The sequence below is a fragment of the Paraprevotella xylaniphila YIT 11841 genome, assembly GCF_000205165.1.
GTDB classification, from domain to species: domain Bacteria; phylum Bacteroidota; class Bacteroidia; order Bacteroidales; family Bacteroidaceae; genus Paraprevotella; species Paraprevotella xylaniphila.
Genome location: NZ_GL883865.1, coordinates 115,344 through 173,014, shown reverse-complemented (window position 1 = coordinate 173,014; position 57,671 = coordinate 115,344). Strand labels below are relative to the sequence as shown.

At 48.4% G+C, this 57,671-nt stretch carries 42 protein-coding genes (1 of these 42 only partly in view); 27 read left to right on the top strand and 15 right to left on the bottom strand.

Features of this window, described 5'->3' with window-relative positions; all coding sequences use genetic code 11:
- The first annotated feature begins 232 nt into the window (after nucleotides 1-232).
- On the top strand, nucleotides 233-493 hold the full coding sequence (locus tag HMPREF9442_RS15845) for a hypothetical protein (RefSeq protein WP_253271081.1): 261 nt from the start codon (nucleotides 233-235) through the stop codon (nucleotides 491-493).
- A gap of 102 nt (nucleotides 494-595) precedes the next feature.
- Nucleotides 596-1,678 (top strand): DUF4934 domain-containing protein, encoded by a 1,083-nt coding sequence (locus tag HMPREF9442_RS09635; RefSeq protein WP_008628029.1) that lies wholly within the window; start codon nucleotides 596-598, stop codon nucleotides 1,676-1,678.
- A gap of 281 nt (nucleotides 1,679-1,959) precedes the next feature.
- On the opposite strand, the gene HMPREF9442_RS09630 is transcribed toward HMPREF9442_RS09635, so the two are convergent.
- The 11 genes from HMPREF9442_RS09630 to HMPREF9442_RS09580 all read right to left on the bottom strand — a co-directional run bounded on the left by HMPREF9442_RS09630 (nucleotide 1,960) and on the right by HMPREF9442_RS09580 (nucleotide 17,214).
- On the bottom strand, nucleotides 1,960-3,312 hold the full coding sequence (locus tag HMPREF9442_RS09630; RefSeq protein WP_040602898.1) for an MATE family efflux transporter: 1,353 nt from the start codon (nucleotides 3,310-3,312) through the stop codon (nucleotides 1,960-1,962).
- A gap of 178 nt (nucleotides 3,313-3,490) precedes the next feature.
- Complete coding sequence (gene nadB / locus HMPREF9442_RS09625; RefSeq protein ID WP_008628025.1) at nucleotides 3,491-5,080, bottom strand: L-aspartate oxidase; 1,590 nt, start codon at nucleotides 5,078-5,080, stop codon at nucleotides 3,491-3,493.
- An 83-nt stretch (nucleotides 5,081-5,163) separates the two neighbouring features.
- Nucleotides 5,164-6,207, bottom strand: a complete 1,044-nt coding sequence (locus tag HMPREF9442_RS09620) for a hypothetical protein (protein ID WP_008628024.1) — start codon at nucleotides 6,205-6,207, stop codon at nucleotides 5,164-5,166.
- Nucleotides 6,208-6,215: 8 nt separating this feature from the next.
- Complete coding sequence (locus HMPREF9442_RS15380) at nucleotides 6,216-7,004, bottom strand: hypothetical protein (RefSeq protein ID WP_008628023.1); 789 nt, start codon at nucleotides 7,002-7,004, stop codon at nucleotides 6,216-6,218.
- Between the two features lie 27 nt (nucleotides 7,005-7,031).
- Entirely contained in the window at nucleotides 7,032-7,595 is a 564-nt protein-coding gene (locus tag HMPREF9442_RS09610) for a hypothetical protein (protein ID WP_008628022.1), read from the bottom strand.
- A gap of 19 nt (nucleotides 7,596-7,614) precedes the next feature.
- Complete coding sequence (locus HMPREF9442_RS09605) at nucleotides 7,615-8,166, bottom strand: hypothetical protein (RefSeq protein WP_008628021.1); 552 nt, start codon at nucleotides 8,164-8,166, stop codon at nucleotides 7,615-7,617.
- Between the two features lie 34 nt (nucleotides 8,167-8,200).
- Nucleotides 8,201-8,959, bottom strand: a complete 759-nt coding sequence (locus HMPREF9442_RS09600) for a barstar family protein (RefSeq protein WP_008628020.1) — start codon at nucleotides 8,957-8,959, stop codon at nucleotides 8,201-8,203.
- Between the two features lie 245 nt (nucleotides 8,960-9,204).
- On the bottom strand, nucleotides 9,205-9,954 hold the full coding sequence (locus tag HMPREF9442_RS09595) for a hypothetical protein (protein WP_008628018.1): 750 nt from the start codon (nucleotides 9,952-9,954) through the stop codon (nucleotides 9,205-9,207).
- Between the two features lie 114 nt (nucleotides 9,955-10,068).
- Nucleotides 10,069-10,764, bottom strand: coding sequence for a hypothetical protein (locus HMPREF9442_RS09590; RefSeq protein ID WP_008628017.1), 696 nt, complete (start codon nucleotides 10,762-10,764; stop codon nucleotides 10,069-10,071).
- A 4-nt stretch (nucleotides 10,765-10,768) separates the two neighbouring features.
- Nucleotides 10,769-16,771, bottom strand: a complete 6,003-nt coding sequence (locus HMPREF9442_RS09585) for an RHS repeat-associated core domain-containing protein (protein WP_008628016.1) — start codon at nucleotides 16,769-16,771, stop codon at nucleotides 10,769-10,771.
- Between the two features lie 5 nt (nucleotides 16,772-16,776).
- Entirely contained in the window at nucleotides 16,777-17,214 is a 438-nt protein-coding gene (locus tag HMPREF9442_RS09580) for a T9SS type A sorting domain-containing protein (protein WP_008628015.1), read from the bottom strand.
- 142 nt (nucleotides 17,215-17,356) lie between these two features.
- Between HMPREF9442_RS09580 and HMPREF9442_RS09575 the strand changes: the two genes are divergently transcribed.
- The 15 genes from HMPREF9442_RS09575 to HMPREF9442_RS09505 all read left to right on the top strand — a co-directional run bounded on the left by HMPREF9442_RS09575 (nucleotide 17,357) and on the right by HMPREF9442_RS09505 (nucleotide 37,546).
- Complete coding sequence (locus HMPREF9442_RS09575) at nucleotides 17,357-17,779, top strand: YdbT family protein (protein WP_008628013.1); 423 nt, start codon at nucleotides 17,357-17,359, stop codon at nucleotides 17,777-17,779.
- A complete protein-coding gene (locus tag HMPREF9442_RS09570; protein ID WP_008628012.1) occupies nucleotides 17,776-18,990 on the top strand; it encodes a D-alanyl-D-alanine carboxypeptidase/D-alanyl-D-alanine-endopeptidase in 1,215 nt (404 codons plus the stop codon). Before HMPREF9442_RS09575 ends, HMPREF9442_RS09570 begins: the two co-directional genes overlap by 4 nt.
- Nucleotides 18,991-19,097: 107 nt before the next feature.
- Entirely contained in the window at nucleotides 19,098-19,484 is a 387-nt protein-coding gene (locus HMPREF9442_RS09565; protein ID WP_008628011.1) for a hypothetical protein, read from the top strand.
- A gap of 142 nt (nucleotides 19,485-19,626) precedes the next feature.
- A complete protein-coding gene (locus HMPREF9442_RS09560; RefSeq protein WP_008628010.1) occupies nucleotides 19,627-19,980 on the top strand; it encodes an NADH-quinone oxidoreductase subunit A in 354 nt (117 codons plus the stop codon).
- Entirely contained in the window at nucleotides 19,971-20,585 is a 615-nt protein-coding gene (locus tag HMPREF9442_RS09555; protein WP_008628009.1) for an NADH-quinone oxidoreductase subunit B, read from the top strand. The genes HMPREF9442_RS09560 and HMPREF9442_RS09555 overlap by 10 nt, the downstream gene beginning before the upstream one ends.
- Nucleotides 20,582-22,198, top strand: a complete 1,617-nt coding sequence (locus HMPREF9442_RS09550; protein ID WP_008628008.1) for an NADH-quinone oxidoreductase subunit D-related protein — start codon at nucleotides 20,582-20,584, stop codon at nucleotides 22,196-22,198. The genes HMPREF9442_RS09555 and HMPREF9442_RS09550 overlap by 4 nt, the downstream gene beginning before the upstream one ends.
- 21 nt (nucleotides 22,199-22,219) lie before the next feature.
- Nucleotides 22,220-23,320 (top strand): NADH-quinone oxidoreductase subunit NuoH, encoded by a 1,101-nt coding sequence (nuoH, locus tag HMPREF9442_RS09545; protein WP_008628006.1) that lies wholly within the window; start codon nucleotides 22,220-22,222, stop codon nucleotides 23,318-23,320.
- Between the two features lie 15 nt (nucleotides 23,321-23,335).
- A complete protein-coding gene (locus HMPREF9442_RS09540; RefSeq protein WP_008627999.1) occupies nucleotides 23,336-23,833 on the top strand; it encodes a 4Fe-4S binding protein in 498 nt (165 codons plus the stop codon).
- A 6-nt stretch (nucleotides 23,834-23,839) separates the two neighbouring features.
- On the top strand, nucleotides 23,840-24,355 hold the full coding sequence (locus HMPREF9442_RS09535; protein WP_008627997.1) for an NADH-quinone oxidoreductase subunit J family protein: 516 nt from the start codon (nucleotides 23,840-23,842) through the stop codon (nucleotides 24,353-24,355).
- Nucleotides 24,356-24,371: 16 nt separating this feature from the next.
- Complete coding sequence (nuoK, locus tag HMPREF9442_RS09530; protein ID WP_008627995.1) at nucleotides 24,372-24,683, top strand: NADH-quinone oxidoreductase subunit NuoK; 312 nt, start codon at nucleotides 24,372-24,374, stop codon at nucleotides 24,681-24,683.
- A 29-nt stretch (nucleotides 24,684-24,712) separates the two neighbouring features.
- Complete coding sequence (gene nuoL / locus HMPREF9442_RS09525) at nucleotides 24,713-26,602, top strand: NADH-quinone oxidoreductase subunit L (RefSeq protein ID WP_040602897.1); 1,890 nt, start codon at nucleotides 24,713-24,715, stop codon at nucleotides 26,600-26,602.
- A gap of 26 nt (nucleotides 26,603-26,628) precedes the next feature.
- Nucleotides 26,629-28,131, top strand: a complete 1,503-nt coding sequence (locus HMPREF9442_RS09520) for a complex I subunit 4 family protein (RefSeq protein WP_008627992.1) — start codon at nucleotides 26,629-26,631, stop codon at nucleotides 28,129-28,131.
- Between the two features lie 8 nt (nucleotides 28,132-28,139).
- Nucleotides 28,140-29,582, top strand: coding sequence for an NADH-quinone oxidoreductase subunit N (locus tag HMPREF9442_RS09515; protein WP_008627991.1), 1,443 nt, complete (start codon nucleotides 28,140-28,142; stop codon nucleotides 29,580-29,582).
- A gap of 380 nt (nucleotides 29,583-29,962) precedes the next feature.
- Entirely contained in the window at nucleotides 29,963-33,634 is a 3,672-nt protein-coding gene (locus HMPREF9442_RS09510) for a hypothetical protein (protein ID WP_008627990.1), read from the top strand.
- Between the two features lie 216 nt (nucleotides 33,635-33,850).
- The gene (locus HMPREF9442_RS09505) at nucleotides 33,851-37,546 is read left to right on the top strand and encodes a hypothetical protein (RefSeq protein ID WP_008627988.1); all 3,696 of its coding nucleotides are present in this window, start codon (nucleotides 33,851-33,853) and stop codon (nucleotides 37,544-37,546) included.
- Between the two features lie 179 nt (nucleotides 37,547-37,725).
- Here the strand turns inward: HMPREF9442_RS09505 and HMPREF9442_RS09500 are convergent, their stop codons facing one another.
- Complete coding sequence (locus tag HMPREF9442_RS09500) at nucleotides 37,726-40,968, bottom strand: hypothetical protein (RefSeq protein WP_040602917.1); 3,243 nt, start codon at nucleotides 40,966-40,968, stop codon at nucleotides 37,726-37,728.
- Between the two features lie 112 nt (nucleotides 40,969-41,080).
- Nucleotides 41,081-43,921, bottom strand: coding sequence for an alginate lyase family protein (locus tag HMPREF9442_RS09495; RefSeq protein WP_040602895.1), 2,841 nt, complete (start codon nucleotides 43,919-43,921; stop codon nucleotides 41,081-41,083).
- Between the two features lie 772 nt (nucleotides 43,922-44,693).
- Here HMPREF9442_RS09495 and HMPREF9442_RS09485 point away from each other — a divergent pair.
- From HMPREF9442_RS09485 to HMPREF9442_RS16455, 6 genes are all read left to right on the top strand, one after another.
- On the top strand, nucleotides 44,694-45,926 hold the full coding sequence (locus HMPREF9442_RS09485; RefSeq protein WP_008627978.1) for a Cof-type HAD-IIB family hydrolase: 1,233 nt from the start codon (nucleotides 44,694-44,696) through the stop codon (nucleotides 45,924-45,926).
- Entirely contained in the window at nucleotides 45,923-47,050 is a 1,128-nt protein-coding gene (locus tag HMPREF9442_RS09480) for an isochorismate synthase (RefSeq protein ID WP_008627976.1), read from the top strand. The genes HMPREF9442_RS09485 and HMPREF9442_RS09480 overlap by 4 nt, the downstream gene beginning before the upstream one ends.
- Nucleotides 47,037-48,710, top strand: coding sequence for a 2-succinyl-5-enolpyruvyl-6-hydroxy-3-cyclohexene-1-carboxylic-acid synthase (gene menD / locus HMPREF9442_RS09475; RefSeq protein WP_008627974.1), 1,674 nt, complete (start codon nucleotides 47,037-47,039; stop codon nucleotides 48,708-48,710). The genes HMPREF9442_RS09480 and menD overlap by 14 nt, the downstream gene beginning before the upstream one ends.
- Nucleotide 48,711: 1 nt before the next feature.
- Nucleotides 48,712-49,524 carry a 1,4-dihydroxy-2-naphthoyl-CoA synthase gene (gene menB / locus HMPREF9442_RS09470; protein WP_008627972.1) on the top strand — a complete coding sequence of 271 codons (813 nt, stop codon included), beginning with the start codon at nucleotides 48,712-48,714 and terminating at the stop codon, nucleotides 49,522-49,524.
- A 375-nt stretch (nucleotides 49,525-49,899) separates the two neighbouring features.
- Complete coding sequence (locus HMPREF9442_RS09465; RefSeq protein ID WP_008627962.1) at nucleotides 49,900-52,719, top strand: hypothetical protein; 2,820 nt, start codon at nucleotides 49,900-49,902, stop codon at nucleotides 52,717-52,719.
- Nucleotides 52,720-52,727: 8 nt separating this feature from the next.
- Nucleotides 52,728-52,883, top strand: a complete 156-nt coding sequence (locus HMPREF9442_RS16455; RefSeq protein WP_008627960.1) for a hypothetical protein — start codon at nucleotides 52,728-52,730, stop codon at nucleotides 52,881-52,883.
- Between the two features lie 291 nt (nucleotides 52,884-53,174).
- Here the strand turns inward: HMPREF9442_RS16455 and HMPREF9442_RS09460 are convergent, their stop codons facing one another.
- Entirely contained in the window at nucleotides 53,175-54,884 is a 1,710-nt protein-coding gene (locus tag HMPREF9442_RS09460; RefSeq protein ID WP_008627959.1) for a PspC domain-containing protein, read from the bottom strand.
- Between the two features lie 28 nt (nucleotides 54,885-54,912).
- Entirely contained in the window at nucleotides 54,913-55,272 is a 360-nt protein-coding gene (locus HMPREF9442_RS09455; protein ID WP_008627957.1) for a PadR family transcriptional regulator, read from the bottom strand.
- A 569-nt stretch (nucleotides 55,273-55,841) separates the two neighbouring features.
- Here HMPREF9442_RS09455 and HMPREF9442_RS16535 point away from each other — a divergent pair.
- From HMPREF9442_RS16535 to HMPREF9442_RS09435, 4 genes are all read left to right on the top strand, one after another.
- A complete protein-coding gene (locus HMPREF9442_RS16535; protein ID WP_216593092.1) occupies nucleotides 55,842-55,985 on the top strand; it encodes a hypothetical protein in 144 nt (47 codons plus the stop codon).
- Entirely contained in the window at nucleotides 55,945-56,136 is a 192-nt protein-coding gene (locus HMPREF9442_RS16770; RefSeq protein WP_253271086.1) for an XRE family transcriptional regulator, read from the top strand. Before HMPREF9442_RS16535 ends, HMPREF9442_RS16770 begins: the two co-directional genes overlap by 41 nt.
- 124 nt (nucleotides 56,137-56,260) lie before the next feature.
- Nucleotides 56,261-57,289 (top strand): hypothetical protein, encoded by a 1,029-nt coding sequence (locus HMPREF9442_RS09440; RefSeq protein WP_253271080.1) that lies wholly within the window; start codon nucleotides 56,261-56,263, stop codon nucleotides 57,287-57,289.
- Nucleotides 57,290-57,316: 27 nt separating this feature from the next.
- Nucleotides 57,317-57,671: the 5' portion of a hypothetical protein gene (locus HMPREF9442_RS09435; protein WP_253271079.1), read on the top strand. 110 nt of this gene lie beyond the right edge of the window; the window shows 355 of its 465 coding nt (coding positions 1-355); it begins with the start codon at nucleotides 57,317-57,319; its stop codon lies off the right edge, out of view.

The following is a 57,671-nucleotide window of genomic DNA, read 5'->3' as shown; positions in this document are numbered from 1 at the left end:
TGGGTGATACTTTTTTATAAAAAGTGAGTTTTATCGGGCAGCAATAGTTTTTTTACTATATATCGCAAATGATCTTTCTTGGGTGAATTAAATCTGTTGTTGAATAACTTGCGTGAGAAAGTGCGAGTCAAGAACGTTCAAAGTTCCGAATCGTTTTTGTTTCTTTGTTAGTATTATATTTATTTTTTCACTATATTCACGACCTAAATATTCAAAGTTAATTTTTTGTTTTATGAAAAAGATTTTGTTTTTTGTTGCCTTGTTTGCAGGAATTTGTATGATTGCAATCGGTGCCTATGGTTGGAATGTTTATTCTAATAGCGCAAAAGGCTCACTTCTTTTCATGGAAAATGTAAAGGTGTTGTTTCGTGGTGAATCGGTAGATGGATACACTAAATCTTTTGGCGAATGCAGTCGCCCATGTGAATATAAAGCATGGGGTTCTTGTAAGTCAGGAGACCCGGATGAGTGCTATCCTTCTGACTGCTGTTGACATTTGGGGTTCGCTTGTTGGACTTAATGAAGTCTTACAAGCGGACTTTTTGATGTAATTCGTACAAGAAAGAAATAAAGTTCATTGCTAACTTAGAAAAACATGAAAATGAGCAAGTATGCGTATATTGCGATTTTTATTGCTATGGTAATTTTCTCTTGCGGTAAGGATACGGCAGACGACAATGCCAAGGTGTTTACTATAGAAGATTCTGATTTCAAAGATTGGAACAGTTTTTTGCAAATAAAAGAAGAGGTAAGACTTCAAGGTAATGACAGCTCTTGCATTATCACATATTGTGATAAGTGCATAGTAGATAGTGGCTATATGTACTTTTGGGATCACAAGGCGAAAGTCATATACCGCTTTTCTGCTGATGGTAAGTTCGTCTGTAAGATAGGAGAGAGAGGGCGTGCTTTATCCGAGTATATTGAAATTAAAGATATGCAGGTGGACAAACAAGCTTCTGTGCTGAAAGTGCTTGACGACAGAGGAATATTGAACTACCGCTTACAGGACGGAAAATTCATTGGACGCACTAACTTTTTTTCGTCAATACCAGCCGAATATGATAGGTTTGCTATAATAGGAAAGGACAGTTTTCTTTGTTTCACTGACATCCGAAACAAATTCAGCATAGTTTTGGACACGCCTGCCGGGCAAGAAGGATTGAGGGAAAGCAAGAGGTTTCATTTTGTCACAAATTGTTTTTATACGTATGATGGCCGGTGTAGGGTGGTGTCTGATTATGGTGAGTTTTATATTGATGAATATGCAGATGGCAAACTTATGACATTGTACAAATTTGATTTGGGAAACAAGCAACTTCCTGGCAATGTGCTGCCCCAAACATTAGAAGAATTTAATGTGGTGGACAATGACCCTACATACTTTAAGTGCATTACAGACGTTTACGAAACGTCGTCATGGCTTTATGCTTTGTTTGTTGGGCCAGAACAAACTTATTATCATGCATTCATAAACAAAAACTCAGGTAAGTATGTGTTCGGCAAAAACTTGGATGTTGTCATTATTGGGGCTGACGAAACGTATTTTTATGCGTTGGTTTATCCTGGATATATCTCACCAGAGTCTGACATATGGAACATTGTCAAATCAAAGCCGAATGAAGATAATGAAGATCCAATATTCATAAGATTCTCGATAAATGAAAACAAAGTATAGCATATTTGGGAACTTGACTTTATGCTTTATTTAGGAAATATCTATAGACTCCATGACTCTGCAGTATGGTTTGCGAAGAATTCACCGGACGCATAGACAACACGGAAATACCTAAAAAGATAGCGGAAATAGCGAAATATAAGGAATAAGGAAAACAAAATACACAATCTACAATCAGAAGGAGGTGAGCATTTTGACACTTCTCCTTGAAAAATCGTTTGGCTGAGAACGGAATTCCGTTCTCAGCCAAACGATTTTTGTATGTAACTTTCCTTTAAATTTCAGGAGGCTTGCACGTAACATCTCTTCCGGGACAGGCGTTTATGCACGTAAAGGTAAGCCGGGATGAGGAAGAGGTCTGCAGCAAACCAAGCCGAAGGGTCGCCGTAACAAACTCCCGTATATCCTAAAATAGGGACCAGGAACAGGCTGACGGCCGTGCGGTCTACCATTTCGAACACACCGGACATCATGGCCAGTTTACTGTATCCTAATCCTTGGATGCTGTACCTGAGCAGGCACAGCAGTCCTAACGGGATGAAATAGGTGCAGGAGGTGACGATGAACTGGTTGGCCTTTTCTATGATTTCATATTCATGGACATCCACAAACAGGTAGATGATGTGGCGGGCGAAAAGATGCAACACGATGAAACAGAAGATGCAGTAGAGGCAGACCATGAAAAAGCTGGCGCGCAGCCCCATGTTGATACGTTCCGTTTTTCCCGCCCCATAGTTCTGTCCGCAATACGTGGCCATGGCGATGCCCATGCTCTCCAACGGGCACATGAAGAACATCTTGATGCGCATGCCGGCAGTAAAGGCTGCCACGCACGAAGTACCCAGGGCGTTGTTCGCGCTTTGGAGCATGATGCTCCCTATGGCCGTGATGGAAAACTGTAGTCCCATCGGTACGCCCATATCCAACAGCCCTTTTATGTAGTGTCTGTCCAAGGCGGTTTCTCCCTTTTCCATTTTCAGTATGCCGAATTTCCTGAACATGTAATACAGGCAAAGCAGGGCAGAGACGGCTTGTGAGAAGACCGTGGCGATGGCGGCTCCAGCCACGCCCCAATGCAACACGAGGATGCAGAACAGGTCGAGGACGATGTTCAGGACGGAGGACAGCAGCAGGAAGTAGAACGGGGTCTTGCTGTCGCCCAATGCTCGGATGAGACTGGAGAGCAGGTTATAAAGGAAAGTGAAAGGAATGCCGATGAAGATGACCAGAAGATAGAGGTAGGCACTATGCAGGATGTCGTGCGGTGTCTGCATCATGAACAGGATTCTCTCGCAAAGCAGGGAAGTGACGACGGCCAACACAATGGAAATGATGAGGGAAACCCAAAGACTGTTGGCTACGTAACGCCGCAAGTCGCTGTATGAACGTGCGCCGAACGCTTGGGCCACGGGAATGCCGAAACCGCAACAGCAGCCGGTGCAGAATCCGATGATGAGGAACACGACGGATGTACTGGCTCCCACGGCTGCCAAATCGTTGATGCCTAAATATTTTCCTACGATGGCTGCATCTATCAGACTATAAGTCTGTTGGAGCAAGCTTCCCAAAATGAGCGGGAGCGAAAAGTTGAATATCAACCGCAGGGGTGAACCCTCCGTCATCTCTTTCGTCATGGCGAATCTCTTTTTCCTGAAAAACACATTCTTTTGTGGGTGCAAAATTACGGAATTTACCGGAATTGTTTTATTAAATCCGTCAAATTAAGCGGATTTTTAGAAATAATAAAACTCCTTTCTCAATATGTTTTTATTAGAGAAAGGAATTTTTACGAGGCCATTGTAAATGGTTACCTTATTTTTGGTCGTAAGCGTGTTTGGGATAGTCTATCGTATAGTGCAATCCTCGGCTTTCCTTGCGTTCGATGGCCTGCCGCGTGATAAGGTAACCCACGTTAATCATGTTGCGCAGTTCGCAAATGTCTTTGGTCGCCTTGACACGCTTGAAAAGCTCTTCGGTCTCTTCGTATAGCAGGTCCAAGCGTGTCCATGCCCGTTTCAGGCGCAGGTCGCTCCGCACGATGCCCACGTAGTTGCTCATGATTTGTCCCACTTCCTTCATGTCCTGCGCGATGAGTACTTTTTCTTCGTTGCTCATCGTACCCTCATCGTTCCATTCGGGTATCTTTTCATTGAAAGCATATTGGTCTATGACCTCCAAGCTGTGGCGGGCTGCCGCGTCGGCATACACCACGGCTTCGATGAGCGAATTGCTGGCCAAGCGGTTACCGCCGTGCAGTCCGGTACAAGAACATTCGCCTACGGCATAGAGCCGCCGGATGCTGGAACAGGCGTTGAGGTCTACCTTGATGCCGCCGCACATGTAGTGGGCGCAAGGCACGACGGGAATGTATTGCTTGGTAATGTCGATGCCGATGGAGAGGCATTTGGCATAAATGTTCGGGAAATGGTGTTTGGTTTCTTCCGCATCCTTGTGCGTCACGTCCAGGCACACGTGGTCCAAGCCATGTATTTTCATTTCCTTGTCGATGGCACGGGCCACGATGTCGCGTGGGGCGAGGCTAAGCCGCTTGTCGTATTTCTGCATGAACTCTTCGCCATTGGGCAACCGCAAGATGCCGCCGTATCCCCGCATGGCCTCTGTGATGAGGTAAGCCGGGTGCGTCTCGCCCGGATGGAAGAGGGCAGTGGGGTGGAACTGCACGAACTCCATGCCTTCCACCGTACCTTTGGCACGGTAGACCATGGCGATGCCGTCGCCCGTGGCAATGTTGGGGTTGGTCGTAGTGGCGTAGACGGCTCCCGTACCACCGGTGGCCATCAGGGTGACTTTGGAGAGGAAGGTATCTATCTTTTGCGTGTCGGGGTCTAAGACGTAAGCACCGTAACATTCGATGTCCGGCGTGCGGCGCGTCACTTCGATGCCCAAATGGTGTTGGGTGATGATTTCCACGGCAAAGTGGTTTTCCAGAATCGTGATGTTCGGATGGCGGCGTACGGCCTCCATCAGTCCGCGCTGGATTTCAAAACCCGTGTCGTCGGCGTGGTGCAGGATACGGAATTCCGAATGTCCGCCTTCACGGTGCAGGTCGAAATCCCCCTTTTCGTTTTTGTCGAAGTTCACGCCCCATTTCACGAGGTCGCGTATGCCTTGCGGTGCGTTTTTCACTACTTGTTCCACGGCTGCAGGGTTGCTGATGAAATCCCCTGCAACCATGGTGTCCTTGATATGTTTCTCGAAGTTGTCTACTTTCAGGTTGGTCACTGAGGCTATTCCCCCTTGTGCCTTGGCCGTGTTGGCCTCTTCCAATGTGGTTTTACATACGATGGCCACCTTGCCTTTGCCCGCATCGGCCACTTTCAGGGCGTAACTCATTCCGGCCACTCCCGAACCTATCACTAAAAAATCAAATTTGCGTATCATGCCGTCAGTTCATGCTGTTGATGTTAGACGTTGCAAAACTACTTAAAAACTCGGTTGGTTGTGCGTTTGCCGCAGGATTTCTTTTAAAAATAAAAGTGCAGTCCTCCGTTGATAAAGATACGGTAGAACTCTACGGATTGGTCCATGGAGCCGGGAATCACCCCATCTTCGTCATATACGTTTCCGTAAATGATTCCGGTATTTACTCCTATGCCTACGTGTTTGTTCAGCAGGTAGTCCGCACTGAGTTGGTAATGCAATCCCATCCCTTTTACAGTTTTTCCCATACTGAAATCCATCTCTTCCTCGACATTCAAGATGAAGGCACCTGCTCCGATGCCGTACCGTAGGGACCAATGTTTGTTGGCTGCCCTCATGACAAATTCTGGGCCTATGTAATCCAAGTGCATCCGGCTTTTGGGATTGGCGGTTTGTTCCTTGGGGTAATCGGGATTGCGTACGAAGTTGGTATGGTATGCTCCGGAGCGGTAGCCGGAATAGAGAATGCCTACACCCATGAACTTTTTACCCACCCAGTCGATTCCTCCCTGGAAATCCACCCCGTTTTTGAACGTGCCGCTGAGACCGCCCGGAATGTCATGGTAAGCTTTGCTGAACACATGGCCGAAACCTCCGTTCCCGTAGATATGGATAGGGAGTGGGGGCGGGAGCTTATGTGGCTTTATGCTTTTCCGGCTAGCCAGTTCCAAACTGTCGGCTTTCCTTATCTGTTCCCTTTGTTGGGTTTTCATGCGTAGCATTTCCCCTTTTATCTGATGGCAGGAAACGAGGATGGTGGGTTCTTTATGTTCGGTGATAGCCAAGGCGTTTCCTCCCGTTTTGGCCGTTTCAGCCTTGGCCAGTGCTACGACTTGGTCATAACTGAAATGTGCGGTATATCCGTTTCCTTTTACAGCCACTTTGCCCAGGAGTTCGGCAGAGTAAGGCCGGTTCGTTCCGGTTTTGAATACTTGTACGTCGTCAGCTTGCGTAGCGGGGTAAGAGTGATAGATTTCCGTGACCACTTTCGGACTACAGCCTGTAACGAGCAAGGCCACGACCCATGCAAACCATTTGCCTATTGCGTAGCAACCATTCTCTTTTTTATTTTCTGTTCTCTTTGACATACGCTTGTCTATATAATAAGATGGGATTCTTTCAGTTTGGCAATCTTTTTGTCCATGGAATTGATTCGAATCCGTTCCATGATTTCTTCTCGTTGGTCTATTAGTTGATAAAGTTCTGCCTCCCATGTTTCTAAATCGTAACCATAACATTGTTTAAAGTATTCTTTATCCCAAGTTTGGATTTGCTTTTTGGTTTTATTGCAAACCCATTGAAGCAAGTCCTCATTGTTCGTGTAAAGAGCTATCATCATACTATAAACCAATAATTCACGTTTTCCATCAAATCTTTGGAGTTTAATGAGAAGATCATGTTCCCTCAGATAATCCAAATAGTTGAAAATATCTTTTACATAGACATTTTCTTGTAACAAATTGGATGACTGTGACTGTACACACTTTACAGCTTCTGTAAAATTACTTTGATATTTTAATAATTTACTTTGATGGTTTAATATAGGTACATTTAATTGGAGATTTTTATTGTTCCGAAATTCGTGATGGAATATGTAGAACTGCATGCAATCTTTTAACGAGTCTTTCCATAATGGATAACTGATGAATATGGGACGATAATCATCATATACCTTTTGGAAATATAGTCCTATGACAATAGGGCCTTGTTTCATTAATAGCATATTTGATGAGTATCTTGATAACATTGGAAACGCTTTTTTCCAATCAGTCAGAGGTAAACTTTTCTTAGGAGTGCCTGATGTAAGTTTACTTCTCCTCTCTTCCATATTATGATTTAACATGGACGAAATCCATTCATATATTTTGTTTTTTATTCTTTGCATTTACCGAATAGTTTATAGTGTCTCCTTTTATTCTATAATGGGGACGTTCTTTCCGTTTGCTATTTTCCAACCAAGGATTTTGTATTTATAATAACCGAATTTTAATCGATTGATGATGTCGATATAAGAAATAACTCCTCCTACATTTATTTTATTTATGTATTCCTTACTTAATTTTCCTTGTAAAATAGGAGGTTCGTTAATACGCCATACAGTCCAATTCTCAGATGGGTTTACTTTTATCATATCATAGACTGTAGGATATATGTATTGATGTGCATCTCCGAATAATGCTTCTTTATACTCTTCCCCTATATTCTTAGATGTCCCTATCTTATGCCATGCATTGGATTCTATTCCAAACTTTAGAATGGTATGCGCATAAAACTCAACTTCATCTCTTACAATCTCTTCAATCTCTGGTTCGTAGTCCATGGGATATTTGGTTTTAAATGCACGTATGACACTACTATTTAAATATTCCAAGTCGTTGGCTACGTATTGGAAAAACCGTTTGCATTCGTTGTCTATTTCCGCACAGAACACGTTTCCGATTCTTGTTACGATTCTTTTCTTTTTAATTGTTTCCATATATTTAAAATCTTATTCATCATTCTGTAATGGGCACATTTTTATCATTCTCTATTTTCCAACCGGATAATTTATATTTGAAATAACCGAATTTTAACCGGTTAATAATGTCTACGTATGGAATAACTCCACCTCTATTGAGTTTGTCAATATATTCTTTATTTAGTCTACCCACAAAAATACGTGGTTGATTAATTTTCCAAATTAGCCAATTTTCTGCCGGATTAATATCAGGCTTTTGGTATATGATGGGTGATATATCTCCAAATAGAGCCTCTTTATGTTCATCTCCGATATTTTTGGATGTTCCCACTTTGTACCACGCATTAAACACAATACCGAACTTCAAAATAGTGTGTGCATAAAACTCGACCTCCTCCCTTACAATCTCTTCAATATTCGGTTTGTAGTCCATGGGATATTTGTTTTTAAATACACGTATGACACTACTATTCAGTTCTTCCAAGTCATTGGCTACGTATTGGAAAAAGCGTTTGCATTCATTGTCTATTTCCGCACAGAACACGTTTCCGATTCTTGTTATGATTCTTTTCTTTTTATTTGTTTCCATTTTTATTGTTCTTTGATAGCTATATAAGCTTTGTTCATCTCTTAGATAGAATCCGATTTATGTGATATGCGGATATTAAACCTTTGTCGCTATAAGCAAAGGCAAATTGGAGTACATGTCGTTTTCCGTTATGATTCAACCAGTTATCAGTGCAGTCATACACGATGTCCATATATTGTGAAAAGTCCTCTTTATTCAATATAGACATGTTTTTATGCCTGATCACAATATTCCGGTTTCTTATCTCCGGCAATCGGACAAATACATTTTTTAAATATTCCCAATCTGTTATTTGAAGAGATAGTAAACCAGACCATTGTTCCAATAACTCTTTGGCATATCCTCTGTTTGGAAAATCCATCATATCGGCGTGCTCCACTTCATAATGTTCTATATCATAACACCAGACGAATGGTCTGAGTCGCAACGAAGGCTCTATCCTTTTTTGTTCGTGCAGATTGAATACAAAAGTATAATGATGTTCAGGATCATCAATCCATTCACTTGTTACAATTTGGACCACATCAATGTAGTTTTCAAAATCTTGTTGTGGTAGACCCGACAAATCTTCGTGCAATAGAATGATATTCCTTTTGTTTACCGTACCCTCATCTGGACTACGGAAACAATCTATCAGTGCATCCCAATTATCTTGGACATAATATGGATAATTTAATCCTGTAACAATGCAATTACATAGTTCCAGTCTGTTGGTAACTGGACCTATATGAATTATCTTCGCGTCTTTTTCATAAAGCTTTGAAGGGTTTAAAGTAAATATGATATCTTTCATGTAAAATTAATATTTCCAGTTTATAGGTATAAAAGTGTTATGATGATCTGGTGTAAACCATATACTACCATTATTTCCCATTATAATTCTTCTTGGTCCAGGGCGGTGAATATTAAGTTCCCGTGGTGGTGGACATATATATTCTGTATAGTTTATGCCTGTTGGCAAATCATTATATTTATTCCAATAACGTTCATTGTCATGTCTCATTTTCCTATCAGAGTTACAGGAGAGAGGCTTTGTAGTTAATACAAATGAAAACAGTATTTGGTAATTAAGAACTTATCCTGATTGCGATACACAAATTGTGTGACAAATTCAGGCTTGTTTTTTTCCCAGAAATAGATGTAGTCCTGTACAATATTTAAATATTGGCGTAAGTCTTCTTCTGCAAGACAGTCTAAATTCTTATTTCGTATCACAATGTTCTTTCCTATATTCTCTGCCATTCGGAAATATAGGGTTCTAAATATATTCCAGTCCATTTCTTTATTTGCATTCCCAAAGAATGCTTTGGCCATTTCGCGGAATAAGATTTTTCGATTTGATGTCATTGGAAAATCAATCAAGCGTACATCTTCTAATTGATAATTTTCTATCTCAAAAGAGCGGGTCGAGGGTCTTAAACATAAGAGCGGTTCTATTCTATCTTGTTCACGTGTATTAAACACAAAAGTATAATGATATCCAGGTCCGTCTATCCATTCATTGACCGTGGTTTGTACGATGTTAATGTAAATTTCAAAATCCGCTTGTGGCAAGTCAGACAAGTCTTCGTGTATCACTACGATTTCTTCTTCTTCCACACAGCCTTCCGGAAAACGATAGTAATCCAGTAAGGCATCCCAATTGTCATTAACAATATAAAGATAATTCATGGCTTTAGCTACAGCTATGCATAATTCAAACGAATTACTCACTTTGGGGATATAAGCAATATGACTATTCTCAATCTTATAGTCTGCTGCATTCGATACAAAGATGATATCTCTCATAATTAGTATTTATAGTTTATAGGAATAAATGATTTATAATGATCTAAAGAAAACCAAATACTGTACAGAACACGTTTCCGATTCTTGTTACTATTCTTTTTGCCATAAGCTTGTCTATATAATAAGATGGGATTCTTTCAGTTTGGCAATCTTTTTGTCCATGGAATTGATTCGAATCCGTTCCATGATTTCTTCTCGTTGGTCTATTAGTTGATAGAATTCAGACCTCCAAGTATCCAATTTACCCATTGTTTCTTCAAAATTACTGTAATTTTTCCAAAGGCTCATTTCCTTTTCTGCATGCTCACAAGCTTTTTGTATCAGTCTTTTATCTTGTAAATAAAGGGCTGTAATCAATCTGTACTTTAGGAAATTAGCTTGTTTGGAAAACATATTAAGAAGCAAGACATTTGTATTCCTGTGATAATCTAAGAAATCAAACAAGTCTCTTACTTTCACATTCTCTTTGAGGAGATTCCAACTTTGTGATTCCACATATTTTACAGAGTCATGAAATCGTTGTTGATGTTGTTCTATGGGAATATCTAATGGTATATGTCTATTGTCATGAAAGCTTTGTTCGAACAATGGCCACATACATTCATCAATAGTTTTTTTCCATAATGGGAAGGCTGTGAGCAAAGGACGATAATAAGTTTTTATCATTTTCATTCTTTGGAAACATAAGCCTATAAGTACAATGTCTTGTCTTATAAGTAATTTGTTTGAGGCGTAACGTGATAACATTGGAAATTCTTTTTTCCAATCAGTCAGAGGTAAGTTTTTTTTAATAGAATTACTATCCATCATAATTTTAATATTTTATTTTAGGCTTTATAATAAAGGAAGGCCAATTATTCATATTTTTCCTATACCATTGCATTTGTATGGTGTTATTTAACATTTCAGGACTTTTATTGGGATAACCAAATTTAAAATCATAAATTATTTGGTTTTTGTAATCCACTATATCTATGATGCCTGTTTTATTTATTTGTTCATCATGAAAGCGAACTTTAAACTCCAATCCTCTATCTCCGTGTATATCTTGATATTCTTCTAAATATTTTGTTGCAAACTCATGTCTTTTGGTTCCTACAACAGGTCCTTCACCCGGAATTTCTTTATAAGCCATGTCTGCAGCTTGTTGAATCAGGTCACGGTTACTGATTGCTTTTTCAGCACCCGTCCAAAAGTTCTTTCCTTGGCTTGCAGCTATTCCACCGTTCACGACCCCTCCGATAACACCAGCTCCGATGGCACTCAAAACATATCCTTTCCAACCCATTTGGGGATCGCCGAAAGCTTGGGAATTTCCTACACTGAGGATGGAGCTTGACACTACACCGGAGAATGCACTTTCCACAAATCCACCTAAGAAGCCCGCACCCACCATTGGAGCGGCTACAAACCCTACTGCCGCACCGAATCCCCCGGCTGCCGCACCTATTCCGAATGCAGAGATGGCATCACCAAAATCATCTATTTGTCCGTTAATGGCTTTCCAGCTAAGGTTGGCCGTTCCTCCAACTATCATGGCGATACCAATGATAAAGAGTGGGTTCTCTCCGTTTTCATCCACGTAGGCAAGCGGATTATTCATGCAGTAGGCATATCGGTTAAATCCCTGCGAAAAATCAGGAATCTGCATATATGGGTCGGGCGAGAGGAAACGTCCGAGTATGGGGTCGTAAAGTCGGGCGTTCATGTCGACAAGTCCGAATACGTCCAAATATTCATGACCGCAGAACCCGCGTGAAAATGTCGAAGCTGACAATGTGGCAGGTCGTACTTCCGGACTATATGAAATAGGGTTTCTCCGTATTCCCCAAGCATCGTGGTTTAGTTCTTTTATAAGGTATCCGTCGAAACGTACCACATGGGTAATGCTACCCAAATAATCGCGGATCAGGCTATAGTATTGTGTGAGAGGGCCTGTTTTTTCCAACATTACGGGTGCATCATAATAGTTTCCACCCACATATACTCTTTCTCTTGCCGGGCCGGAAGAAGACTCTTCCAGTTCATAACACCCCCCGAGATAATATTTCCGGAGATAGGAGCGTCCCTTGTCCTGCGTGACTGTCATTTTCACTTTGTCCAAGTTGCCATTGTAGACGAACTTCGCATCAAAAGCCCCTTCGTGTATGGAGTCAGGCCGCAAGGCTTTGGTATAGAATATTTCCTGCGTACCCATTCCGGACGTGAGGTTGCCTTCAGGGGCAATGCCTGTTACGGCATGAGGTTTTCCGGGCATTTCGTAAGTGTAGCTTCCTACACCCGATTTCTTTATGATATTCCCGTTGGGGGCATATTCCAAAACGGATGTTCCATCTCCTGTAAGACGGTTCATCTCGTCATAGTTGAAAGTTTCCGTCTTTCCCGACCTTTGGTCGGTACGTGTCCGAAGGTTTTGCCGGGAAGTGTCGAACGTATATGTGAAGTTTTGGTAAGTGAGCTGGTCAGTCTTCCCGGTCCGGCGCAGGGGATAACCGTATGCATCGTATTCGTAGAGTCTTGTGATGTTCCCTGTTTGTGCTCTGGTAGGCATTCTCATGTCGTTTTCATCCTCTATTTTAAGGACGGAGGTGCCATCATCAAGTTTTATTTCTGTCAGGTGTCCGTTCTGATACACGTAATTTTCAGTGGTCAACCTGCCGTTCTGCGAGGTGTAAGTGACGGAAGCCGTATTTCCATCTTTGTATGTGTAATCTTTCAGCAGCCACTTTCCGTCCGGGGCATCCTCCCGGTATGATGCCAAACGCCCGAACTCATCATAGGTATAGGTGATGAATGTGTTGTTGAACCCCTTGATGGTGGCTATTTCACCATGTGGCGTATAAGTATATGCCACGTTGGGACTTCCCCATCCTATGTTGGTCAGCCGGTTGTATGAATCATAGAGCCTGTTGATATTTTCCTCTCGGGCGTTCTTTTCCCATGCGATGTCCCCGAAAACCTCATATCCATAAGTGCTTTCTCCGAATCCGGGGTCTGTCCTTTTACGGCATTTTCTCATGTCGTTGTATTCGAACTTGGTTTGGGTTCCATCCGGGGCTGTAATGGTCAGGGGTTGGCCGTCCGCATCCAGTTCGTAACGCGTGGTACCTCCCGGGTCGTCCACCCTGACAAGACGATCACGAAGGTCGTAAGTCCTTGTGGTTTCCACCCCGTCCTGCGTGGTGGTTATAGTGTATCCGTCATTGTCATCGCTGTAAGTGTACGTGGTGGTATGGCCGGGACGGTCCGTGACGGAAACCAACCGGTCGAAATCATCGTACGTGTAAACCGTATAATGGGAAGGGGAGGACTGTGTATAAGGCAGTGACTTGCGTGCAACACGTCCGTAAACGTCATATTCTATGTCAGTACTTCTCCATATTCCGTCAAAAGTCATTTCGCTTTGGCGAACCACCCGTCCTAATGCGTCATAGACGGTCTTCATGTCCGGTTTTCCCGTTTCCCGGATTATGATTGCATATACTCCTCCCGTAGCTTCATTGCACCATGCATATTCATTGGTCACGGTGGTGCCGTCTGCACGTTCCGTTTCTACTTGTCTTCCAAAGCCGTCATAGGTATAGGCTGTAGTATTTCCCCGGCTGTCGGTGTGCGACTTCAGCCTGCCGTCTGTCCCGTATGCGTACTTTTCCGTTGTCCCTATTTCTGAAGTATGCGAGGATATCCTCCCGTAATTGTCATATTCCCATGATTCGGAAATCCTTGCTTTACCGGTCCACTCCGTTACTGCTTTTATGAGATTTCCTTTTGTATCATATTGGTTGTCATAACGTGTCTCTCCTCCGAGGTAATCCCTTCGGACTGTGGGCATGTCATATTGCCACGAAGGAATGGTGGTTTTTTGTGACACGCTTTTTCCTCCGGCTGTGGTATTTGTGACGGTTTGTTCGTGGATGCGTCCGAAAAGGTATTCTTGTCCGGAAGGTATATAAGCCAACATGTAGCACACGTCCATGCTGTCAGGTGACGTACCTCCTATCTTGTTTTCAGCCCATCCGGTGTAGACCGGTTTGAAAACAGTGTTCGTTTTTGTTTTATGTCCGTCCCAATATTCTATTTCTTCCGTGGAAGGGTATCCTAACTTGTGTCCATCATAATAATATAGGTTGTCCGCGTTTTTTAAATAATCACTTTCATCCTTCATATATAGGTTGACTTCAACCATACGGTTAGGATGCTCCACGATTTCATATTCATAAAAGTTTTCGTAGGCCAAATCATATGCCTCATGGGTCAGTATCCCATACCTTTCAGGGTCAAAGTCACGGATAAGTTCCTTTCCCTTGAAATCCACGGTACGGGTTTGTTGGAAGCCGCAAAATCCCTTTCCGGTAAGATGTTTTATTCCACCTTTATAGTAATAATGCCATCCATCCATTTGCTTACCATCCACATATTTTTCTGAAATGGCAAGTAAAGGAAGATTGTCAAAGGCTTCTACATAAGGATAGTGGATATTGTAACCTGGCTGATATATGGATGAAAATGTGGCATCTCCGTTAGTGATAGCATAATCGTTCCTTTCTATGGCACCAAGACTATTCACCATTCCTGTAATAAGGTTCTCTTTTTTGTCGTTGCGTGAAAAAGAATACAGATGAATCTCATTCCCATCAAAACAGGCAAGTTGGGAAAAATCCTTTCCCGTCTTTAGGCGTGAAGGCAACAGTTGTCCGCCGGAAGAAGGATATGGAGTAAAGAAAGGATCCTCGAACCGTCCGGCATTATTATATAAATAGGTATAAAACCCTTTGTCGGTATAGTCTATCAAATCCGAACGTCCGTCCCCGTTGACATCTTGAAGTAAGAAATTATATCTGCGTTCTTGTCCTAAACTTTCGCCATCACGCAAAGGTAAATTGAAATTGCTTAAGTCAAAGACCCCATTGCCTTGGGATATAAACAATTCACAATATTGTCGGTTGGAAGTCTTGGTGACATATCTAAGCATGTCTGTCAGTCCGTCCCCGTTAAAGTCACCTATGAGGAATTTTGTATTGTCAGTAAAAACCAGGGGGATTCCGTCTGCTATTTTGCGAGGTGTCCAGACCGAACCTTTTATGTCGAATTTATAAATGTGTGCTCCATTACGATCTTGGTGAACGATTTCGCTACACCCGTCACCGTCATAGTCCAACACGAAAATTTTGTCCGTCCGATTATATATAAATTCCGGAGTAGGGGAATTATGAGTGGTTTGGAATTCTACATGGAAAGGGAATATATGGCCTTGGTAAGGAAGAGTGCCTTTGTTCAGGTCGAAGATGTAACATTGGGAAGGCAAGCTGGTATCTCCGAAAGGTTGGTGGGCGGATACGCCTAAAATTTCGGTTTTCCCGTCTCCGTTGAAATCTCCAGGGTAATAATATTTGGGTTGGATACTGGGTGCTTCTATATTATCGTGTATACAGGAATGTAGGGTGGAAAAATAATATATATGTTGCGAGGGTTGCTTATTCATTAAAAGACTTTCACTATCGTGAATCCTGAAAGTGACTTGATCTGTTTGCTTATTTGCTATGGTGTTGTTTATTTGTACAACGCAGTCACGTCCGCACCCGGTGATGTCTGCGGCCACAATGTCGATAAATCCGTCGCCACTGTAGGTCAACTGGTGCCGACTACCTTGCATGACTCCTAAAAAAGAAAAGTAATCAATATAGTCGTTGTTAGGATAGCCGTTTTCAATCCAGGAATAACCCTCGGAACCGTTTACCACTTCCAGTTCATTCTGGATGATATAAGGATTGTAATCGGGTATTGCTACAATTAAGTCAGCTTTACCGTGGTCAGCATTCCGCGCTACGACAAAACGTTTTGGAGAAGGTGTCCCTACATAACCTTTGCAGACGAAAGAATGGGTGTCATAACCTGTTGCCTTATTTCCCTTACCATAGTAGAAATGCAAGGGAGGAAAGCTTTTCACACCACTCAGATACTCAATTTCTTCCAATAGGGATTGTTTAAGCGTCGTTTGATTCTCATTCCTATAATTGAGTTTATAAGTTCCCAATATGGTATTACCAAACTTACAGGTTATGGTTTTCAGCAAAGAGTTTTCTGTTACTTTCTGTCCTGAAAGATAAAAGGATACTGGGTCTGTCCGTGAACCGACAAACGAGAATTCTATGGAAGCTCCGTTGTATGTAATTTTGTTTATCCGGTAATGGTCCCTTTGTGAAGTATAATGGTATGTAATGGTATTGCCCCACAAATCACTCAGTTCCGTGAGAGGGTAATATAGGTTATTGTTGGTATTGGTTTTATAACCGAATATGGCCGTTCGGCCATTGGGGAAAGCCACGTCAAAATACTGTAAGGAATTACCTGCATAGTTCGCTTTGACACGTATATAGCCGCGCTCGCTCAAATAAGTGACGGAATCCACCTTGACCAACCGCATACCATCGAGCATAAAAACATCTTCACGGTTGAAAGCTATGGGAGCGATTTTCCCATCATAATAAGGTGTTTGTACTGTGCGGCAAATGACGGACAATCCGGAAAGAGACCATCCTATTCCTAATAAACCGTTGCCTTGTTGGCTATTATAAACAAAGGATAATTCCGGATTAAATCCCCGTATTCCTTTATAAGCAGATATAGGGACAGTATAGGTACGTGCACCGGTGGGAGATACTCCCGAAGTGATATCTATTTGTCCCACTTCATTTCTTGTGTCTATCTTGTAAGTGATAGGCACATAATCGTTGTCAATAGCCGGATACCCCTCTTGTCCGAGGGCAGAAAGGAGGCAGCACGCGCAAAGGAAGAAAAGAAGCGGAAACCGTTTCATAAGCGTTATTTTTTGATGATTTTCCAAGTGGTTTCTTGTCCGCCCGTTGCGATATGTAGCAGGTAAATTCCATTTGTGCAATGGCTCAGGTCGAGTTCGGAAACGGGGGAGGTTGTTTCTTTTACGTCCACGACTGCTCCGCTCATCGATGTGATGCGCAAACAGGCTTTTTCTTCGGGGGCGAGTCCTTGGATTTCCACTTTCAGGTGTCCTTCCGTTGGGTTGGGCCAGATACGGATCTGTTTTTCAGAGAGCATGTCGGAATAGAAATTATCCTCTTTTTTTTCTTCCGATGACAGGTTTCGTTTGGCAACATCTGAGTTTTGCAGCACGATTTCCTGCTTCACCCGGTTGCCTAACGCATCGTATGCAAACCTTATCGCATTCTGAGAGAAAGCGGAAAAGTAAAACAATAAGCCGGAAAAAACAAATAATGCTCTCATAATATATAGGTTTTAGTTTGTTTTTCTGCTATCGTTCCAAAGGTATATGTCTTTTTTTAAATAAACAAAAAATAAAGGATATTTTTGGGCTTTCTGTGGATTTAATCCGTAAAAAGTGTAACTTGCATCAAATTTTAGTTTTATGATACGGACATTTCATGCAAAAATTAATAAGAAGATAATGTTTTTCAGCTTGTTGCCTGCTACAGTGTTGGCCATATATTTCTTTTGGGTAAAATTGCCTTTGGCTGCATTGTGTTGTATGGTCTTTTTGGTTTTCGTGGTGGAACGTTTGATTCATACGTATTATGTTTTTACCGATGAAGGTTGCTTGTTCATTCATCAAGGGCGGTTTTCCAAGGTCAGCAGGCATTCTTTGTCCGACATCGAAAAGGTGGATATCGTACGGCCGTCTTCTTTGTCTTTTTTAAAGAATAAGGATACTGTCATGTTGACGTTTTGCGACGGTTCGATAAAATTCATCACGCCTTTTCCGGCTGAAGAGTTTTGCCGGTATTTCAAACGAAAACAAGAAGATTTTCTTGAAAAGACAGGTGGCTTATGAATATGAGGCTTTTTAGAGTACTTTTGGGAGTCTTCTGGTTTGTTGGGGGAGTTGGTAATCCCTTGTTGGCTTCCGGGAGATTTTCTTGTGAACCGCTTGGGGAAGAGGCTTCGTGGCCGGTGTGTTTGCGGGACGGACTGGATAGCTTGTTGCAAGATGAGCTATTCCTTACTTCACAAGTAGGTTTGTGTGTATATGATTTGACCGACGATACTTTACTGTATGCTTATCAGGCCAAACAGCGTATGCGGCCGGCTTCTACTGAAAAATTGGTAACGGCTGTCACCGCGCTTTCCGAATTGGGGAGTGATTATCGTTTTGCAACCCGCTTGTTCTACACAGGCGAAATCCGAGGGCGTGTTTTGTATGGAGACTTATATGTCGTGGGAGGTTTCGACCCTTGTTTCGGGAAAGAAGATTTGCTTTCTTTCGGCAAGGCTTTGAAAGAATCGGATGTGGATTCTATAGTTGGGAAACTGTATGCAGACGTGTCGATGAAAGATACCTTGCAATGGGGATGGGGGTGGTGTTGGGATGATGACATGCCGGTGCTGACTCCTTTATTATATGGGAAGAAGAATATTTTCATAAGGGCATTCAGCGAGATGTTGCATGGCTTAGGTATTCATCATGTTTTTGGAGGACAAGCCCGTTGTCCCCAAAATGGCGTATTGTTAGCCGGACGGACACGTCAGTTGGCAGACGTTTTGCATCCGATGATGAAAGAGAGTGATAATTTATGTGCCGAAGCCTTGTTTTACCAGTTGGCAGCCCGTACAGGAAAACCATACGCTTCAAGAAAAGAAGCTATGTACTACATTGAGCGGTTGATAGGGCGGTTAGGCTATGATCCCGGAAAATATATAGTGGCCGATGGGAGCGGGGTTTCTTTATATAATTACTTGACACCGGAACTTGAAATTGCTTTCCTGAGATACGCTTATCGTGATGAGGCTATTTTTTCACCTCTTTATATTGCTTTGCCTATAGCCGGAGTTGACGGTACGTTGAAAAAACGTATGAGGAAGGGAAAAGCTTACGGAAACGTAAGGGCTAAGACCGGGACTTTGGAAGGAGTATCCACGTTGGCCGGTTATGTACGGTCGGCGAATAACCATTTGTTGGCCTTTTGTATTATGAATCAAGGTGTGGAACGTGTGGCGGCTGCACAAGACTTTCAAGACAAAGTTTGTGAATGGTTATGCCGGTAGTTTTTTTAAGTAGTACTTAAATCGTTCTAATTTAGATATTTTAATCTTCCATAAAAGAAGCTTTAAAATAATATATGTACCTTTGCGCCCGTTAAAGAGACGAGGAAATGAAGCTTAAACTCTGTATGTGGCTACTGTTTTCCATGTCTTTCTTAATGGCTTTTGCCACGATGGAAAAACATGGTTCATCGGCGTTTTGTGCTGAGGCAAGTTTTCTGTCGGTGGAAAGTTTCGGACAGGAAGCTACATATTGGACATCTGATACTCCTTATTTCTTTTTTACTTCTGATTACATAGCCCCGTTGTCTTTTGCCTTGGATGAAGGGCCTGAAACGTCGTGTCCGGGGTACATGGCGGCCTCGGAAAGATTATCCGGTTTTCTTTATGCTTCCGTAGACTGTTTTTTATCTCCTTGCAGGTCTTTATACTATTCTTATGCTTCCGGACCTAGCAGGGATTATTATGTCTTTACCTTGAGACGAATCAGGGTGTGACCCCTACGGGGCCTATATTATATAAATAGGTATCATTTCAGAGTGCCATATCTTATGGTCCTTTTCCCCTCGGAAAAGAAAATAAAAGATATGTCTTTCACTACAATAATCTTTGGTTGTTAAATTAAATATAACTTCAAGAATGACGGATTTCACATTGTTAACGGTCGTGGTGCTTACGGCAATCGCTTTAGTGACGGCTGCCTTGCTGATAGCGCGCCTTGCGGCCCCCCGTACGTTCAACCCTCAAAAAGGCGAGCCCTACGAGTGCGGCGTGCCCACGAGGGGGGAAGCTTGGTTCCAGTTCCATGCCGGTTATTACCTGTATGCCATCCTGTTCCTGATATTCGACATCGAGACGGTGTTCCTCTTCCCGTGGGCGGCGGTGGTAGGCCGTATCGGCATGCAAGGGCTGTTGAGCATCGTGTTTTTCATTGTGGTATTGATTCTGGGCCTGGCTTACGCCTGGAGGAAAGGAGCGTTGGAATGGAAATGAAACACGGGTTGCCCAAGATAAAGGACATGGGGCCGGGCGATTTCAAGAACAACGATTACCTGCTGCGCATGGCCGAGAAACTGAACCGCGACGGGGCGGGCATCGTGTTGGGCACGTTGGACGACCTGATCAACTGGGGCCGCAGCAATTCGCTCTGGTCCCTTACTTTCGGCACGAGCTGTTGCGCCATAGAGTTCATGGCCTTGGGGGCGGCGCGTTATGACATGGCGCGTTTCGGTTTCGAGGTGACGCGCAACTCGCCTCGCCAGGCGGACATGATCATGGTGTTGGGCACGATTACTTACCGCATGGCTCCGGTACTGAAGCGGTTGTACGACCAGATGGCCGAGCCGAAATACGTGGTGGCCGTGGGGGGATGCACCATCAGCGGGGGGCCGTTCCGCAAGAGTTACCACGTGGTGAACGGTATCGACGAGATTATCCCGGTGGACGTGTACATCCCAGGATGCCCCCCGCGGCCGGAGGCTTTCTTTTATGGCATGATGCAGTTGCAACGTAAAATCAAGGCAGAGCGTTTCCTTGGGGGACGCAACCGCAAGGAGAAGCCGGAAGAGGCAGAGGAAAGAAAGGAGGCCGGAATATGATTGAAGAAAAGATAAGGCAGTGGTGCGCGGCCGCCGCAGTGGAAGAGGCCGGCGAGAGAGTGGTAGTGGTCCCGAAGGGGGACGTGGCGGAGGTATGCCGCCGGTTGCACGACGACGCGGAGGAACCGATGGATTACATGCGCGACCTTGTGGCGGCAGACGGTGACGGCCGCCTGAGCGTGTTCTACCTGTTGGAGTCGACCCGGACGGGCGGCCGCGTGACGTTGCGCACGGACACGGACGGGCGCGAGGAGCCTTTCCTGCCCTCGGTGTGCCGGATATGGAAGACGGCGGAAATCAAGGAACGCGAGGCATACGATTTCTTCGGCATACGCTTCACGGGTCATCCCGACATGCGCCGCCTCTACTTGCGTGAGGATTGGGCCGGTTACCCGCTCCTTAAGGATTACGACATGGGCAGCAACCCGCTCAACATGGAGAATGAGGTGAACGCCGACGTGACGGAGGAATATGACTTGCGTGCGGACGGGACCATCGAACGGCGCGAGAACGTGGTGTTCAACCCTGATGACTTCATCGTGAACATTGGCCCGCAACATCCTTCCACGCATGGCGTGTTGCGCATGCGTACGTCGTTGGACGGCGAGACGGTCAAGAAGATAGACCCCATATTGGGATATATCCACCGGGGTATCGAGAAGATGAACGAGAGCCTGACTTATCCGCAGACATTGGCGTTGACCGACCGTCTGGACTACCTGAGCGCCCACCAGAGCCGCCATGCCCTGTGTATATGCATCGAGCAAGCTGCGGGCATCGAGGTTTCCCAACGTGCACAATATATCCGCACGATAATGGACGAATTGCAACGAATCGATTCCCACCTCCTCTTTTATTCCTGTCTGGCCATGGACATGGGTGCGCTTACACCTTTCTTCTATGGTTTCCGCGAGCGTGAGATGATTCTCGACATATTCGAGGATACCACCGGGGGGCGGTTGATTCAGAACTACAATGTGATTGGCGGCGTACAGGCCGACCTGCATCCCGATTTCGTGCGGAAGACGAAAGAGTTTATCGTGCACTTGCGGAACATTATCCATGAATACCACGACATCTTTACGAAGAGCGTCATTGCCCGCACCCGTCTGAAGGGGGTCGGCTTGCTTTCGCGTGAGGATGCCATCTCGTTGGGCTGTACCGGCGGTACGGGCCGTGCCTGCGGATGGGCCAACGACGTGCGCAAGCACCATCCCTACGCGATGTACGGCAAGGTGGACTTCAAGGAAATCACCTATACCCATGGTGATTCGTTTGACCGCTATATGGTGCGCATGGACGAAATCATGGAATCCTGCCGGATCATAGAACAGTTGATAGACAACGTGCCCGAAGGGGAGTTCCGGGTGAAGACGAAGCCCATCCTCAAATTGCCCGAAGGCGTGTTTACGGCTTCCGTCGAGGCCAGTCGTGGCGAGTTCGGCGTGTTCCTCATCAGCCGGGGGGACAAGATGCCTTACCGTTTGCATTACCGGAGCACGGGCCTGCCGTTGGTGCATGCCATGGACACCGTGTGCCGGGGCGGGAAGATAGCCGACCTGATTGCCATCGGCGGTACGATGGACTTCGTGATACCGGATATTGACAGATAACATACAGACACATTTAAATATATGGATCAAGCATTTTTGGATTATTACAGCCTGGAACCGTTCACGCAGTGGATACACCGTACGTTGTGCGGCGTGATGCCTGAGGACTGGGCTGTTTTTATCGAAGGGTTGGCGCTGGGCATAGTCATTTTGTTGGCATACGCCGTGTTGGCCGTGGTGCTCATTTACATGGAACGCAGGGTCTGCGGCGCTTTCCAGTGCCGTATAGGGCCGAACCGTGTGGGGGGCAAAGGCGGGTTGTTGCAAGTGCCGGCCGACGTGTTGAAGATACTGACCAAGGAGATCATACGCCTCAGGAAGTCCGACCATGTGCTTTATGAACTGGCGCCTTATCTAGTGATTCTGGCTTCCGTCATTTCGTTTTCCTGTCTGCCCTGGCACAAGGGAGCAGAGATTCTGGACATGCAAATAGGGATATTCTTCGTGTTGGCCGCTTCGAGCATCGGGGTGATCGGCATTTTGTTGGCCGGATGGAGCAGTAACAGCAAGTACACGATTATCGGTGCCGTCCGCAGTGGTGCCATGATTATCAGCTATGAGCTGTCTTTGGGTATCACGGTACTTACGATGGTCATCCTGAGCGGGACGATGAGCATCAGCGGCATCGTGGAAAGCCAGGCCGGAGGATGGAACATTTTCAGGGGACATGTCCTGACGTTGGTGGCTTTTGTCATTTACCTCATTTCCGGCAATGCCGAAGCCAACCGCGGGCCGTTCGACCTGGCTGAAGCCGAGCAAGAATTGACAGCCGGTTACCATACGGAATATTCCGGCATGCATTTCGGCTTTTTCTACTTGGCCGAGTACCTGAACCTTTTCATTACGGCAGGTATTGCCACTACGCTTTTCTTAGGGGGGTGGATGCCTTTGCATGTGGCCGGGCTCGACGGGTTCAATGCCGTGATGGACTATGTTCCCGGTATCGTATGGTTCCTGGGCAAGACGTTTTTCGTCATATTCCTGTTGATGTGGATCCGGTGGACCTTCCCCCGTTTGCGTATCGACCAGGTGCTGACGTTGGAATGGAAATACCTCATGCCCTTGTCGCTCGTAGTCATGTTGGCCATGGTGGTGATGAAGGTTTTCGGATTGGTTTTTTAAAACGATAGTAATGAAATGAGTAAATTCACAAAATATATAAAGAGATATTGGCGTAGCACGGAGAGTCTGGCGGGAGGACTGAAAACGTCCATCAAGGTGTTCTTCCGGAAGAAAGTGACGGAGCAGTATCCGGAAAACCGGCATACGACGCTTTACATACCGGAACGTCATCGGGCACAGTTGGAAATGATTCATGACGACCGGAACCAGCATCATTGTGTGGCCTGCGGGTTGTGCCAGATGGCCTGTCCCAACGATACGATCCGTGTGGTTTCCGAAGTGAGGGAAGATGCGGAAGGAAAGAAGAAGAAGTATTTGGTGAAGTATGAATATGATTTGGGTTCCTGCATGTTTTGCCAGCTTTGTGTCAATGCCTGTCCGCATGGCGCCATACGTTTTTCCAATGATTTTGAGAATTCGGTTTTCGAGCGTGACAAGTTGCTGCTCACGTTGAACCGGGAAGGTTCGGTGTTGGCACCGGCTCCCGAGAAAAACAAACCTATAAAAGCATAATGTAATATGGAAGGAATCACTCTTGGGCAAGTAGTTTTTGGGGTTGTCTCACTGATGATGGCGGTCTGTTCGGTGTTGGCTGTGACATCGGGGCGTATTTTGCGTGCGGCCACGGCTCTGTTGTTTGTGCTTTTCGGGACGGCCGGCCTTTATTTCATGTTGGGCTATACCTATTTGGGAGCGGTGCAGTTGTCGGTTTATGCCGGAGGTATCGTCGTGCTTTATGTCTTCTCCATCCTGTTGACCCGTTCGGACAAGAACATGAACGAACGTATCCCACGGGGACGTTGGTTTGCGGCCATGCTGACGGTATTGGCCGGTTTCGGGTTGACGGTATTCTTGCTGTCGTCTTACGGTTTTGCACGTTTCTCCGTTCCTCCGTTGGTGGAACTGGATCCGGTGAAAGTCGGCAACGCGCTTGTCGGAATGGGGAAATACCAGTTTGTCCTGCCTTTCGAGGTCGTCAGTGTGTTGTTGTTGGCCTGCATGATCGGTGCCATCATGATTGCGCGTAAACGTTGATTAAACAAACAGAGTTATGGAAATAGATGCTTTTTATTATCTGATACTGAGTACGGTGATGATGTTTGCCGGTATTTACGGCTTTTTCACGCGACGCAACCTGTTGGCCACGCTCATCTCCGTGGAATTGATGCTGAATGCCACGAACATCAACTTTGCCGTGTTCAACCGTTATTTTTATCCGGGTGCGCTCGAAGGCCATTTCTTCACGCTCTTCGGCATTGCCATCTCGGCGGCGGAAACGGCTGTGGCCATTGCCATTATGATAAATGTGTACCGTAATGTCCGGAATATCCAGACGGATGATGTCAGCGACCTGAAGGGTTGACGCCGGAAACTGATAAAAAGAAGAATGATATGGAATATACGATATTGATACTCCTCCTGCCCGTACTGAGTTTCTTAGTGTTGGCTCTGGCAGGTATGAAGATGTCCCACCGCGCAGCCGGTCTGGTCGGTTCGTTGTCATTGGGGGCTGTGGCCGTGTTGAGTTATGCCGTGGCATACGGTTATTTCACCTTGCCGCGTTTGGCCGACGGGACGTTTGGGACCCTGGTACCTTATAATTTTGTATGGTTGCCTTTCACGGCCGGCCTGCATATCGACATGGGCATCCTGCTCGACCCTATCTCGGTGATGATGTTGGTGGTCATTTCCACCGTCTCGCTCATGGTGCACATCTATTCTTTCGGGTATATGAAAGGGGAGAAGGGTTTTCAGCGTTATTACGCTTTCCTGAGCTTGTTCACCTTTTCGATGCTCGGCTTGGTGGTAGCCACGAACATTTTCCAGATGTATGTGTTTTGGGAACTGGTGGGCGTGTCCTCTTACCTGCTCATAGGGTTTTATTACACGAAGCCTGAAGCCATCTCCGCTTCCAAGAAAGCTTTTATCGTGACACGTTTTGCCGACCTCGGATTCCTCATCGGTATCCTGATTTACGGTTATTATATGGGTACGTTCACCTTTGCGCCTGCCGAGGAGAACCTTATGCAAGGCGCATTGATGCTGCCGTGGGCATTGGGGCTGATGTTCGTGGGCGGTGCCGGTAAGAGCGCCATGTTCCCGCTCCACATCTGGTTGCCCGATGCCATGGAAGGTCCTACGCCGGTGAGTGCGTTGATTCATGCGGCCACGATGGTCGTGGCCGGAGTGTACCAAGTGGCACGGATGTTCCCGCTTTATATCGCATACGCGCCGGAAACGTTGCACATTGTGGCCTACGTCGGGGCTTTCACGGCTTTCTATGCCGCTTCCGTGGCTTGCGTGCAAAGCGACATCAAGCGGGTGTTGGCCTTTTCCACCATTTCCCAAATCGGGTTCATGATGGTGGCTTTGGGAGTCTGCACTGGCATGCCGAGCCATGAAGGCGGTCTGGGCTACATGGCTTCCATGTTCCATCTTTTCACCCATGCCATGTTCAAGGCTTTGCTCTTCCTCGGCGCGGGTTGCATCATCCATGCCGTGCATAGCAACGAGATGTCCACGATGGGCGGCTTGCGCAAGTATATGCCGGTGACGCATGTCACGTTCCTCATCGCTTGCCTGGCCATTGCCGGTATCCCGCCGTTTTCCGGTTTCTTCTCCAAGGACGAGATCCTGACGGCTTGCTTTGCTTTCAGCCCGGTGATGGGTTATGTCATGACTTTCATTGCAGGGATGACGGCTTTCTACATGTTCCGTCTGTACTATTGCATTTTCTGGGGGCACGAGAACAAGGAACTGCATGCCGCGCACGTGCCGCACGAAAGTCCGCTTACGATGACTTTCCCGTTGATGGTATTGGCTGCCGTGACCTGTCTGGCCGGTTTCATTCCCTTCGGGCATTTTGTCACGGGCGACGGTTTGTCTTACGACATCCATTTGGACGGTGGCGTGGCAGCCACAAGTTGCGTGGTGGCTGTATTGGCCATCGCCTTGGCCACTTTCATGTATGCCCGCAGTGAACAGCCGGTGGCCGATGCCTTGGCTCGTCGTTTCCCGAAACTGCACCGTGCGGCCTACCGCCGTTTTTATATGGACGAAGCCTGGCTGTTCGTCACCAAACGGATTATTTTCCGCTGCGTGTCTGTACCGTTGGCATGGTTCGACCGCCATGTGATAGACGGTTTCATGAACTTCCTGGCTTGGGGCACCCGTGCTTCGGCCGAGGAAGTACAGCCCATGCAGAGCGGGCGGATACAGGCTTACGTGATTTGGTTCCTGAGCGGCATTATCCTTTTGACTTTGGTCTTGTTGGCCGTCTGACTATTCTTTAAAAAAGTAAAAACGATATGAATATATTAAGTCTTTTCGTATTGATTCCCCTGTTGATGATGCTCGGTCTGTGGATGGCCCGTAGTGTCAACCAAGTGCGGGGAGTGATGGTAGCCGGTTCTTCCGCGTTGTTGGTGCTGGCGGTCTGGCTTGCCGTGGATTATCTCCGGCTTCGTGCGTTGATTGCCAATCTGCCTTTCCCGCAGCCTGAGATGCTCTACACGGATAGTGTCGTGTGGTACGCTCCCTTGCATATCTGTTATTCCGTCGGGGTGGACGGCATTTCCGTGGTCATGTTGCTGCTGAGTGCCATCATCGTGTTCACGGGCACTTTCGCTTCATGGAAACTGAAACCCCTCACGAAAGAATATTTCCTGTGGTACACGCTGCTTTCGACGGGCGTGTTCGGTTTCTTCATCTCCACCGACCTTTTCACCATGTTCATGTTTTATGAGGTGGCCCTCATACCGATGTACCTGCTCATCGGCGTATGGGGCAGCGGGCGCAAGGAATATGCCGCCATGAAACTGACGCTGATGCTGATGGGCGGGTCGGCTTTCTTGCTCATCGGTATCCTGGGCATCTATTACGGGGCCGGGGCGCAGACGATGAATGTGTTGGAGATTGCCGGACTGCATAACATCCCCGAAGGGATGCAACGGCTGTTCTTTCCTGCGGTGTTCCTGGGTTTCGGCGTGTTGGGTGCCTTGTTCCCGTTCCATACATGGAGCCCGGACGGCCACGCTTCCGCCCCCACGGCGGTGTCCATGTTGCATGCCGGGGTTTTGATGAAACTGGGCGGATACGGGTGTTTCCGCGTGGCCATGTACCTGATGCCTGAAGGGTTGGCCCAGTGGGGCGACTTCTTCCTGATACTGACTACGGTTTCTGTGGTTTACGGGGCTTTCAGTGCCGTGGTGCAGACCGATTTGAAATACATCAACGCCTATTCTTCCGTGAGCCATTGCGGCCTGGTGCTTTTCGCCTTGCTGATGGCGACCCGCACGAGCTGCACGGGCGCCATCCTGCAAATGCTGAGCCACGGGCTGATGACGGCCTTGTTCTTTGCCCTTATCGGCATGATATACGGCCGGACGCACACCCGTGACGTGCGCGAGTTGAACGGATTGATGAAGGTCATGCCTTTCCTGGCTGTGGGGTACGTCATTGCCGGTCTGGCCAATCTCGGCCTGCCCGGCCTGAGCGGCTTCGTGGCCGAGATGACGGTGTTCGTGGGTTCTTTCGAACATCCCGATGTGTTCCACCGCGCCTGCACCGTCATCGCCACGGTGAGCATCGTCGTCACGGCAGTGTATATCCTGCGTGTGGTGGGCAAGATTCTTTATGGCACGTGCCGCAACCCCGGGCATCTGAAGTTGACGGATGCCACGTGGGACGAGCGTTTTGCCGTCATTTGCCTGATTGTGTGTGTGGCAGGACTGGGACTTGCCCCGTGGTGGGTGAGCGACACCGTCAGTTTCAGTGTAGAGCCTATTGTTTCACATTTTAATCTTCCCTGATCCAAGTCATGAACAGTAATTTATCTGCTATATTGTCTTTGCATGCCGAGCTTTCGTTGGTGTTGATTCTGTTGGTAGCCCTCTTGGCCGACCTTTTTGCCGGGCCGCTGCGCCGGCGTTGGTTCCATCCGTCCGTTTGCGTGCTGATGGCCCTCCAGATAGGATTGAACCTTACGCCCGACACCCGCGCACTCTTCGGCGGCATGTATGTCAACACCCCGTTCACATCTATCGTCAAGTCCATCCTTTCGGCCGGCACGTTGCTTATCTTCCTCCAAAGCGGCGAATGGCTAGGGCGGAAAGACACGCATTATAAACAAGGCGAGTTCTACGTGCTGACGCTCGCCACCCTGTTGGGCATGTTCTTCATGGTGTCCGCCGGGCATTTCCTGATATTCTACATCGGATTGGAGATGGCTAGCATCCCCATGGCCTGCCTCGTGGCCCTCGACAAATACCGCCACCACAGCGCGGAAGCCGGTGCCAAGTTTATCCTGAGCACGATGTTCTCTTCCGCCTTGCTGCTCTACGGCCTGTCGTTCATCTACGGCACTTCCGGCACGCTCTATTTTGCCGACCTTCCGGCCATGCTTCAGGGCAGCGCGTTGCAGCAGTTTGCCCTGGTGCTCTTCCTGGCCGGGATGGGATTCAAGATGAGCCTCGTGCCCTTCCATCTGTGGACGGCCGATGTCTATCAGGGGGCACCCACAAGCGTGACGGCTTACCTGAGCGTCATTTCCAAGGGAGCCGCTGCCGTGGCCTTGGCCATCGTCCTGCGTTTTGTGTTCCCTTTGATGGAAGAAGACTGGACGCTCGCCGTGGCCCTGCTTTCCGTCGCCAGCATCACCGTGGCCAACCTGATGGCCGTTTTGCAGGGCGACATGAAGCGTTTCATGGCCTTCAGCAGCATCTCGCAGGCCGGTTATATCCTTCTGGGTGTGCTTGCAGGTACGGCTCAGGGCATGGCCTCGCTGGTGTTCTATGTGGCCGTGTATGTGGTGGCCAACGTGGCCGTCTTTGCCGTCATCAGCACCGTCGAACAGCACGCGGGCGGCCAGACGGGCCGTGACGCTTACCGCGGGCTTTATCGAACGAACCCGCGCCTGACGTTGGTGCTGACGTTGGCCCTGTTCTCGTTGGGCGGCATACCCCCGTTTGCCGGTTTCTTCTCCAAGTTCTTCATCTTCGCGGCGGCCTTTGCCCAAGGGTGGTGGTTGGTCGTGTTCCTCGCGTTGGTGAACACCATCGTCTCCCTTTTCTACTACCTGTTGGTGGTCAAGGCCATGTACATCTCCGAGCCCCTCACGGAGGACGGACTCCCGGCGGTGGCCCCCTTGCGCAGCCATCCGGGCGTGCGCCTCACGTTGGCGCTCTGCACGGCGGGCATTTGCCTGTTGGGCGTGGCGAGCTTCGTCTACGAGGGCCTGGCGCGTTGGGCGGGGATGATGTAGGAATCCTTTTTTGCTAACAAAAGGATTAACAATCTGATTTCGGATTTCTATGATTTAATTTACTGAAAATCAGTATGCTGAAATTATAAAATCACTTGGCGCAGAATGATTTTTCGTTCTGCGCCAAGTGATTTTTCAATCTGCGGCAAACGATTTTTCATTTGGCGCAGATTGATTTTATAAAGTGCTTTTCCTTGACAAATGCGAAAAAAAACTTTTTTGCTGATATAATCCTAATTTAAGTTTAAATAGTCCAATGATAGGGAAAGGATTACTCGTTATATTTGCAGTGTATCAAGGTTCTTCATTGAATTAAGATTCACTTTCCCGGGAGAATGGGAGGGTACGTAACATTAATAATTAACTTAAATTTCTGTGTAATGAAAAACAGGTTACTCGCCTTAATGGCACTTTGTGGTGCGACATCGTCCACCTTACCTTTATGGGCCGCGTGGGAAGACCCGGAGTTGCAATTCGTAGAGCCGAATCTGGCCACCGACGGTACAGGCGGCGGAGTGTACTACGTCTATCATGTGGCTACCCAGAAGTTCATGGGGAATTCAGCCACGCGTCTGGTTGTGTCCGACCAAGGTCAGGAAGTTACCCTGACTTACGGTGAGGATTATGAATTGAGCCGTCGTCCGGAAACGGATCCGGAATATTTCACGGGGAAAGGATGGCGCCTGAGCATGATGAACGCGCCCACCAACGGGGGATACCATGAGTTGTTCCTCAATACGGGCGGTGCCGAGATTTACGTGGACCACAACAAGACGGGCCACATCTTGTGGAAAATCGTGAAGGAAGGCGAGGTGTACCGTATCAAGGTGATTGACGAGGACAAGCTTTACGGCGTGGCAGCCCAAGATGGTTTGTATGCCAACTCATACATTGCGGTAGGCGAAGGCGAGACCGAGGTGGATCCGTTGATTGACAAGAGTATGGCCGGACAAGAGAATGCCGGGGATGAATGGAAATTCGTGTCTGTGGAAGCTTATGAGGCTTTCCAAGCCAAGAAGAAGTTGTTGGGACAGTTGAACAAGGCAGATGAAGTTGGTTTTACTGGTTACGGGGAATATGCCGATGTCTACAATAATCCGAAAGCTACGGCAGAAGAGGTCGAGGCTGCGGCAACTAGCCTTAAACAAGCTATTGTGAATTGGCAAAGTTCGAATGCTACACCGGAGCATCCCGTGGACTTCACCAATGTCATTACAAACAATTCGTTTGAGGACGGCACAACCAATGGATGGACTACCGTAGGTACTCCTGGTGTTCAGTCCGTCAGCTATGAGACTCCCACGAATGAATACAAGATGCAGAACTTTACGGAGAAATGGACATGGGCAGATGGTTCGAACCTAAACAGTTTGGCAAACGACCCGATGGAAGTGTCTCAGGTTCTGGAAAATATGCCGGTAGGTAAATACCGCCTGACAGCCAACACTATAGGTTACCAACAAGGCAATAGGGACATAGTGCCTTATGGAGTGTATCTTTATGCAGAGAACAGTGGTATCGAGTCGCGTGCGGAAGCCCATAGCCTGGAGTTCGGTGGATTAAGGGATGGGGTTGTTTCAGAGAGCGACCCATATCCCCGTAACACTGTATTGGAATTCTTTGCCATGAACGGAACCATTAAAGTGGGGTTCAAGACTGTTAATACGAATTGTAACTGGGTAGGCGTGGACAATTTCAAATTGGAATATTTAGGGCAGGTTGAAGGCGGTATGGCCGAGGAGTTGAAGAAAGTCATTACGCAGGCTGAGGAGTTGAAGAATGGTTATGACCTCCAGTTCAAGAAATATTCGGCTGCCGGTGAAACCAAATTCAACCAATCGGTTGAGACGGCCAAGCAGGCGGCAGACAATCCGGACACGGATGACAAGACATTGGGACTGGTGCTTACTTCATTGCAAGAAGGTATGGACGAGTTGAAGGCCGACGTGAATGCTTACGAAATATTGAATGTAAAGCGTCAGGAGCTTCTTACGGAATGGGACGAGTCGCCTTATGCGGAAGTGGATTTCCCCGAGTATGAAAAATATGTGTACGGTCTGGACGATGCCTATGAACAGCGTACGTTCGACCCGGCAGAAGTGGACAGCATACAGCCGCGTGCCGACAGGCTGTGGATGTCGTGCGTGAGGGAAGCCTTGACGAACGGAGATACTGACAACGTGACCGGATTGATGGTGAACCCTAATTTTGAGGGGAGCAATGATGGTTGGACCAAGACCGGAGATGGGGATTTCAAGAACGATGGCACAAGAGTCACTGAGGTGTGGGGCGGACAGAACTGGGAGGTCTATCAGGAAATCAACAATCTTCCTCAAGGGTCATATAAGATAAAGGCCCAGGCTTTCTATAATCCAAGTTCTACCAATGATAATGCTTGGCATGAAGGATGGGGGCAGGAAGGCGACGAGACGAGTAATATCCATGGCTACCTTTTCGGTAACGATGCTTCCGAGCCGCTTCTTCATGTGACGGCTTGTCCGCAGGAGGAAAATGTGGCTGAAAACTGTGAGGAAGTGACTTGGACCGAAGATGCTTCTTTGGCCGGAAAGTGGTTGTGTTACGGCAAGAACTCCGCACAGGAGGTATTCGAGGCTGATGAAGGGAATTACCTGAATGCCACGACTTGTTACGTGGGTAAAGACGGGAAGCTCCGTGTGGGCGTGAAGATGTCGGGTGTGACTTGGGGAGCCGCTTGGGTCGTTTTTGACAACTTTCAGGTGGAATACTTAGGTGCCGACAACATGGACGGTGCGCAAACGGCTTTGGATGCTTTGATCCGTGAAGCCAACGAGATGTTGGCTTCCGATGCTCTGACCACGCAGGAGGCCAAGGACGGTTTGAGCAAGGCCATAGAAGCAGCTTCTGGCGTGGGAGAGTTGACTCCGGAGATTTATGAGGAACAGACGGAAGCGTTGAATGCCGCCATCAAATTGGGGCAGGAGTCCATGGATGCCGCTGTGGCATTGGAGGATAAAGCCATCGTGCATTCGGATAGATTGAGCGGTACGGGCGAAGCTAGCTACGAAGCGTACGTGGGAACAGAGGGGTATGGTGAGTTGGAAACTTTGGTCGGTGAAATCCTCGACAACAAAATTGCCGATGCGGGCATCTTTGCCACTTTGGATGAAATCAGCGGTTATTCCCTGCGTCTGGACAAGGCTTATTCCAAGATGCTGAGTGCACATATCGATTTCACCACGGCAAGCAAGGACGAGCCGGTGGATGCCACGGGATTGATAGTCAACCCGAGCTTCCAAACCAAGACGGAGAACGAACAGGGTGAAATTGTAGACACCCAGTCGGGTGAAGGATGGACGATTGAGTCGGAGTACGACATGACTGGTATTAAGGATGCCATGCTCTGTGAAATCTATAGCGACAGTAGCAAGGTGTACCAACCGTTGTACAATGCTCCTGCGGGTTATTACCGCGTCATCTTGAACGGCTTCTACCGTGCGGGCGGTTATATCGAGGCCGGTGTGGCCCGCCGTGACGGCACGGAGGCTCGGAATGCCGAGTTGTTCATAGAGTCCGGCAAGGGCAAGTGGTCGGAGAAGCTGCCCTCCATCTTCGAGAACGTCAGCGAGTGGAAATATGAGACCAGTGATGTGGCATTGCCGGATTCTCTGTTCCCTGAATCCGACAAGTTGTACCATTTCATCGTAGATCAACCGGGCGGTGCGAAGTTGGCCTTTGAGGACGGTGCCTATGAGTGTGACACGTACTTCTACGTGGGTGAAGGCGAAGTGCCGGTATTGGGTGTCCGCAAGACGGGCATGCTGACGAACGACTGGTCTTGCTTCGACAACTTCCGTCTCTATTACTTGGGAGATGGCGATGCCAACAAGCCGGACGGTTTTGTAGATAGCATTGACGGCGTGGCGGCCGACGGTACGGCCAAGGTGGTAAGTTCCGCTTGGTACACCATCAACGGTGTACGTGTGGCCGAGCCAAAGCAGCGTGGCATTTACATCCGCCAGGACATGATGAACGACGGCACGAAGAAAACAGTGAAGGTATTAGTTAAGTAGTGTTTTGCTAAAGTTATTAATAGGAGTGGCTGTCCTGCGCCGGAAAAATGAGGCGCGGGGCAGCTTTATAAGTAAAATCAACATAGTTACCATTATTTTCAACATGGTTACCATTGTTTTTATGGATTTAAAGTATAATTTTGCATCACATCTTATATGTAATACCATATTATTATAGGATAAAGAACATTAATTATTAACTTAAATTTCTGTGTAATGAAAAACAGGTTACTCGCCTTAATGGCACTTTGTGGTGCGACATCGTCCACCTTACCTTTATGGGCCGCGTGGGAAGACCCGGAGTTGCAATTCGTAGAACCGAACTTGACCGCCGATGAAACAGGCGGAGGCGTGTACTACATCTATCATGTGGCCACCCAGAAGTTCATGACTAACGGGCAGCCTTATGGTACACGATTGGTTGTAGCGGAAACAGGTCAGGAAGTAACCCTGAGCTACGGTGAAGATTATGAATTAGCCAATCTTCCGGAAACGGATGAAGAATATTCCACTGCCAAAGGTTGGCGTTTGAGCATGATGAAAGCACCGAGTAACGGAGGATACCATGAATTGTTCATTAATCCGGGTGGTGCCGAGATTTACGTGGACCATAACAAGACGGGCCATATCCTGTGGAAAATCGTGAAGGAAGGCGAGGCGTACCGTATCAAGGTGATAGACGAAGACAAGATTTACGGTGTGGAAGCCAATGGAGGCTTGTATGCCAATTCCTACATGGCAGTAAACGAAGGGAAAACTACGGTGGATCCGTTGATTGATAAGAACACGGCCGGGTATGAGAATGCCAAAGACGAATGGAAGTTCGTGGCACCGGAAACTTACGAGGTCTTCCAAGCCAAGAAGCTGTTGAAGGTACAGTTGGAAGCTGCCGATGCCATCGGGTTTACGGAATATACCGATTATGCTGCTTTATATAACCAGGCAGATGCCACGGTAGAGGCGATAGAAAAGGCAGTGGAAGACTTGAAGGCCGATATTATTGACTTCGGTTATTCCGTGGCTACGGAAGAAAATCCGTTGGACGTGACGGAAAAGTTCGTAAAGGAAGCCTCGTTTGCCAACAGTACGGACGGATGGGATATCGTGCAAGGTTCAGGTGCCAACTACCAACGCAAGACGGGCGACCGTTTCGAGAATGGCGCGGGAAGTTTGCCGGAAGGGTTAGCCCTTGAGAACTTTTATGAGTGCGCCACCAACAATGGTAGTAATATGCCTGACTGGTCTATCAAGCAGAAGATAGAAGGGATTCCTGACGGAAAATACCGTGTGGGGGCTTGGATTCTGACCAACAAATTGCCGACGGAGGACGCGCCCACCCCGAAAGGGCTGTTCCTGTATGCCCAGTCTTTAGCCGGGGAGAAGAAGGTGGAAGCCACTGACCCTGCGGAAACAGCCAATGAAGGGCGGGGGTATGGCACGTGGCACCATTACACCGTGGATGTAGATGTCATTGGTGGCATCATCACGATAGGATATGTCGTACAAGGAGCCAATTCCACCTGGTCGGCCGTGGACAACTTCACGTTGGAATATATGGGCAAGAGTGGAAGCGGTGAGGTCAATATACGCGAAATACTGAACCAGAATATTGAGAGTGCAGAGGCACAGTATGCCGAATATACCGGTGCCAACAAGGCTTTCAGCGAATCGGAGAAGGTGAAGTACGAAGAAATGATTGCTGCGGCTAAGGAAGCTTATCAAAACCAGAGTCTGGACAGTGAGGCGCTTACCGGTGTCATAACTTCTTTGTTTGCGCGGATGGACACGTTGGCCAACAACGTGGCTGCTTACGAGACCTTGGCCCAGAAGATAGAAGCCTTGAACAAGGCTTACGATGAGACGCCTTATGCCAACGACGGGTTGGAGGACTATGAGGTTTATTTGGACGAGGTTTTACAAGCCGGTTATGACAATGGTACGTTCGATATAGCCGAATTAGATAGCGTCCAACCCCGTGCCGACAGGATTTTCCGTGAATCTGTGATGAAAGCTTTGGCAGACGGGACTACGGATAATGTGACCGGCTTAATGGTGAATCCCAATTTTGCGGGGAGCAATGATGGTTGGACCAAGACGGGCGACGGGGATTTCAAGAACGATGGCACGAGGGTTTCTGAGGTGTGGAACGGACGGAATTGGGAAGTCTATCAGGAAATCAGCGGCCTGCCCCAAGGATCGTATAAGATTACCATGCAAGGGTTCTATTCCCCGAGTTCCGGAAATGATAACGCATGGCATGAAGGTTGGGGGCAGGAAGGCGACGAGACGAACAAGATTCTGGGTTACCTTTTCGGTAACGATGTTTCTGAACCCCTTCTCCATGTTACAGCTTGTCCGCAGGAGGAGAACGTGGCTGAAGACTGTGAGGAAGTGACTTGGACAGACGACGCTTCCTTGGCCGGGAAATGGTTGTGCCATGGAAAGAATTCCGCACAGGAAATCTTCGAGCAGAATAGCGAGAATTACCTGAATGCCACGACTTGTTACGTGGGTGAAGACGGTAAGCTCCGCATAGGGGTGAAGATGTCGGGTGTGTCTTGGGGGCAGGCTTGGGTCATCTTCGACAACTTCCAAGTGGAATACTTAGGGGCCGACAACATGGAAGGTGCCCAAACGGCCTTGGATGCCCTGATTCGTGAGGCTAACGGGATGTTGGCTTCCGATGTCCTGACCACGCAGGAGGCCAAGGACGGCCTGAGCAAAGCCATAGAGGCCGCTTCTGCCGTGGGAGAGTTGACCCCGGAGGTTTACAAGGAGCAGACAGAGTCGTTGAATGCCGCCATCAAGTTTGGGCAGGAGTCCATGGATGCCGCTGCGGCATTGGAGACTAAAGTTACTGCCCACGATGCTAAGCTAAGCGGTAATGGCGAAGCAAGTTACGAAGAGTATTCCGACACAGAAGGATATGAGGAGCTGTATGACTTGACCATTGAAGTCTTCGACAAAATAGACGGGGAAGGCATCTTTGCTACTTTGGACGAAATCAACGATTATTCCCTTCGTTTGGACAAAGCTTACTCCAAGATGCTGAGCGGGCATATCGATTTCACCACGGCGAGCAAGGACGAGCCGGTGGATGCCACGGGCTTGATAGTCAACCCGAGTTTCCAGACCAAGACGGAGAACGAAAAGGGGGAAATCGTGGATGCCGCATCGGCCGATGGATGGGTTGGTGCCACTTTGGATGAGAACAGTTCTAGCAAGGTGACGGGAGCTATGATTTATGAGATGTTCAGCGACAGTAGCGAGATACATCAGTCGCTTTATAATATGCCTGCGGGATATTATCGCGTTGTCATGAATGGTTTCTATCGTGCGGGAGGCTTTATTGAGGCGGGCGTGGCTCGTCGGGACAGCGCAGATGCCCGGAACGCTGAGTTGTTCGTTGAATGCGGCGAAGACAAGTGGACCGAAAAGTTATCGTCCATTTTTGAGCATGTCAGCGAGTTGAAATATGACGGCAGCGATGTGGCATTGCCTGATTCCTTGTTCCCGGAATCCGATATGTTGTATCATTTCATTGTGGATAAAGTCGCAGGTGCGAAACTTGCGTTTGAGGATAATGCCTATGAAGTAAACTTTAGTTTTTACGTGGCTGAAGGTAAAGAACCTGTATTGGGCGTACGCAAGACAGGCATGCTGACGAACGACTGGACTTGTTTCGACAACTTCCGCCTCTACTATTACGGTGACGGCGATGCCAACAAGCCGGATGACTTCGAGAGCGCTATCGGTGGCGTGGCAGCCGACGGTACGGCCACGGTGATAAGTTCCGCATGGTACACCATCAACGGTGTGCGCGTGGCTGAGCCGAAGCAGCGCGGCATTTACATCCGTCAGGACATGATGAGCGACGGCACGAAGAAAACAGTGAAGGTGTTAGTTAAGTAATTTTGTTTAGGTTAAATTTGTGAGAGTGGCTGTCCTGCGCCGGAGTATGAGGCGCGGGACAGCTTTTTCTTTGTAGTCTCTTGACGGGATGGCAAAAAGAGAGGGGTGGCAAAATGATAGTGCCACCCCTTCAATACTTGCTAAGAAGAATGAGAAAACTTCATAGCTTTTTCCGGCATTTACTTTCCGGTTACCACATATTTCTTTCCGCCAGCAATGTAGATACCCTTCTTCAGTCCTTTCACGGCATCGGCGCGTTTCACCTGGCGGCGTACGAGTGTTCCGGTAAGGTCGTATACATCCACCAATTCGGTTTCCAGAGATTCGGAATCTTTCAACACTTTGTCCATGCTATCGCCCTTTCCAGAGTTGATGTAGTAGAACCGGAAGTTGTCAGCAAACCATTGTTGGCCGTGGCCGCCCACGACACGTCCGTCACCCTTTATTCCGATGGTCACAGCCCCCTTGTCTACATAGACGGCAGGAATTATGGTATTGGTACCAACCTCGGCTTGTGCGATGTCCCAAAGGTCACGGTTGCCGTTCAAAATGGAATATTCAAACTGGTCTTCGGTGTACGTGTACACGGTGCTGTCTTGTCCGAGGATGTCGGGCACGGTGGAAATTTCCACGTCGTTTGTCTGCGCATAGAACCACAGCGCATCAGCTCCGCCGGTAGCATGAGTGGCTGCTTCCACACGGTAAGTACCCACGGGCAATTCGAATTTGCCTTCTTCGCCAATCTGTGTTCCCACAACCTGACGGTAATTGGTAGCTGATCCGATGTTGTGACCTTCATGTCCGGACCAACTGTAGCACCACAACCATGTGTCTTCTGTATGTTCAGTGCGGTCCGTCCCGTCTGCGTTGGTCTCGCAAATCCATCCGTTGATGACTTTCCTGGAGGGGTTACCGGCTTCATCCACGTAATCCTGGTAGATGTTGGGGTTCACCACGAAGGTGGTCATGTCGAACGGGTTGTCGCTCGTGGCTTTGGCCAAAACGTCGGGTGTCATGGCTGTCAGGCAAACGGCTTGCAGTTCTTTCACCGCCATGTCTGCATCTACGTTGTCAAATTCATCCTGTTTGAGCAATTCCTTCACGTTCTTGTAAGCCTCATTTTCAGAGAGTCCGCCAATCTGGTTCGCCAATACAATGGCAGTTCCCATCGGGTAGCAAATGGCGATGGAGGACTTCAGGGTAGTGGTAGCCTCATTGAGAGCCTCTGTCTGGCGTCCGACTTCGTCGCTCACATAAGTCTCCCATGTCATGTCTTCTGCTATGATGGAGGCCTCCACCAATGCGTCGGTAAACGTCTTGCGTGCAGCCGGTTGTGCAAAAACCTTTTCATTGTTGAGGGCATCGAACAAGTCATTGCCCTTTCTCACCAACGGGGTGAAAGCCAGATACTGGTCTATCACTTTTTGGGCATCGAGGATGAGGTTGTCCATGTCTCCGATGGCAGTAATCATATCTTGGATGGGCACGCCATCAGCCAAGTACTGGTAGTAGCCTTCTTCTTCGTCCAAGACCCAACCCAGATAATCCCAGTCGTCGATACCGTAGTTCACCAATGAGTCATGCCATACGATGCCTTCTTCCAGGCGTGCGGTCAAACGGTCTCGATAGGCTTCTGTGGCATCGGAACCCACGTAAGAAAGACGGAAATTATCGGCACGCCATTCCGCTCCCATCACTCCGCTACGGCCTTCACCGTTGATTCCGATGTAGAGTTTGCCGTCCGACACCAGGATATTCTGCACGGTCGTAGTGGTTCCCATGTTCTTGGAAGCGTCGCCATAAGCTTCTGCGTCCCGATTGAAAATGGCCCTGGAGTAGTTCACGCTGTCGGGAGTGGCATACAAGTAAATCTTTGTGCCTTCCTGGCCGGTTGTGTACGTTGCGGCACTTAACTCATACACTCCGTTAGGCAGCTTCACCCCGTCTTCCTTGCCTATCATCTGTTGGTAATGTCCCTTGCAGATGCTGTTCGCGTCGTTGTCCGACCAACTGGAACAATGCAGTTCCGTATCCGCGTGGTCTGCCAGTGTCGGACTGCCGTTGTCGGAACTTCCACGATCGATCATCACCCATCCGCCGGGCATTTCGGTCATGACTCCATCCTGGAAGATATTGGGGTTGGTAATGAAACTGGTCATGTCTATCGGATGTTCAGCCGATGCCGTGCCCAGGAATTGTTCCGTCATCGCGGCCTTGCATACGGCATTCAGTTTCTCCACATCAGTCACCATGTCTGTATAAGTAAGTTCGGTCGCGTTGAGGTCGGCCGCCACTTTCTTGTATTCCTCCGTGTCGCTCAGTCCGCCAATCTTGTCTGCCAGCCCCTTGGCTACTTGCAAGGAGTGGTTGAGGCCTACCACCGCATTGGTATTCTTGATGGCTTCTTCTATGGCGGGCACACCTTCCACCAATGCGTCGGCCACCTCTGCCAGTGTAGGTTTGGCAAGTACGGCCTTGGCTTCGGAGATAGCCTTGCTGAGATTGGCCTTCACTTGTTCCGACACGGTGTAGGCTCCGCTCTCAATCTTGTCGTAGATGCCTTGGGCTGCGGTAATGTCTTTCTGCATCGTGTTCGCGTTCAGGCATACGGCCATGGCCAGTTCCACTTTTCCGGCAATTTCACCCACGGCTGCGTTGATGTCTTCTTCAGGCGTGGATTCTGTGTAACCGGAATATTTATCGAGCAACGTGGTAAGTTCGGAAGAGGCCGGTATGTCGAGGGTGTTCAACGAGTCGCGCATCACGGTGGCACGGTTCATCTGCATGCGGAAGGCATCGAAAGCCACACCGTCGAAATAGAGTTTGAAATCGTCCCAGCATGTCCACTCGCCGCCACGCATGTCCACGCCGATAAGCATTTCGCCTTTGTCGGAAACGGTGAACTCCAATACGTTGTTATACTGGTCGGGGTGGGCTTCACAGTACTTCGCCATGCCTTCCATCCCGTCTGGCCAACCATCGCGTTGGTTAGGTATGGTTTCGTCTTTTACCCCGCTATAGAGGGATACGAATGGGATTTCGGCATCTCCTGCTATCAGGAACGCATTGATTACTTCAGTACCGGCCTCATAATCCTTTCCGCCATTAGCCCCTGCGGCGCGATGGAAACCGCGAACGGTCAATTTGTAGTTGCCGGGGCGGAGGCCGAACACTTTTTGTCCGGCAATATTCTTTTTCCTGAAATATTCCGCATTCTTGAAGTCCTTATTTACAACCGGATCCAAATTCCCGTCTTGCCAACCCTCTGAAGTTCCGGTCGAGAAATCCGCGTTCTCCAGATAAGTATCCGTCACATCAATCCACTGGTGTTGTTGTGCGAACAGCACCGCACTGCTCATCATGGTAAACATGATGGCCAACGGGATACGCTTTCCATTTCCTTTTGAAATTTTTCTTTTCATGTTCATAAGTTTAAAGGTTCTCATTTTACGTCTTCCTGTTGCCGAACCTGATGGCAATAGGAGCGTTTCTTAATTTTGTACTATCCGGTTCGGTTATGTCAGTACATGGCTTTTAGCGCATTTTCATTCCTTGCGTGCGGCCGGAGGTTCCCACATAGTGCAACAACCAACCTACGTTTTGTACCGGGAGGCCAACCTCATTCTTTCCGGCCGTACAACGCACCGACTTGACCAGGCGGCCGTCGAAAGAATAGATTTTCAGCATGCCGCTTTCTTGGGCTTCTACCGCCAAATGGTTGCCGTGACGGTTACAGGATATCAATTGTGCCTCTTCACCTTTCATTTCGGCCATCACCTCTTCCATTCCGTCGGGGTTATCTGTCTTTTTCACGATACGGAAGGGAAATCCGGAGCAAGGGGCTTGCGACACTTCCAACAACATGCCGTCCTCGCTGGGCAACAGCATGCCACCGGAAGCCGCCGGTGAGCGTTGGATGGCATATACACCTTCGTCCGTACACTTGCGGAGTATGTTGAACGAGTTGTTGGCATAATCGCTCCCGTTCATCATCTTGCCGTCTTTGGACAGATGCATCTTGCTGTTCGTGCGGCTGAAGAGCATATAACGGTTGCCATAACTTGCGCTCAAGCGTCGCAGGCGCCACAGGTAATCCTGGTCGTTTTCTTCCGCGTATGGTACGAACTGGGCATCCGTGTTACGAAGATAAGCACCCCACTCATTACTGATGTAATAGCTGTCTTCCGAGGACGGGTCTTCCGTGCATGCTTCATACGCGTCTACGTTGAAATGGCAAACAGACTTGGCTTCCGCTCCCGATTCGGCAACCCTTTGGAAAACCAACTTGCACTTGAAACAGCTGTCAAGGCTCTTGATATGCAAGGTGTCGTTTAAGTCGGCCACTTTGTTGCCTTGTTCGTCCAGATGATAAGTCAAAGTGTCTGCCTGGATGGTATCCGTGCCCACTACCCACTTATAAATACGGGTGGTTTCCGGCAGCTTGCCTAAGATAGATGTCGGAACGCCGTACATGCTGAAGGAAGAACCTTTCTCCAACACCAGGTTGGTTCCCGGTTGGGATTGGTTTCCGTGTATCACATAAGGGTCCACCTCTGCCACTTCCACAAGGAAATTCTTTATGATGGTGGCACCGGACGGATGTGTCATGGTCACACGGTAATAGTAGGTCTTGGCCACGCTTTCAATCTCCAACAGGTTGCAATTCGTTCTCAAGTCAGTCCACCGCTTGCCGTCTGTGCTGCGTTCCCATTTCCATTCACGGATAGTAAAGCCATCATAATTCATCCCTAATATCACGTTGGCATATTTCTTGGCATAAATCACGGAGTCATGGATTTCCACACTGTTGACCTTCGCATAAACATCGGCATAGCCTTCGGGGGTTCCTTCGCCTTCCACGTGCAGGGAGTACATGCGCGTGCATTCCACGCCCTTGCTGTTGATGTAACGCACGCGAATCACACTGGATGTCTCCAAGGTAAGTTCTCGCTCGTTGCTTTTACAGGTGGGGTCGTCGTCCCATGACCACTTGCCGGTATCCTCTTCGTCCTCCGGCAAAATCACGGTAATCTTCATCTGTGAGCCTTTCGGGATGTTGGATACTTCCGTACGGGTGGTGGACACGCCGTTGTACTGCACCGTTCCGCCCAATTTGGTCGGCACCTTGGTTTTGTCTGTCAATGGATCCAGGCTGCACATCAATGCGGTAAAGCCTAAATGGTCATAACCGCCTCCTCCGCCATAGAAGCCTCCTCCGCCGTCAAGTCCTGTGCCATTATTATGCCTCATCATGATGGCATGGCCCCAAGGCATTTCCACCCCGCGCACATTCTCATAATAGTTTATGATACGCGGCCAGCATGGGCGGTCCACGCCGCGTCCGCCCCACCCGGGTTCCGGGAAATAACCTCCCTCCATATTCGTGTAGGGTACGTATGGAACGTCCTGCCACATGTTATAGCGGGCCACATATTCAAAACCGGCCGCAATACGGTCGTCCTTGTGCATATAGGCATCCTCCCCTTGGTTGCGTCCCACGCCGCAGACATCTGCCGCCAGGGCTACCGCCATGCTGGCATGGCTTTGGTCGCGGTTGGACTCATGCATCTGCCCTATGTAGCCGAACGGGCCATCTTCATCCTCGAACAAGTGGTAAACCAACATGTGGATAGACTCGCCGTAACGGTGGTCCTCCATATACTTATAAAATTCCATGCCCCGGTTATACACCCATACGTCATCGCACAATATGCCTGCGGATATGATGCAAAGCACATTGCACAATCCCCAATTGGACCAATAATGGTCGTCGTGCCCTTCCGCGCGGTTTTCAAGGAAACTGAGGGAATTGCGGACGAACACCCTACGTATAAAATCTTGGTAACGCTTGAAGTCTGCGGGTTTCCATCCCTCATAGTCGCGCATCAGTTCCCCCGCGTTGGCAAACGCATAGCCGGAAAGTCCCGAAGCCAGGGCGTAATTGTTGTTCCCGCCGATGTCCTTGCAGGTCCGTGCCCAGGCGTTCAAGTACTCGACGGCTTTTCGGGCATATTTTTCATCCCCGGTAATCTTCCATTCGAGTGCGAATTGATAGGCCGCGTGCGCATTATCCTGTGGTGTTCCATAGTTATCCGTGTTTTCTCCTGGGGGTAGCCACGGGCAACCGGCCCCGCAGCCACGGACAATCCTGCGCACCGGAGTGGGATGCCGGTCGTCCACGGTCATGATATACGGGCTGGTTTTGAAAAACTTGTAAGCAGCAGTCCATGGTTCTTCGCCGTTGGCCAGCTTCTCTTTCACCCGGTCAAAATCCGCTTGGGTATGCAATGCCCCCGGATGGATAAACCCTTGTGCCATGCTTCCCAACGGGAAACATAAGGTACATAACCATAACAAAACGTTTTTTTTCTTCATACCATCTCGATTTTATTTTCATACCTTGCAAATATATGTTCAATATTCAATGGGTTATGGGTCAAATAATAACATAATATGGGGTATTACATACCATTTTAAGAAAAATGGACTTCCGGTTGACAAAATGACACCTTCCTTTCCTTTTTGTGCTTATGCTTGCCCCTGTATTTGTAGCCTTCCATAAGCTTTTAAAGCCCTTTCCTGATACATAAATTTGCGTTTCAGCCTGTTATTATACGTTTTTTAACCTAAGTAGAACCCCAATCTCAGCCGAATGATTTTTCGTTCGGCTGAAAAAACATTTTTTTTGTCCGCATCTTGTTCCGCCGATGTCCGTTTGTGGGTGGAAAAGGCTTTGGAAGGCAAAGTGAAAAACGGGCTTTTGGCACCTTGTTTTTCCTATTTGGATGGGATTTGCCTTCAAAATCCGGATGTCAGGATGTCAGGCCGGTGCCACGATGTGCTGACGTGTTTCCGGTTTGCCTGCGCATGCCGCGTGGCGAGGCCGGGCAATTTGCCAATATAAGAGAGGCCGGGGTGGCGAAAAGACATTTTCCTGATGCGTGAGAATCGTGTATCGGGGAACAAGGGCGGACCGGGGGACAAATAGCGCAGCCACGTGGAGCCTGAATTGACAAATTGACAATTTGGCAATTTCCGGGTGCCGTTCCCTAAAAAACGTGAAGCTTTGCGATAAACTACTTCTTCCGTCCTCTTTTCTGAAAGGCTTTCGCTATATTTGTGTACATGAATAAAAAAACGTGGGAGTATGAAATATAAAATGTTAGTGCTCGACGTGGACGGGACACTGTTGAACGACGAGAAGGAGATTAGCAAGCGGACGCTGAACACGTTGCTCAAAGTGCAGCAGATGGGCGTACGCATCATGTTGGCATCGGGACGTCCCACTTACGGTTTGTTGCCATTGGCCAAGAAACTGGAATTGGGTACATATAACGGGTATATCCTCTCTTATAACGGTGGCCAGGTGATTAACGCTTCCAACGGAGAGGTGGTATTTGAACGCCGTATCAATCCGGAACATATCACTTATTTGGAGAAGAAAGCCGAGAAAAACGGTTTTTCGATCCTTACTTATAACGGGGATACGGTCGTGACGAATAACCCGGATGATCCGCATGTGCGAGCCGAAGCGGCCTTGAACGGCATGAAGTTGGAGCATCAGGAGTTTTTCTCTGCGGCAATAGATTACCCGCCTTGCAAATGTATGTTGGTGAGCGATGACGAGGAAGCTTTGGTGGGGTTGGAGAACCATTGGAAGCGTCGTTTGAACGGTGTATTGGATGTGTTCCGTTCCGAGCCGTATTTCCTGGAAGTGGTGGGCAGCCGGGTGGACAAAGCCAATACGTTGGGTGTCATCATGGAAATGGAGGGCATCAAGACGGACGAGATTGTGGTGTTCGGCGACGGCGTGGCCGACGTGACCATGTTGCAGTTGGCCGATTTGGGCATTGCCATGGGGAATGCCCCGGATTCGGTGAAGCGTTGTGCCGACTACGTGACCCTCTCCAACAATGAAGACGGTGTGGCCGTGGCGGTGGAGAATGCTTTCCTGGCCGAGGTGCGCGAAAGCGAGATACCGCTTGATGCCTTGAATGCACAGGCGCAGACTACGTTGATGGGGAATTTGGGCATACAATATACGTATGCTTCCCACGAGCGGATAGAAGCCACCATGCCGGTGGACCACCGCACGCGCCAACCTTTCGGCATCCTGCACGGCGGGGCCACGTTGGCTTTGGCAGAGACAGTGGCCGGGTTGGGGTCGATGGTGATTTGCAATCCCGATGAATTCGTTGTGGGGATGCAAGTGAGCGGCAACCATATCTCTTCGGCCCACGAGGGGGATACGGTGAGGGCTGTGGCCACGATTGTGCATAAAGGGCGCTCTTCACACGTGTGGAACGTGGATGTGTTCACTTCCACGGGGAAATTGGTGTCTTCCATCCGGGTGATGAACAGTGTGATGAAACGCAAATGAGCCGCATGCAGGACGACGAGGCGGTAATAGATGAATGGATTAAGGGCGGAAAAGATGCCTTTGTGTTCTACCGTGAGCCGGGGGAAAGTGTTTGTCACGGCATACGGGCGGCACGGTCCTCCCTGCAATCTTTTGAAGGCATCCCGCCGTTGGACGGGAAGACTGGTTTTGTGTTTGCCCCTTTTCGGTTCGGAGAGGGGCATCCTTTATGGCTGCTTCCCTTGGAGGAGGAAATAGAAGCCGGTATATCCCGGGCTGCATGTCCCGATGAGGTAGAGGCACCTGCTCCGATGCCCTTTTGCGGACGGTTGGAGGAACAGCCGTCGAAGGAGTACCGTGAGGCTTTTCGTTTTTTTTCCGCTGCGCTTCGTGCCGGGGATTTTCAGAAGTTGGTGCTTTCCCGTGCTTGTACGGATGCTTTTCCCCGGGGCTTTTCGTGGGCGCGGGCTTTCGGGGCGGCCTGCCGCCGTTATGTGCATTCATACGTGTATTTGTTCCATACGCCGCAAACCGGTTTTTGGTTGGGGGCTACGCCCGAAATCCTTTTGGCCGGAGGAAAAGGGGACTACCGTACAGTGGCTTTGGCCGGTACGCAATTCCTGAAAGAGGGCAAGTTGGCAGGTCCGTGGTCGGAAAAGAACATCCGCGAACAAGCTTTTGTGACGGAATATATCGGCGGTTGCTTGCGGGAACGGGATATCCGGTTCACTGTGGAAGGGCCTTATACGGCTACGGCCGGAGAATTGGCCCATTTGAAAACCGATATCCGTTTCCGTCTTTCTTCGGCCGAAGCCTTAGGCGGCTTGTTGCAGGCTTTGCATCCTACGCCTGCCGTATGCGGGTTGCCCAAAGAAGAGGCTTTTCGCTTCATCCTGTCGCATGAAGGATATGACCGTGGCTATTATGCCGGTTTCCTCGGACGGTGGGAGCCGGAGGGGAAGACGGCTTTGTATGTGAATTTGCGATGCATGCAATGTGGCGAAGGGGCGGAAAAAATCCGCCTGTATGCCGGAGGCGGGATCTTGCCGGCTTCCGTGTGCGAAGAAGAATGGATGGAGACGGAACGTAAGTTGCAGACTATGAAATATGTAATCTCGAAAGGAGGAACTGATGTATTCGGATAAGAAGAACGTGTTGCAGCTTGTTGCCTTGCTGCGTGCGCACGGCATTCGCCGGGCGGTGTTGTGTCCCGGAAGCCGTAATGTGCCGTTAGTACAGGCTTTCGCCACGTGTGAGGATTTTGAATGCTTTTCGGTGACGGACGAGCGCAGTGCCGGTTTCTTCGCCGTCGGATTGGCTTTGCATGTACAGGCTCCCGTGGTGGTCTGTTGTACCTCCGGTTCGGCTTTGCTCAACCTCCATCCGGCGGTGTGCGAGGCGTTCTACCGTCGGGTACCTTTGGTAGTCGTTTCCGCCGACCGTCCGGCGGCTTGGATCGGGCAGATGGACGGGCAGACTTTGCCGCAGCCGGGTGTTTTCGGTGGCTTGGTGCGGAAGGCGGTCAATCTGCCCGAGGTACGTACCGGGGAAGATGAATGGTATGCCAACCGGCTTGTCAACGAGGCTTTGCTTGAAGTGGATCACCACGGCTACGGGCCGGTGCATATCAATGTCCCCCTTTCCGAACCGTTGTTTCAATTTACGGCGGAAGCTTTGCCTTCCGTACGGCGTATGGTACGGCGGGATATGTCCGACGAGGGACGGACTTTGTCTTTCTTCCTGAAAGAAGAGCTTCCCAAGTACCGTCGGGTTCTGGTCGTGTCGGGGCAGATGTCTTCGGACGAGGCGGCCGGTGTAGCGGCTTGCCTGTCCGGCAGTCGCGTGGCTTGGTTGGCTGAAGTGTTGGGGAATTGCCCGTCGGCTTCAGATGCGGTACGGGGCTTCGATGCCTTGTTATATGCAGCCCGTGAGGAAGACTTGCAGGCGTTGCGCCCGGACTTGGTGATTACCGTAGGCGGGCATGTCGTGTCGAAACGTTTGAAACAGTTCCTGAGGCGTACGCCTTCGTTGGTGCACTGGCATGTTTCGCCGGATGGCCTTCCGGCGGATTTGTTTTGTGCGCTGACCACGGTTGTGGAGGCTTCTCCTGCTGATTTCTTCCGTTTGTTTTTCCGGCCGGAGGCTTTGCTGTCCGGGGCGTATGCGCAGCTATGGCATGAAAGTTGTGCCCGGTTGGCCTCTCCGGAAACCGGATACTCCGAGATGTATGCCGTGCGGCGCGTGTTAGAGGCATTGCCACCCCATGCAGTGCTCCATTTGGCCAACAGTTCGGTGGTGCGCTTGGCGGAATTGTGCCGCCTGCCCGAAGGTGTGGAAGTGCAATGCAACAGGGGAGTGAACGGCATAGAAGGTTCCGTGTCGGCTGCGGTAGGTTATGCGGCAGTGTCCGACCGGATGAATTTCCTGCTTGTAGGTGATTTGAGTTTCTTTTATGACATGAATGCGTTATGGAACGGCCATATACGTTCCAACCTCCGCATTGTCGTGTTGAACAACGGCGGCGGGGCCATTTTCCATGCCTTGCCCGGATTGGACATGGCCGGGGATACGCGGCATTTCGTGACGGCTTCTCATGGCGCGTCGGCGGCAGGTTGGGCTGAATCGCAGGGATTCACTTATTTGCAGGCTGCGGACACTGTGTCCCTCTTGGCCGCTTTTGATGATTTGTTGGACGAAACAGCCACGGCACCTGTCTTGTTGGAAGTGTTTACCGATGCGGAGGCCGATGCAGAAGAGCTACGGAATTACTATCATGCGATAAAGGAGAGATGGAAGAATTTTTAAGATGAAGGATATGAACAGAGAATGGAAAACTTTGAAGGAATACGAGGATATTCTTTTTGAATTTTATAACGGCATTGCCCGTATCACCATCAACCGCCCGCAGGTGCGCAACGCTTTTACGCCGCGCACGGTGTCGGAGATGAGCGACGCGTTCTATATTTGCCGCGAGCGGCGTGATGTCCGTGTGGTGGTGTTGACAGGAGCGGGCGACAAGGCTTTTTGTTCCGGAGGCGACATGCACGTGAAAGGGCACGGGGGATATGTCGGGGACGACGGTGTGCCCCGTTTGAATGTGTTGGAGGTGCAAAAACAAATCCGTTCGTTGCCCAAGCCCGTGATTGCGGCGGTCAACGGTTTTGCCATCGGCGGAGGGCACGTGCTCCATGTGGTGTGCGACCTGACGATAGCTTCGGACAATGCCATTTTCGGGCAGACCGGACCTCGCGTGGGCAGCTTCGATGCCGGTTTCGGTTCCTCTTATCTGGCCCGTGTCGTAGGTCAGAAGAAAGCCCGTGAGATATGGTTCCTGTGCCGGAAGTATAATGCCCAGGAGGCCCTCGATATGGGATTGGTCAACAAGGTGGTGCCTTTGGCTGAATTGGAAGACGAATATGTGGCATGGGCGGAAGAGATGATGCAACTCAGTCCGTTGGCCCTGCGTATGATAAAGGTGGGGCTGAATGCCGAACTGGACGGCCAGGCCGGTATTCAGGAACTGGCCGGGGACGCCACGATGCTTTACTATATGACTGATGAGGCTCAGGAGGGTGGCCGTGCTTTCCTGGAGAAGCGTAAACCGAAGTGGAGGTTCTAAAAGTATGTGGAACAAGGCGGTGTAACAGGTGGCAGCGTCTATCTTATTTTGATTGGGTCCGGATTGAAACGGTAGGTTTTCAATCCGGACTTTTTATATGTCCGATTCGTATCCTTCTTTTCAAAGGAAGAAAGGAATATGGCATGATATATGACGGAAAACGGGTCGGAAAATGTATTTTGGTAAGATTTATCCTATCATTGGTTATTTTATGTCTTATTCCAATGTGGGGGAAGAATATAATTTTGTATCCTGAAAAAGGAATAGAAACAAGTTGGCTAGCATGATGTTTATTCCGTATGAAAGCTCCGTGTCCTCGTCAATAGGTTCGGTGGCGGCACGGTGGAAAACAATAGAACCTTAAAATTTTTAAACATGAAAAAGAAAATACCAAATTCTTTGTTCCCGTTGATGGGGAAGCGTAGGCCGTTGATGGCTGTGTTTGTGGCTTGTATGGCCGCGAACGGGGTGTGGGCACAGGAAGAATCTTCTTGGGTGGGGGAACCTTTGCCTGCCGAAGGTGGAGAGTTTTACCTTTATAATAAGGAAGGTGGAGGATTCCTGCTTGGGGCAAATACTTGGGGCACGCAAGCCTCGTTAGGGCAGCCCGGCCTGTTGTGTACGTTAGAGGTTATGCCCGATGGTAAATATGCCATCAAGACGACGGCTAATAATTATTTGAAAGATGACTACATTGACAAAGACAAGACCGGATATATTTTTACTGACCAGAATATAGAAGACGAAGTGTATGAGTTTTCCTTGTTCGGGAATGGTCGTTATTTACATTACAATGGTTCGGGTACGGTTCTGGCACGGGTGGAAACTGTAGATGTTTGCGAATGGATTTTGGTATCCAAGGACCAACGTATCAAGGCTTTGGATAACGCGACGGAAGAGCAGGGCGTAGATGCCACGTTTTATGTCACAGGAGCTAATTTCGACCGTTCTCAGCCGAGTGAATGGAAGGAAAGCCATACCGGTGGTACACTGACGCTTATCGGACCAGACAGGGCGGCAAAGTCTACAAATTCCTGTACTGAGGCGTACGACAATGCAAACTTTGAGGTATACCAAGTTATGACAGGATTGAAAAACGGATGTTATTTGGTATCCTGCCAAGGGTATTATCGTCCAGGCGGTAACGTGGATGCCAATGGGGCACAGAATGCTATTTTATATGCGAATGCAGATGAGACTCCGCTTCAGTTGCTGAAGGATGACGGGAAAGGCATTCCTAATAACATGGAGCAGGCTGCCGATGCTTTCTTGGTTGGGCGTTATGGCGGTAATGAAGTACGTACGGTCGTGATGGATGGTACATTGAGGATAGGTGTGAGGAAGGATGTACATATATCAAAAGATTGGGCGGCTTTTGATAACTTTCGTTTAACGTATTTGGGAGAGGCAGATGCTTCTGAGGCATTCCAACAGTCATTGAAGATGTTGGAAACCTTGATTGCGCATTTTACAGTTTCCGGGGCAACCGCCATCGCCACGGAGTTGCAGGAGGTGTATGACAAAAATAAAGATGTTTCGGGCGATGGTATAGAAGTAGCACAGAAAGCTCTGTCTGAGGTCATGGCCGAAGCTAAGGACGTGCAGGTCAATGTGGACAGTTTAGTGGCTTCCATAAAAACAGCCGAGTCGCTTTATGCAAAGGTTGAGGACGGTACATATACCTTGTCCACCAAGGGGAAAGAAGCTTTGGAGCAGGGCATAACTGAAGCCGAAAGGATATTGCAGGAAACGCAGATGTCGGCTATGGGTACACAGGCTCCTGTTTACGTGGAAATTCTTAATGCCCAAGTCCGGGATGCCAGGCTTTGGATGGGTATGATATATCCGTTGGAAAAGGCCAAAGAGCTGGCTGATGCGATAACGGGACTTGGCGAGACGGATGCTTACCGGCAAGTCGTGAGTGATTTGGATGATGTGGCATTGACTTTCGAGAAAGTAACAACCGATGTGGCGGCTTTGAATTTGGTTTGCCGCAATGCAATGACTATGGATTTCTTGTCGAAGGCTACATCAGATGCTCCCATAGACATGACCTGTTTTATCCAGAACCCGAATATTTATCAAGTAGGAGAGAACAAGGAAGCTCCGGACGGATGGGTCGTGGCCGCACTTGGAGAAAACAATAGTCCTGATGTCACCACAGGGGGGAAAGGAGATGCCGCATTATGGTCTTCTAGTTGGTCAAGCAATGAAAACAACAATGTAGGCAAGGCTCATTATTATACTAAAATAGGAGGGACAGGAAACCGTGTAGCTAATTTGCCAGACGGTACTTATCTGTTGAAAGCTGCCACTTATTGTACCCGTGATGCCGCGAATGTGAATTTATATGGTTCGTTGGATAACGTAAACATGGAGTTCTCTGATTTCAATGGCGATGAAGCGGTTTATAATGCCGCTACCGGGGTGAACGATGGTTCAACCACGGAACTACGGATGGACGTAAGTGGAGGTGTCCTTTATTTGGGAGTGAAGGGTGAAGATATCGTACATGGTAATGGACAGCATTGGGAGGCCGACAACTTCCGCTTGTATTACATCGGTGTCCCCGAATCCGCCTCGCAGGCTATTCGCATCTCTGACGCAGGTATGGCTACTTATTATTCCGCTAATGCCTTTACTGTGCCTGAAGGTCTGGAAGCCGGTGTCGTGACCGGGATTTCCGATGGAGGAACCACTTTGGCTGTGGATTGGCGTTATGCTTCGGGCAGTACTGTCCCGGGTTTGACCGGTATCCTTCTTAGGGGTAAGGCCGGTGGTTATACGGGTAACTTTAGTGTGGCAAACATGTCGCGTCCGGAGGATAACCTGTTGGAAGGCACGTTGGTGGAAACCACTGTGGATGCCGAAGGCTACAAGTACTACAAACTGGCTGATGATGTGACGAACGGTTTAGGCTTCTACTTTGCCACCCAAGACGGCAGCTCTATCGTAAACGGAGCGAACAAGGCATATTTGGCTTTGCCGGAGGCCGTGGCGCAAGAGGCCAACTTCCTTGCATTCGACTTTGATGCAACGGGTATCACCGATACAGAGCTTACGGCAGAGGAAGCCCCTGTGGATGTCTACGGGATTTCCGGCATACGCGTGCGTTCCGGTGTGAAGGCTTCTGAGGCTTTGGAGGGGTTGTCCAAAGGAATTTATATTATAAATGGAAGGAAAATCTTAAAATAGGAAACGAAATGAAAAAGAAGGTATATGTAACTCCTGAGGTTGACGCAGTGGTATTGTTGCAACAAGACATGCTTTGTGGGTCAGGAAATGGAATGGATATCCATGATGATTATTCGGATGCCGAACAGTTGTCGAACAAGAACGTTTGGGATGATATTTGGTGAATCCTTTAGCCGGAATTAGACAAAAAGCGTCAAAAACGGGTAGAAATGGTGCATAAAGTGCATTTGGATGAAAATGTCCCATTTTTTGTGCTTATCTGTCACCAATGGAATGGATGATTCGTTTTATCTTTGCCATGCGTTTCAGAAGTCACGGATGTGAAGGCATTCTAAGATGATGGAGCGTACCTTGGTCTATTAAGAGAGATGCAGTTAGAAATTAGGTTAATATTGGTGTGAGTAGCCTGATATGAGGTATCCTGTGAAGGATTGAACTCATATCAGGCTACTTTTTTAAGGATGCCGGGCAGGTTTCCGAGGGATGGAAGAAGGATTCCGTTGGGGGAGATTACCGGTCTTTTCCAGTTTGAAATCCGTGGCTGAGAACCAAGTCCCGTCCCATGTCCTGCTGCGGATATTGGTCACGCCATAGCGTATGGTACCGTCGTGTGTGACGATGCTGTCAATCCTTACGGTGCTCCATCCATAGCCCTTTCCTCCATTGGCTTCGGTGATATTTCTCCATAAGCCCAATGAGACGGTACCGTCGTTCTGTTTCTTTTTGGCATCCTGCCAGATTCCGCCGCCTTCATTGCTATATATAGGTACTTGGGTCTTTTGTTCCTTTCCTCCGGAAATGGCGAAGATTTCGCAACCGTGCCCGTCAGTCCGTGCGGCGGCCTCCAACCGGTAGATGCCGGGTGCCATGTGTACGGTTTGTTCCAACTCATATTCCATGTTCCGGTTGCCGCTCCAGGCATCGATATATTGCATTTCACGGTCACCGGTATAATATTCTCCGCTTTTCACGTAACCGTCACAGTTTTCGTGCCTGATGACTGTCCAACCTTCGTTTTTCAGGTAGCTTAACTGTTTCTGTCGGTGGGCGGTGTCTTCACGTTCTTGTTTTTCTTTGTAGAACTCCCGTCTGTAACGTTCATAAAAAGCATTGCCCTGAATGGCCGATGCAATGAAGACAGCCAGGCATACGACCCATGTCCCGAGGAGTGCCAACCGTTTCATGGCGTTCATTGGGGCTATGCGTCCGGCCATGCGTAAGATGGAATGTCCGCCTATATACAAAGTGAGGACCGACAAGACAATAAAGCTTATCGAGGCTATCCAATAAATGCCTTGGCCGATGGAACCGTTGACAAGCCCGTTGAAAAAGGCTTGGTCTGCCGACGAACTGAACACGCCCTCGCTTATACCTCCGCAACATGCGGAAATCAGGAAAAGGCAGAGCATGACCAAAGCGAACAATAAGACGATGGACAATATGAGAATCAGTCCGCCAATGAAGACAAAGAGGCAACCTTTAAAAACTGCAGTGATAATGTCCAGTAAGACAGTGAGGCATCCGCGTGCTGTTTTTTTCGTTTCCGGTGCTGTGGCATATTGTCCGGCTTTGCGTGCGCCTTCCATGATTTCGTCGCGCAGGTTTTCCATGTTCACGGGGCGTCCTTGCATGCGCAAGCGGTCTTCCGGGGTTTGGGCTTCCGGGGTAATGATCCATAGGATGAGGTAGATGACAATCATGGTGCCGAGGGAGAACCAGGCAAACAATATCATCAGTAGGCGGAGCCACAGTGGGTCGATGCCGAAGAAACAAGCCAAACCGGAGGTGACGCCGCCCAACATTTTGTCGTCCGGGTTACGGAAAAGTTTCTTGTGGATGGTTTCTTTCGGTTTGCGTCCTTCATGCGGTTCTTCTGTGCCTTCGGAAAGGTTTTCTGATTCCGGATTATCCATTTCTTCCGGGTTCCCGATGCGTTTGATGATTTCCTGCATGTGTTCTATGGTAATGGCTTCCACCCCGGACGCCTTCAGTTCATCGAACAATTCAGCAATGCGGCGTTCGATGTCCTCCGCAATTTCTTCGCCCCCTTCTTGGCGGGAAAAGTAGCGTTGCATGTTCTTTTGGTATTGGTTCAACAGTTCGTAAGCGTCCTCGTCGATGGCATAGAGCGATCCGAAGAGGTTGATGGTAATATTCTTTTTCATAAATATTATGTATTTAAAAGTTAAGGATTCAGTCTTTTTCTTGTAGGGGAAGCCTTATGGGGCTTTCTGATTTCAGATGCCCCACGGTGGCGGAAAGCTCATTCCAGGCACAGTCCAGTCCGGCCAGGAAAGTTTCGCCGTTGAGGGTCAGGGCATAATATTTGCGTGGAGGTCCTTGGGTGGACTCGCGCCATTCATAACTCAGCAACCCGTCCTTTTTCAGGCGGGTGAGCAGCGGATAGAGCGTGCCTTCCACGACAATCAAATCGGCTTCCTTCAGCCGTGTGATGATGTCGGAGGCGTATGACGGTTCCTTGCGCAGCAACAGCATGACACAATATTCCAACATTCCTTTCCGCATTTGTGATTTCGCATTGTCTACGTTCATAGGCTTTTAACGTTTAAGTAAGGAGACGTCCGGCCGGTGCGTCCCTTTGTTCCGTGCAAATATATGTATTATATTGGTACTATGCAATACATAGTAGTATGTTTCTTCTGATTTTCAATAGGAGAATTTCTTTATCACTCGTTTATCACCGTTTACTGACCAATAGGTTTAGATAAGTTCGGATACTGCAAAAAGAAGAAAAAATGAATGGAGAACATCAGTATTCATCATTTTTTCCTATATTTGCCTTGTACATTTCCGCAGAAAGCCCAAGGGTGGGCAAGGATATGTGCATTATATATGGAGAAGACGTTTACAAGCGTCTGGCTTTCGGGTTTCAGAACTTCGCACCTTTTGACCTGTCGAAAGAACAGATGGCAACCGGTAACGTCCTCGTGGTATGTATATTTACGTACTGTCCTTCCCTTTTTGGGAAAGGACATGCCGTATACATATCGGCGTGGGCTTTCTGCGTTGCTCGTTCTTGACAGGTGGGCATGCGAAGGCCTTGGAACTCGGAACGGGCAAAGGTAAGATTCCTACGCCTTTTCTATATACAGGCAGTTCTTATGTTGGATTTAACATGTCCGTTGGGAGTCCGGATGAATAAAGAGGGGTATGCTGCATATCGGACAGCTTATAGCTTGCACGCTTCACGAGCAAGGGCGTACGGTGACATGGTTTGCAAGACAGTTGTGTTGCACACGGCCTAACGTATATAAAATATTCGGCAAAGAAAATATTGATATCTCTTTGTTGTGGCGTATTTCTTGTATTCTTCATCATGACTTTTTCGGAGACCTTTCACAGGAAATGAAGTGTGACGTAAATTTTTCCCTTCCTTTTAGTTCCGGAACGGAATAGGGATGTTAATCAAATGGCAATATTTCTGTCAACTTCTTGGAACTATCCATTTCCGTTTCATCTTCTCGATTTGCCTATCTTTGCATGGTAAACTGAATTCGAGAACAACATTAAATTAAAAAAAATGAAAAAGTTATGTTTTAAATGTCCGGTTTGGATGTGGATTTTGGGCATGATGTTTTTTGTATCGTGTAGCGACGATGATAACGGTGGGACGGGCGGCGGCAACGGTGACAAGGATGCGTATTCCGTGACCATCCTGACGCAACCGTATTCGGGATTGTCTTCCACCACTGTGGAGGTTTCCGGGACGTGCTCCATAACCGGGAAAGTGCCTGAGGTGTATGCTTTTGGTTTTGTTTACGGGACATCGAAATCACCGGAAGCCGGCAATGAAGGAGTGGTGAAAGTACAGGTTGGTATGTCGGAGACAGGAGATTTCAAAACGACTCTGGAAGGTTTGACACCGAATACGACCTATTATTACAGGGCATATTTTGAGAAAGACGGGGCTTATGAATATGGCAATACGAAAACATTCACGATGAAGCCTGCTGACGATGGTATCGATGTGCCTACGGTTGGCGAACTGGTAGACATGGGAGGTCGGGTGAAATGGGCCTCGTGTAATTGGGATGCGTCTTCACCGGAGCAGACCGGCGTTTTGTGCGGATGGGGCGATCCTACGGGAACTGTCAAGTACCAAGGGATTATTGATACTTATGACTTTTATGTGCCTGCTCCCGGATGTTATGAGTATTATGCCGGGGTGAATCCTCCGAAGGAGATAAGCGGTACGGAGTTGGACATTGCTTACGTGAAATCGCAAGGCCGCTTGCGCATGCCCACGCGGAAAGAAATGGATGACTTGGTGGAAGATTGTCTCGTGAAAACGGTTCTGTATAATAATGTGGAAGGGCTGCTGTTCATTGCTCCCAACGGGAACAAGCTCTTTTTCCCCTCGTGTGGACGACGGATAGGGTCAGAAGTCCTTACCAATGGGCTTAGCGTTTATTGGACAGGGACGTTTGAGCAGTATTCTTATGGTAGTCTACTGGTTTATGGATTGGGATTCCAAGGTGGTGATCCTGGACCGACAGACGGGATGGACTGTTGTCTAGGGGGAGCCATACGCCCGGTGGCCGATAAATGATTAATTAAAAGATAAAATGCGATGGATATGAAAAGTTTCAAATTATGGCAGTTGCCGGGATTCATGCTGTGCCTGTTGTTGGGGTTGGTGTTTTTTTCTTCTTGCGATAAGGACGATGACGAGGCAGGTGGCGGAGGCATCATGGGGTATTGGTTGCCGTTGACAGACCTCCGTGATATGGCGAGAGAAGCGGTGGAAGAAGACAATGCCGATGAAGACGGTTTTACAGGAGGAGCCGTTTCATACCGTTTCCTGAATGCTAATACCGTAGAAAGTTTTACGACGAATTGCTACATAGGCCATAAGTCCGCTGCGTTTCATACGGAAACTGTTTCAGGAAAGACGGTGTCTTTCGTGGCGGAAAATGTGAGGACTTACACTT

Excerpts from the sequence above, each read along its gene's own strand:
- HMPREF9442_RS09610 (WP_008628022.1), bottom strand. The coding sequence starts at position 7,595 with ATGGAAACAATTAAAAAGAAAAGAATCGTAACAAGAATCGGAAACGTG.
- HMPREF9442_RS09540 (WP_008627999.1), top strand. The coding sequence starts at position 23,336 with ATGAGTAAATTCACAAAATATATAAAGAGATATTGGCGTAGCACGGAG.
- HMPREF9442_RS09550 (WP_008628008.1), top strand. The coding sequence starts at position 20,582 with ATGATTGAAGAAAAGATAAGGCAGTGGTGCGCGGCCGCCGCAGTGGAA.
- HMPREF9442_RS09455 (WP_008627957.1), bottom strand. The coding sequence starts at position 55,272 with ATGAACGTAGACAATGCGAAATCACAAATGCGGAAAGGAATGTTGGAA.
- HMPREF9442_RS09500 (WP_040602917.1), bottom strand. The coding sequence starts at position 40,968 with ATGAAAAGAAAAATTTCAAAAGGAAATGGAAAGCGTATCCCGTTGGCC.
- HMPREF9442_RS09495 (WP_040602895.1), bottom strand. The coding sequence starts at position 43,921 with ATGAAGAAAAAAAACGTTTTGTTATGGTTATGTACCTTATGTTTCCCG.
- HMPREF9442_RS09605 (WP_008628021.1), bottom strand. The coding sequence starts at position 8,166 with ATGGAAACAAATAAAAAGAAAAGAATCATAACAAGAATCGGAAACGTG.
- HMPREF9442_RS15845 (WP_253271081.1), top strand. The coding sequence starts at position 233 with ATGAAAAAGATTTTGTTTTTTGTTGCCTTGTTTGCAGGAATTTGTATG.
- HMPREF9442_RS09460 (WP_008627959.1), bottom strand. The coding sequence starts at position 54,884 with ATGAAAAAGAATATTACCATCAACCTCTTCGGATCGCTCTATGCCATC.
- HMPREF9442_RS09575 (WP_008628013.1), top strand. The coding sequence starts at position 17,357 with ATGATACGGACATTTCATGCAAAAATTAATAAGAAGATAATGTTTTTC.
- HMPREF9442_RS09520 (WP_008627992.1), top strand. The coding sequence starts at position 26,629 with ATGAATATATTAAGTCTTTTCGTATTGATTCCCCTGTTGATGATGCTC.
- HMPREF9442_RS09510 (WP_008627990.1), top strand. The coding sequence starts at position 29,963 with ATGAAAAACAGGTTACTCGCCTTAATGGCACTTTGTGGTGCGACATCG.
- HMPREF9442_RS09505 (WP_008627988.1), top strand. The coding sequence starts at position 33,851 with ATGAAAAACAGGTTACTCGCCTTAATGGCACTTTGTGGTGCGACATCG.
- HMPREF9442_RS09565 (WP_008628011.1), top strand. The coding sequence starts at position 19,098 with ATGAAGCTTAAACTCTGTATGTGGCTACTGTTTTCCATGTCTTTCTTA.
- menD (WP_008627974.1), top strand. The coding sequence starts at position 47,037 with ATGTATTCGGATAAGAAGAACGTGTTGCAGCTTGTTGCCTTGCTGCGT.
- nuoL (WP_040602897.1), top strand. The coding sequence starts at position 24,713 with ATGGAATATACGATATTGATACTCCTCCTGCCCGTACTGAGTTTCTTA.
- HMPREF9442_RS09480 (WP_008627976.1), top strand. The coding sequence starts at position 45,923 with ATGAGCCGCATGCAGGACGACGAGGCGGTAATAGATGAATGGATTAAG.
- HMPREF9442_RS09555 (WP_008628009.1), top strand. The coding sequence starts at position 19,971 with ATGGAAATGAAACACGGGTTGCCCAAGATAAAGGACATGGGGCCGGGC.
- nuoH (WP_008628006.1), top strand. The coding sequence starts at position 22,220 with ATGGATCAAGCATTTTTGGATTATTACAGCCTGGAACCGTTCACGCAG.
- HMPREF9442_RS09600 (WP_008628020.1), bottom strand. The coding sequence starts at position 8,959 with ATGAAAGATATCATATTTACTTTAAACCCTTCAAAGCTTTATGAAAAA.
- nuoK (WP_008627995.1), top strand. The coding sequence starts at position 24,372 with ATGGAAATAGATGCTTTTTATTATCTGATACTGAGTACGGTGATGATG.
- HMPREF9442_RS16535 (WP_216593092.1), top strand. The coding sequence starts at position 55,842 with ATGTTGGATTTAACATGTCCGTTGGGAGTCCGGATGAATAAAGAGGGG.
- HMPREF9442_RS09560 (WP_008628010.1), top strand. The coding sequence starts at position 19,627 with ATGACGGATTTCACATTGTTAACGGTCGTGGTGCTTACGGCAATCGCT.
- HMPREF9442_RS09620 (WP_008628024.1), bottom strand. The coding sequence starts at position 6,207 with ATGTCAAAGAGAACAGAAAATAAAAAAGAGAATGGTTGCTACGCAATA.
- HMPREF9442_RS09535 (WP_008627997.1), top strand. The coding sequence starts at position 23,840 with ATGGAAGGAATCACTCTTGGGCAAGTAGTTTTTGGGGTTGTCTCACTG.
- HMPREF9442_RS15380 (WP_008628023.1), bottom strand. The coding sequence starts at position 7,004 with ATGCAAAGAATAAAAAACAAAATATATGAATGGATTTCGTCCATGTTA.
- HMPREF9442_RS09635 (WP_008628029.1), top strand. The coding sequence starts at position 596 with ATGAAAATGAGCAAGTATGCGTATATTGCGATTTTTATTGCTATGGTA.
- HMPREF9442_RS09595 (WP_008628018.1), bottom strand. The coding sequence starts at position 9,954 with ATGAGAGATATCATCTTTGTATCGAATGCAGCAGACTATAAGATTGAG.
- HMPREF9442_RS09440 (WP_253271080.1), top strand. The coding sequence starts at position 56,261 with ATGAAAAAGTTATGTTTTAAATGTCCGGTTTGGATGTGGATTTTGGGC.
- HMPREF9442_RS09485 (WP_008627978.1), top strand. The coding sequence starts at position 44,694 with ATGAAATATAAAATGTTAGTGCTCGACGTGGACGGGACACTGTTGAAC.
- nadB (WP_008628025.1), bottom strand. The coding sequence starts at position 5,080 with ATGATACGCAAATTTGATTTTTTAGTGATAGGTTCGGGAGTGGCCGGA.
- HMPREF9442_RS09585 (WP_008628016.1), bottom strand. The coding sequence starts at position 16,771 with ATGAAACGGTTTCCGCTTCTTTTCTTCCTTTGCGCGTGCTGCCTCCTT.
- HMPREF9442_RS09465 (WP_008627962.1), top strand. The coding sequence starts at position 49,900 with ATGAAAAAGAAAATACCAAATTCTTTGTTCCCGTTGATGGGGAAGCGT.
- menB (WP_008627972.1), top strand. The coding sequence starts at position 48,712 with ATGAAGGATATGAACAGAGAATGGAAAACTTTGAAGGAATACGAGGAT.
- HMPREF9442_RS09590 (WP_008628017.1), bottom strand. The coding sequence starts at position 10,764 with ATGATGGATAGTAATTCTATTAAAAAAAACTTACCTCTGACTGATTGG.
- HMPREF9442_RS09630 (WP_040602898.1), bottom strand. The coding sequence starts at position 3,312 with ATGACGAAAGAGATGACGGAGGGTTCACCCCTGCGGTTGATATTCAAC.
- HMPREF9442_RS16455 (WP_008627960.1), top strand. The coding sequence starts at position 52,728 with ATGAAAAAGAAGGTATATGTAACTCCTGAGGTTGACGCAGTGGTATTG.
- HMPREF9442_RS09570 (WP_008628012.1), top strand. The coding sequence starts at position 17,776 with ATGAATATGAGGCTTTTTAGAGTACTTTTGGGAGTCTTCTGGTTTGTT.
- HMPREF9442_RS09580 (WP_008628015.1), bottom strand. The coding sequence starts at position 17,214 with ATGAGAGCATTATTTGTTTTTTCCGGCTTATTGTTTTACTTTTCCGCT.
- HMPREF9442_RS09515 (WP_008627991.1), top strand. The coding sequence starts at position 28,140 with ATGAACAGTAATTTATCTGCTATATTGTCTTTGCATGCCGAGCTTTCG.